Below are 57,671 nucleotides of genomic sequence, written 5' to 3' on the forward strand. Positions count from 1 at the left end.
CGAAATCCGCACACCACTTAATGGTGTGCTGGGCATGCTGGGGCTCGCCCTGGAAGGAAAGCTCGATTCCAGCCAGCGCTACCGCCTTGAGGTCGCCTTCAGTGCTGGCGAAAGTCTGCTTGGTCTGCTCAATGACATTCTCGATATATCCAAGGTGGAAGCCGGCAAACTGAGCCTGGAGAACATCCCTTTCAATCTGCGCAACCTGATCGAGGAAGCCTCTACCCTGCACGCCCAACAGGCCCGGCGAAAACGCATTGAACTGGTTAACGAAATCGACCCCCAATTGCCGGAGAGCTTTCTGGGCGATCCGACCCGCATGCGCCAGATCCTTAACAACCTGCTCAGTAATGCTATCAAATTCACTGATGAGGGCTCGGTGCTTGTCAAAGCCGCCTACTCTGCTGGCATGCTCCGGCTCGATGTTATTGACACCGGCATCGGCATGTCTTCCGGCGGTCTGCACAAGATATTCTCGCCATTTTCCCAGGCTGATGCTGACACCACACGGCTCTATGGCGGAACCGGGCTCGGGCTGACCCTGTGCCGGCAATTGGTTGAACGAATGCACGGTCGAATCATGGTGGATTCCACCGAGGGTCGCGGCACCCACTTCACCGTCACCGTGCCGCTACCCATGCACGAAGACAGTACTCCGGATCAACTGCCACAGGCTGCCAAAGGACTCGTGGACATTGGCGTTACCCTGGCGATCCCGGCCGACAACCCGCACCGGCCAGCCATCGAACGCCAACTTCAGGCCTGGCAGATTCCGGTCTGGAACCTCGGGACGGAGCACCGGGGAATTCTGATTACACTGATTGGAAAGGACGGCATCGAGGGAGCGGTACAGGCCGAAAACTGGCAAGGACCGGGGCTAATTCTGGCCGATTCACTCGGAACCTCCGCACAAGGGAAATCAGACCATCCGATCCTTTCCCTACCCCTGCGCCGGGATGAACTCTATCGCTGCCTCTGCCGGGCCATTGGCATTCTTCGCACCGATCCTGTCCTGCAAAGCACAGACGCACTGGAACCAGCGCAGACAACTAAATCGCTCCGAATTCTTCTGGTGGAGGACAACCAGGTCAACCAACTGGTGGCCAGTAGTATTCTGAAAAAACTTGGGCACACGGTCGAGAGCGCTGAAAATGGTCAGCGCGCACTCGATGCCATGGTAGCCGGGGAGTTCGATCTGATCCTGATGGATTGCCAGATGCCAATTATGGACGGCTACGAAGCAACCCGGAGAATTCGGCAGAACTCGGACTGGCAACAGGTTCCGATCATTGCCGTGACCGCCAACGTGATGCAGGGTGATCGTGACGACTGCATCACGGCCGGCATGAACGACTACGTCACCAAGCCTTACAAACGTGAAGAGCTGCGTGCTGCCATCAATCGCTGGACCCAGCCTCGCCCTCAAGAGCCGTAAGCACCGCCCTCAACTCCTGACGAAGAGCCTGCAGCCTTTCCGGCTGGAGGGCCACGCCGCAGAGCAATTGCTGTGGCACCGACCTGGCCCGCTTCTGCAATGCCCACCCGACATCGGTCAGGGCCAGCGTTACCACACGTTCATCCTGGCTGATGCGTTGTCGATTCAGCAACCCACGTTCCTCAAGTCGCTTCAGCAACGGTGTCAGCGTGCCCGAATCCAGCCTCAATCGGCGACCGAGATCGGACACCCGAGTATGCGCGCCGGACCTCCCTTCCTCCCAGAGCACCAGCATCACCAGATACTGGGGATAGGTCAGATCCAGGTCTGCCAGCAGCGGCCGGTATCGGGCGGTCACCGCTCGATTGGCGGCGTAAAGCGCAAAACAGACCTGGTTATCGAGCGACAGTGTGTCGTCCGGTTTGGTCATGGCTACAGCAGATTCTCAATGTCTTTGCGGATGTCCTGCGGCTTGGCAGTGGGCGGATAGCGCCGGATCACCTGACCATCCCGGCCAACCAGGAACTTGGTGAAATTCCATTTCACCTTTTCAGACCCCATCAGGCCCTTGGCTTCGCTTTTCAGGAATTGATACAGCGGATGGGTACCGTCGCCATTCACGTCAATCTTCGAGAACATCGGGAAATCGACGCCGTAATTCAGGCTGCAGAATTCGCTGATGGCATCGTCATTGCCCGGATCCTGATTCAGAAACTGATTGCAGGGGAAGCCGAGCACCGCCAGGCCCTGCTCACCAAGCTCCGAGTAAAGGCCCTGCAGCCCTTCGAGCTGAGGCGTAAACCCACATTTGCTGGCCGTGTTCACGATCAGAAGTACTTTTCCGCGGTATTCCGCCAGGCTTTTTTCGTTGCCCTTGATGTCACGAGCGGTAAAGTCATAAACGCTGGTTACTGACACAACAGTCTCCTTGGCCATTACTGGTTTAGATTTCTCGAAATTAAATTGTGCACAATGTTTAATGAAATACCAAGTTATGAATGAGGTCGCGATCTCAAAACCTGAAACAGAACTTCAGGTTTAGCCGCTAAATCTGCCTTAACCCGCCACAATTCATCATAATTCCCCTGTTGCCGCCGCCCCTCGCTCCGCTAGAATGAAGGTCCATTAACTGACTGTTTATTTTTCAGAATTCAGACCAAGGAAACCTCGGCCCTATGCAGAACTACTACAAATCCGCCAAGCTGGATAACGTGTGCTATGAAATTCGTGGCGTAGTTCTGCGGGAAGCACGTCGATTGGAAGAGGAAGGCCACCGGGTACTCAAGCTGAACATTGGCAACCCGGCCGCGTTTGAACTGGACGTTCCCGAGGAAATCCAGCAGGACGTGATCTACAACATGCACCAGGCCCAGGGCTATGTGGAGTCCAAGGGGCTGTTCTCGGCGCGCAAGGCGGTCATGCACTACTGCCAGCAGCGCGGCATCGACAAGGTCGACATCGACGATATCTTCCTGGGCAACGGCGTCAGTGAACTGATTGTGATGTCGATGCAGGCAATGCTGAATACTGGCGATGAGGTGCTCATTCCGGCTCCAGACTATCCACTCTGGACGGCTGCCGTAACCCTGTCGAGTGGCAAGCCCGTGCACTATCGGTGTGATGAACAACAGAACTGGTTCCCAGACATCGACGACATCCGGAAGAAGATTACCCGCCGTACCCGCGCCATTGTCCTGATCAACCCGAACAACCCCACTGGCGCCGTATACAGTCGGGAGTTACTGGAACAGGTCATTGAGCTGGCACGCCAGCACAACCTGATTGTGTTGTCGGACGAGATCTACGACAAGATCCTCTACGATGGCACCGTGCACGTGTCTACCGCGGCACTGGCCGATGACGTGCTGTTTTTCACCTACAACGGTCTGTCCAAAAACTACCGGGCCGCGGGCTATCGTTCGGGTTGGATGATCATCAGTGGCGCCAAACACCGAGCCACAGACCTGATCGAAGGCATCGAGATGCTTTCCAACATGCGCCTGTGCGCCAACGTGCCGGCGCAACTGGCCATTCAGACAGCTTTAGGTGGCTATCAATCGATCAATGACCTGGTGGCACCGGGTGGACGGCTGTACGAGCAACGCGAAACAGCCTGGCGTATGCTCAATGACATACCCGGGGTTAGCTGCGTGAAACCGCAAGGTGCCCTGTACCTGTTCCCGAAGCTGGATCCCAAGCATTTCCCGATTGTAAATGACGAGAAGTTGGTGCTGGACCTGCTGCTGCAAGAAAGAATCCTGCTGGTACAAGGATCAGCGTTTAACATCGACGACAAGCAGCACCTACGGGTTGTATTCCTGCCACGGGAAGACGCTCTGGATGACGCCATGTCCCGCCTTGGTCGCTTCCTCGGTAACTATCAGCAATAAGGTTTTTCATGGCTGACATTCACGTTGAGGAATTCTACAAGGACGTCGCTATTGCGCTGGTCCAACTGTATGGCGCCTTCCCCCGCCGGGTTAATCTGTTCGTCGAGGACATTGCCGGCCCGGATGAGCCGGATGAGTTCGGACTGCACAGCAAGCGTCACATGGCCTGCTTTGGCGCCTTGCTGTGGCTCCAGGAAGAAGGTTTGTTGCGCTACGTGGACACAATTCGGCAAGAGGCCCTGGACCAAGCCGTTCTCAGTCATGCCGCGTTCGTGCGGCTTAGTGCTCCCGTCCCGGCGCCGCTGAACCAGTTAGTGACACCTCCGTCGCAGCCGACCGAAGGGCAGCTGCCCGCGTCGGTCCAGCAGGACCTGTCGACTTACATACATCTGATTCGTACGGCGCTCAAATCAGGCCATTCCGGTCGCATCAGCCAGATCGTTCAGGCCACGTTCTTCGCTGACCGTAACGATTAAATCCTGCGGAAGGCATTGAAGCCGTGAACTGCGACCCTATATTTCGGTCTTAAGCACGGCTTCAAAGTGTTCGGTAGACAATTCAGGGAATTAATATGCGGATTCTGTTGTTTCTGGCCACCAACCTCGCGGTCATCCTGGTCGCGAGTTTCACGCTACGACTGCTTGGCGTCGACAGCTACCTTTCCCAGTACGGCATTCAATACGGACCGCTGCTGGCGTTTGCCGCAGTGTTCGGATTTGCCGGCGCCATCATTTCGCTACTGATATCAAAGCCCATGGCGAAATGGAGCACCAAGGCCAAGGTCATTGAGACTCCGCGGACGCCGGCAGAGCGCTGGCTGATGGACACGGTGGCTGACCTGGCCAGGAATGCCGGCATCGGTATGCCGGAAGTGGCGATTTTCCCGGCCTCCCAGTCGAACGCCTTTGCCACCGGCTGGAACAAGAACGATGCGCTGGTCGCGGTCAGCGAGGGGCTTCTGCACCGGTTTAACAAAGACGAAATCCGCGCGGTCCTGGGTCATGAAATTGGCCACGTGGCCAACGGTGACATGGTCACTCTGGCTCTGATCCAGGGCGTGGTGAACACCTTCGTGATCTTCGCCTCCCGGGTCATTGGCTCGTTCGTGGACCGCGTCATCTTCAAGAACGAGAATGGCCATGGCATTGGCTTCTTCGTGGTCAGCATTGCCGCCGAAATCGTCCTGGGTATTCTGGCCAGCACCATTGTGTTCTGGTTCTCCAGGCGGCGGGAGTTCCGGGCGGACATTGCTGGCGCACAGCTGGCCGGGCGATCGGCCATGATCAGCGCGCTGGCCAGACTGAAACAGGAAAGCGAGATGCCGGATCAAATGCCGGATACGCTACAGGCCTTCGGTATTAACCGAGGCGCCAGGGGAGGTCTGAGCGCCCTATTCATGACCCACCCACCGCTGGAAGACCGGATTCAGGCCCTCAAGCAGGCGGGGCTCTAAACAAAAAAACCGGGGCAATTGCCCCGGTTTTTTTGTGTCTGCTGATCGATCAGATTTTCAGCTTGAATCCGATGACTCGAAAGCTGTCTTGCAGCGATTTGCTGGTGCCCTTCAACTGCACTTTCAGACTGGAGCACTCCCGACGCACCGGGTAATCCCGGCGCAATCGGTCAAATGCGGCAGCCCGTTCCTGATCAGTTCCCTGCATCGCAATGCGCAATCGGGCATCGTCCTGGCGTGGGTCATAACAGACCCGCAACGCGATTTTGATCGCGTCATCTTCATCTGCCGCACTGGTAAAAGACACCTTGCTCAAGGCCGGCTCAGGCAGAAACTGCCCGGCCTGTTTGCGAACCGGAAAACCCAGGTAACGACTCAGGGCCCGGTAGATCATTTCTGTGCCCTGCACTTTACCTTCAAGGCTGTAGCCGGCAATGTGCGGAGTCGCCAGCCAGACCTGCTGCACCAACTCCAGATCGATCGCGGGTTCACCTTCCCAGACATCAAGTGCCACGATCGGTGCGTTGGCCTGCGACAACCGGGCCTTCAGAGCCTCAGCATCAATCACCTCGCCCCGGCCGGCATTAATCAGCAGCTGACCAGCCGACAGGCCTTCCAGCTCAGCGGCACCCACCATGTGATAGGTGGCATGAGGCTGGTTTCGGGTAAGCGGGGTATGGAGGGTCACCACATCGCAGGCCAAGGCCTCTTCCAGGGATACAAATGGGTTATCAGAATCATCCTCACGTTCGGCCCTGGGTGGATCGCACAGGAAAACGTCGAAGCCGAGCCGCTCGAGTTTTCGGGCAAGCTCACTACCAACGCGGCCCACACCCACAACACCGACACTCAGTCGTGTCCAGTCCGCCAGGCCGCGCCGCTCGGCATGCACTGACAGCACTGACAGAACGTACTCCGCCACACTGTTAGCATTGCAGCCAGGGGCGGCCGAAAAGCGAATGCCCTTTTGCTCCAGCCACTCCTCGTCGACATGGTCGGTGCCAATGGTCGCGGTGCCTACGAACCGGACCTTGCTTCCCTCCAACAGCTCAGGCCCAACGAGGGTCACAGAACGGACCAGCAGCACCTCGGCGTCGCGGACATCGCTGGCCGTCATGGTGCGGCCAGACACACGGCGGATTTCACCGATTTCTCCGAAGAAGGAATCCAGTAATGGGATGTTTTCGTCAGCTACGATCAACATGATGTCGTCCGGTCCTGTCAGTTCCTTCGCTGGCGCTGATTTCTTCCTCCGGGGCCACCCCGACCACCCTGGGGACGCCGCCCCCGCTTACGGGTAATGGGCGGGTTCTCCATGGGAGTCATCAATACCTCATCAGGCACCGTGGTATTCAGTTTCTGACTGATGTAGGTTTCGATCGCCGGCAGGGCAAAGGAATCGTCCTCCCCGGCAAAGCTGACCGACACCCCGTGCTTGCCCGCCCGACCAGTACGGCCAATACGATGGACATAGTCTTCAGCATTATCAGGAAGATTGTAGTTGAAAACGTGGGTCACACCGTTCACATGAATACCGCGACCGGCCACATCGGTGGCCACCAGTACCTGAATGCTGCCATTCTTGAACTGGTCCAGGGTCTTCAGTCGCTTGTTCTGGGCGATCTCACCCGACATCAGCGATACTTTCACGCCCTGGTTGCGCAGGTCTTCTTCGAGATCCCGACACTGATCGCGTCGGTTGGCGAAGACAATGGCCTTTTCCACTTCCGGGCGCTTGAGGTAATTCACCAGCACCGGCAGCTTCTCATCCTCGCCCACCAGGTAAACCGATTGCTCAACACGCTCAGCGGTTTTCTGCTCAGGCTCAATTTCCACGAACTCGGCGTTCTGGGTCCACATGGAAGCAAGGTTCAGCACATCCTGGTTAAAGGTCGCACTGAATAGCAGAGTCTGACGGTTTTCCTTTTCCGTGCACTTGCGGATGATCCGCTTGACGTCCGGGATAAAGCCCATATCCAGCATGCGATCGGCTTCGTCCAGGATCAGGATATCGAGCTGGTCAAGGAACACGTCCTGGGAGCCGAGAAAATCGATCAGTCGGCCCGGTGTCGCGACCAGAATATCCACCACTTCGTTCTGCAACTGATCCCGCTGCTTATCGTAGTTCATGCCGCCTACAACCGTGACCACATTGTGGCCAGTGTGCTGGCACAACTGCTCGGCGTCCTTGGCGATCTGCATTGCCAGCTCCCGGGTGGGCGCCAGCGCCAAAACCCGTGGCTCCGAGGCGAAGCGATCAGTTGTCGGCACCGGCGTCTCCAGCAGCGCCTGGATAGCCGTAATCAGGAAGGCCGCGGTCTTACCGGTGCCGGTCTGGGCCTGGCCGATCAGATCTTCACAGGCCAGGGTCCATGGCAGGGTTTCCGCCTGGATCGGTGTGCAGTATTCAAAGCCAATCGCGGAGATGGCGTCCTGAAGCTTCTGGTCCAGATTAAGGTCCTGGAACCGGAGGTCGCCAGTGTGCTTGGGTTCAGATGTCATACAATCTCAGTTTTCCTTGAGGAGTTCTTAGCGGACGTTGACGGTGCAATGCGCTCGGCATCCCGATGCCAGTTACTGGCATGCGTGTCGGTAGTTCCGTAAAAGGTTTTCAGTGCGTCCAACAATAAGCCAGCGCGGTGTGGCAGACCGTGTGTCAGGTAATGGCTTGCCCGGGCTCTTACACCCTGCCTGAACGCCTGCTCGTTGGCTGCGCCATCGCCAGACAAGTTATCCACACTGATGTGAAACCGGGTACCCGCCGCTATCGAAAATAACCATTCCAGCGCCTGGGGCTTAATCTCAACCTGTTCGAACGCGCGTTGTTGTTCGGGTGTGCGGCCATCCGGACAGTACCAATAACCATAGTCGTGAAGTGTGCGCCGATACTCACCTGCGATACACCAATGGCTGATTTCGTGCAGAGCACTGGCATAATAGCCATGTGCGAAAACAATCTGCGCCAGGCCATTGTCGCCGTCGGCTGGTCTGTACTCGGGTTCATCGCCGCCCTTGACCAAAATTGTCCGGTGACTTTCCCGGAACAGGTCATTGAACAGCATGATAAGCTCATTTGGACTGTGATTCATTGGCTCGCTATTGTGCGACTTTACAGCGTTCAATACCAGAGGGAACTTTTAGAGGAAGCTGGAGAAGAGGCTAGAAAGTAACGCAGAGAGAAACTGAGGGAAAAACGGAGAGAGGAACTTTGAGTACCCGCTTCTGTCCATTGGCATCGAGCGCGGTACGGAATTTCGGACCGATAGCCAAGTTTCACCAGGCATCTTAAACATTGCTTAAACGTAGTCAGCTTGAACTTAGCGAAATAAGACTCAGTGAAGTAAGACTTTGAGAGAAACCAGGAACCAATTTCTACTATGACAGCACCCGCTGCAGTACCCCCCACCGGCCGACAGGGCCTCGCCATGACCCTGATACTTGCCCTTTGCACCCTTATCACGATGGCCGGCCCGGCCTTCGCTCTAGGCTCAGGCGGCAATTCCCTGTTCGGCGGTAGCAACAACGGTTTCCTGCCAGTCGATGAAGCGCTGCCATTCCGTCACAGCACAGATAACGGCGCAGTGATTCTTTCCTGGGACGTCACACCTGGCCACTATCTGTATAAAGGACGGCTGAGTGTCACACCGATCACCGAGGGAGTCGAAATCGGTGAACCACAGTTTTCACTGACCGGGAAAACCACCCACGACGAATTTTTTGGCGAAGTTACGGTCTTCTACGACCCAGTCGAGGTGCGCGTTCCGGTCACCCTACCCGAAGGCATTCGGGAAGCCGAGCTAATGGTAACCTATCAAGGCTGCGCCGAGGCCGGGCTGTGCTATCCCCCTCAAACCCGCGACGTCTTTTACTTCCCAGGCACTGACGCCGGCACCAGCGCTGCCGGCGCGACCACCTCTGACAATGAGTCCAACGGCGCTGGGGCTGGCGCCAACACTCCTGCGACGGCCGACATCAACACCACCACGGCCACAGGCCTGGCGGGTTTTCTGTCGCGACAGTCGACTTTGGTCATCGCCGGTGTTTTCTTCCTGCTCGGGCTTGGGCTGACGTTCACTCCCTGCGTGTTGCCCATGGTACCCATTATTTCCACCCTGGTGTCGGGCCGGAACACCCGCAGCTCGGGCCAGGCATTACTCCTGTCCAGTAGCTACGTCCTGGGCATGGCCCTGACCTATGCCGCCGCCGGCGTCCTGACTGGACTGCTTGGAGCGAGTTTCAATCTGCAGGCGCAACTGCAATCACCCTGGGTGCTGGGCGTGTTCGCTGCCCTGTTTGTCCTGTTCGCGCTGTCCATGTTCGACCTGTTTGAAATTCAGTTACCGCGGGCTATCCGTGAGCCGCTGGACAATGCCAGCCATCGCCTGACCGGCGGCCGGATGATCAGCATCTTCGGCATTGGCGCGCTCTCGGCGCTTATCGTATCGCCCTGCGTTTCCGCCCCCCTGGCCGGAAGCCTGCTGTATATCTCAACGACCCAGGACGCCTTGATCGGCGGCTCCGCCCTGTTCGCCCTCGGCCTGGGCATGGGTGTTCCGCTCATCCTGGTTGCCGTTGGCGGCCGCAAGCTGCTCCCGAGCACTGGGCACTGGATGACAACGGTGAAGCACTTTTATGGAGTCATGCTGCTGGCTGTCGCGATCTGGCTGGTCGAGCGCCTGGTACCGGCCTGGCTAGCTCTGACATTGTGGGGACTGCTGGTAGCCGTCACCGGTGTTCAGCTTGGCGCCTTCGATGCTGCCAAGGCCGGATGGGAACGCACCCGAAAAGGCTTTGGCCTGGTCCTCTTTGCTTATGGCCTGGCGTTGTTGGCGGGCGCTGTGGGCGGCGCTCAGGATCCGCTGAATCCGCTGACGCCGTTTACCGCCGCCTCAGGCACTTCCGCGCCTGCCAGTAGCACGGGCGATGAACTGGGCCACGCGCTGTTCCAGCGCGTGGATTCACCGGCTGACATCCGTGCCATGCTGAGCGAGGCACACAGCCAAAGCCGCCCGGTAGTGCTTGATTTTTACGCCGACTGGTGCATCTCCTGCAAAGTTATGGAGCGCAACGTTTTCAGCGATCCTCAGGTAGTGCAGGCATTAACACCCTACACCCTGCTGCAGATTGACCTCACCGACAACACACCGGCTCAACAGGCCCTGCTTAACGAGCTTGGGCTGTTTGGGCCGCCGGCTATCCTATTCTACAGTCGGAATGGGCAGGAGTTGCCGAATCAGCGCATCCTGGGAGAAATGGATCGCGAGGAATTCATGCGCCACCTGGGCGGTCTGGCGACCGGCGTGTGACGCGCTCAGGTCTCACCGCGCCGGATCAGAAATACAAACTCGCCGCCCTGCTCCTCCTCGTGCATCAGCTCGTGGCCTAGAAACTGACAGAATCTGGGAATATCGCGGGTGGTTGACGGGTCCGTCGCAAGCACCCGGAGCAAGCGCCCGGGCTCCACATCGTTGATGCGGTTGTGCAGCATCATCACCGGCTCCGGGCAGAACAGCCCCCGCGCATCCAGCTCTGCATCATACTCTGGTACCGTCAAAAAATGTCTCCTGTGCCTTACCTGATTTTTCAGGGAAACCTGCTAAATTATTGTTTATAGATACTAAAACAATAGAGGTGAGTCATGATCCGAGTATTGATTGAACGCCATATCGCCGAATCCCTGGAAGATGCTTACGAACAGCGGGCTCGCAAGGTTCTCCAGCAGGCCGTCAGTGCGCCGGGATTCATTTCTGGCGAAACCCTGTCAGACCGTCACGACCCCAACCACCGCATCACCATGGCGAACTGGCGCTCGGAAGCCGATTGGGATCGCTGGTTTCACTCTGAGGAACGCCGGGGGCTGATGTCCGAACTGGTCCCCATGATGGATCGCGAGGAAATCATCACGGTGCTGGAACAGAGCGCGGTCTAGCACCGCAACTCGGTCTAACCAGTCCGCTCGATAAAGCAGGTGATTTCTTCGCGGTCGTGATAGAGGTGGCGCGCACGCAATCGAAAGCCCAGGCCCGCCTCTTTCAATCCCTGGTGAATGATATCACGGCAAATCAGCCATTCGTCATAGCGCTTTTTCATCGGCAATTTCAGATTGAACACCGTGTAACGGCAATGCCCTCCGGCGAGCCAATCGACTGCCAGCCTGGCAGTTTTTCTCGGTTGGTCGACGATATCGCACACCATCCAGTCGATGCCCCGTTTGGGGCGCCAGCTGAAGCCATCCGCTTCAACATGCTCGACCTGACCGGACGCCATCAGCTCTTCGTTCATCGGCCCGTTATCCACGGCCGTCACAAACATGCCCTGGCGCACCAACTGCCAGGTCCAACCACCCGGGGCCGCGCCCAGATCTGCCGCCTTCTTGCCGCCGCCCAGGTAATCCAACTCCTGATCAGCCGGCAGAAATACCTTCCAGGCTTCCTCGAGCTTCAAGGCCGACCGGCTCGGTGCCGACGCAGGCAGGCGCAGCCGGGGAATCCCGCTGACGAAACGAGCCCGATTCTCTTCCAGACTGAACCCGACTACCGCCTCCGCAAACTCAGACAACAGAACTTCAAAACGGGCTGGCGCCGGCGCATTCTGGTCCGCCCTCAGAAGCCCAGCACCGCGCATGCCCCGGGACAGTGGTGACACCCACTTGCGGGCAAAATTACCGAGATCACCGTCGGCATTGGTTTCGGGCAGCCTGACCTCCAGTCGCGCGCATCCCGGATAACCCCGCTCCAGGCTTCCCAGGCCATCGATCACGGCACCCACCCGATCATGCTCTGGCAGCGGAATCCGCGCCAGCACCACGAACCAGTCGCGTACAAAGACCAGTGTGGACAGCTCAAGCCTCGACAGCAGGTCCTCCGCGGACTCCGGTCCGCCAAGAGAGAACCAGACCAGCCCAGAGCCCTTAGCCGGCTCAAAGAAGCCATAGATGCCAGACTCTGCAGCCCTGTCTGTCAGTTCCCTGCAGGCCTCGGTTTCAAAGCCCGGCCGGCAAAATACAACAACCTGTTCCATGCAATACCTGTTCTTTCGGGCCGGTGAAATGGCCCTGTAAATTTCAAACTGTTTAACATCCGCGGCTTAACCCTTCGGCTACACTTCCAGATCTAATACCCATGGAAAACCCGATGTTCCGCGCTTTACGCCAAATATTCCTCTTGAGCCTTTGCCTGCTGCCCGCCGCAGCTTCTTCCTATGCATCGAATTCAGGCTCGGAATGCCCGGTACTCGACACAACCAGCGTTCAGGCCAGGCAATCGCTGATGCACTACATCTGCTATTACAGCGCCGCACCCGACGATCCCGCCCATAACGCCGCAACTCCGGACGAACTGCCAGCACAACTGAACTGGCGTCTTGCCGAAGGCCAGGACCTGGTGTTTAGCCACACACCATCTGTGTACTGGATACGACTGAACGTCACCAATCCGAACGAACACCGGAGTCTTTGGTACCTGACGCTAAACTACGCGCTGCTTGATGAGGTGACCTTTTGGCAATCGGGCAGCGGCTCGAACCGCCTGATTGAAACCGGCGACCGGCGACCGTTTGATTCCCGGGGCATAGACTACCGGTATTTCTTGCTTCCCGTCACGCTCGACAGTGCCGAAACCAAGGCTATCACTATGCGGGTAAAGAGCAGCGGCGCGCTCAATGTGCCCCTGACTTTTGAATCTCCGAGTGAAGTCATTGTTCAGAGCAATCACCTGACTTTGACCCACGGGCTGTTTTACGGCGCGTTGCTGGTTTTCTCCGTGTTCAACCTGCTGCTGTTCTTCAGCTCGGGAACCATTTATTACTTCTATAACGCGTTCTACATGGCCGCCATGGGGCTCTTCATGTTTGCCATGGGCGGGTTTGCCAACCAATATTTCTGGCCCAACAGTGCCAACTTTGCCAACACCTCCATCCCTCTGAGCCTGGTGCTGTGCGCACTGTCGATGACGCTGTTCGGACGTTCGTTCCTGGAAATTGGTCAGAAAACCTGGGATGACCTGGCCACGAAAGCGCTGGCCTGGGCCTGCACCGGTTTCCTCGGTTTGACCCTGCTACTACCCTACAGCACCACTATTTTGCTCAATACTGTTCTTGCCCTGACGGTATTAGCCAGCCTGTTCGTCATCGCAATTGGCCGATGGCGCCAGGGCTATCAAGCGGCCATGTGGTACGTGATCGCCTGGCTGGTCATGCTCACTGGAGGACTCATCTACGCCCTGGCAGCATTCGGTTATCTCGCCGATTTCCTTGCCCGCGAAGCACTGATGCAGGTCGTGGTGGGTGGCCAGGTGGTTCTTCTGAACTACGCCATGGTGCAACGCTGGCGCCTGTTGAATGAGAAGCTGCTCGCGGTGGAGCATTCCGCTCGCACCAACCTCGAGTTAAAGGTCCACGAGCGCACGTCACAGCTTCGTAACACCATGCGAGAACTGGAAAAAGCCAACCGCCAGTTGGCCGCACTCAGCCTGAACGATGCTTTGACTGGTCTGCAGAATCGGCGTCACATGGACAACATCCTCCCGGAGCTCTGTGCCGAGGCACGTCGGACCGGGCATCCCCTCACTATTGTTCTGCTCGACGCCGACCACTTCAAAACCATCAACGACACCTGGGGCCACAGTTTTGGCGATACCTTCCTGCAACTGATTGCAGACATTCTCACCCGCCACACCAAGCGCCCGAGAGATGTGGCTATCCGTTTTGGCGGAGAGGAATTTGCACTGCTGCTGCCTGGAACCGGCACGGAAGGCGCAAGCCAGCTCTCCGAATCGATTCTTCAAGCCATTGAGTCGACTTCTCTGGTCAGCCCGGACGGAGCCTCGGCCCGGATTACCGTCAGCGCCGGTGTGGCTGCACTGAGCCCGGGCGAAGACAAAGACAGCCTGTTCAAGCGCGCGGACGATGCTCTTTATCGGGCCAAAGCAGAAGGACGGAATCGGATCATCGTCTCTGATCACACCCCAATAGACGAGGCCTGAGCCTGGCTCAGATTGTCCACAAAGGCCCTGGCGTGCCGTGCGGCATCGGCAATCAGGGCCGGCTGACTACTTTGTTGGCGGGCCAGCGGCTGGAAATCGTGATTACCACCCGTCAACCACTCAACCCGCACCCTATCCCAGGTTTCGGGATACCCGGCCAGCTCCTCGAATTTCCCAAACGGGTCCCGGGTGCCCTGCACAACCAGCATAGGACAGTGCAGCGAAGCAAAGTGTTCCGTGCGCCACTTATCCAGGCGACCGGGCGGATGGAAGGGATAACCAAACCCCACCACCCCGGCAAGGTCCGACCGTTCACTGGCCAACACACTGGCTATCCGACCTCCCATGGACTTACCACCGACCAGCACCGGGCAGTCATCATTCACTTCCCGCCGAACCTGATCGACCACCTCGGAAAAACATTCCAGCAGCCGGGGCTGACGGTCCGGCGGTCTCTTACGGCCATCCTCGCGCCGTTTCTGCATGTACGGAAACTCAAAGCGCACCGTCGAAATACCATTAACTTCAAGCGCCTGTGCGAGATCTTCCATAAAGGGTGAGTCTGCCGGCGCGCCGGCACCGTGAGCCAGCACCAAGACAGGACCGAATCCGGCCCCAAAACTTTTCGTTTTAATCAAATCCACTGAATTCACCTTCCGGTTTGAAGCAACTATCATTGCAACTCAGGTAGCGGTATCTACGCCAATCAAACTGCCCCCCACGGTGCCTTATGAGGGGTGCCATGTTGCTGATTCCGGCGCCTTTGAGAGGGTTTTGGAGTTGACCTGAGTCATTGCAAAGCGCTCATGCTTTCTCCATACTTGCGCCCGCATATTTTTCACTTGAAACCCATTGGTAAGGCTATGAGCACAGTAAATGCAAACCTGACTTACAACTACAAGGTGGTGAGACAATTCGCCATCATGACGTTGGTCTGGGGCATTGCAGGCATGGGCATGGGCGTTCTGATCGCGTCCCAACTTGTCTGGCCAACAATGAACCTGGACATGCCCTGGACGCACTTCGGTCGTCTCCGCCCGCTTCACACTAATCTGGTTATCTTCGGATTCGGTGGTTCGGCGTTGTTTGCTACTTCCTACTATGTCGTCCAGAGGACTTGTCAGGCAAGGCTAATCTCAGACAGCCTGGCTGCATTTACCTTCTGGGGCTGGCAGGCGATTATGGTCGCCGCAATCATCACCCTGCCTCAAGGCCTTACCTCCTCGAAAGAGTACGCGGAGCTTGAATGGCCCATCGACATCGCCATTGCGGTGGTGTGGGTTTCCTACGCGCTGGTCTTCTTCGGCACTGTGATGAAGCGCAGCAGCCCGCATATCTACGTGGCGAACTGGTTCTACGGTGGCTTTATCATCACCGTTGCCATCCTTCACATCGGCAACAATCTGGCACTACCAGCCAGCGCTTTCAAGTCCTACTCCGCTTACGCCGGCGTGACCGATGCGATGATGCAGTGGTGGTGGGGTCACAACGCGGTAGGCTTCTTCCTGACCGCCGGTTTCCTCGGCATGATGTACTACTTTGTGCCCAAGCAGGCCAACCGCCCGATATACTCCTATCGTCTGTCGATCGTGCACTTCTGGGCACTGATCGCAACCTACGTATGGGCTGGTGGTCACCACCTGCACTACTCGGCACTGCCTGACTGGGCCCAAACAGCTGGCATGGTTATGTCCCTGATTCTGCTGGCACCGTCCTGGGGTGGCATGATCAACGGCATGATGACGCTCTCGGGCGCCTGGCACAAACTGCGCACCGATCCAATCCTGCGCTTCCTGGTGGTCTCTCTGTCGTTCTACGGCATGTCCACTTTCGAAGGCCCGATGATGGCGATCAAAACGGTGAACGCACTGTCTCACAACACTGACTGGACCATCGGCCACGTGCACTCTGGTGCCTTGGGCTGGGTAGCCATGATCAGTATCGGCGCCATCTATCACCTGGTTCCGAAGCTCTGGGGTCTGCAATCCATGTACAGCGTTGGCCTGATCAACGTGCACTTCTGGCTCGCAACCGTCGGTACCGTGCTGTACATCGTTGCCATGTGGGTGAACGGCATCATGCAGGGCCTGATGTGGCGCGCAGTCAACGAAGACGGCACCCTGACCTACAGCTTTGTTGAATCACTGGAAGCCTCCTACCCGGGTTACTTCGTTCGGTTCATCGGTGGCGCCATCTTCCTCACCGGTATGCTGGTAATGGCTTACAACACCTACATGACCGTTCGCCAGAAAGATGCGATTGCCCAGGATAATGCTGTGGCTCAGGCGGCGTAAGGGAAGAGAGAGACCAGATGAAACACGAAATAGTTGAAAAGAACCTCGGTCTGATGATCGTCCTGATCATCCTGACCATCAGCGGCGGCTTTCTGGTTGAGGTGGTTCCCCTGTTCTTCATTCAGGAGACTAATGAGCCGGTAGAGGGCCTGGAGCCCTACTCCGCTCTGGAACTTGAAGGGCGGGACATCTACATCCGCGAAGGCTGCCACGTCTGCCACACCCAGCAGATTCGTCCGTTCCGGGCGGAAACCGAGCGCTATGGCCACTATTCCGTGGCCGGTGAGTTCGTATATGACCGTCCATTCCTGTGGGGCTCCAAGCGCACTGGCCCTGACCTGGCCCGTGTTGGCGGCCGTTATTCAGATGCCTGGCAGCGCCAGCATCTGTATGACCCGCGCAGCGTTGTGCCTGAGTCAAACATGCCGGCCTTCCCCTGGCTGTTCGAAGATCGGGTAGACCACACCAGGACCGCAGACAAGATGGAAACTCTGCAGACACTTGGCGTGCCCTACACCGACGAACAGATTGCGAACGCAGCGTCGCAAGTGGAAGGTAAATTTGAAATCGAGGCTCTGGTCGCGTACCTGCAACAGCTGGGTACTGTGATTTCAGACAAGCGGTGATCCCGATGGATATGAACGAGTTACGCGGTATCCAAACGATTCTGGTCATGATCGCATTCTTGGGCATTGTCTGGTGGGCCTACAGCGCCCACCGCAAAAAAGCCAATGATGAGGCAGCACATCTGCCGTTCGATGACGACGATGTGGAAAAGCGTACTCTCGAACAGGAAAAAACGGAGAAGAAACAATGAGTACCTTTTGGAGCCTCTGGATCAGCGTGATCGTGCTCGGTACGATTTTCGGCTGTGTATGGCTGCTGTGGGCTACCCGCAAAAGCCAGACCACCGATACCGAGACTGACCGTACCACCGGCCATTCCTTCGATGGAATCGAGGAATACGACAACCCGCTGCCGAAATGGTGGTTCTATCTGTTCCTCGCGACCTGTGTGTTCTCGCTGGGATACCTGGTCCTCTACCCGGGCCTTGGTAACTTCCAGGGTATCCTGGGCTGGTCCTCAACGAACCAGTGGGAAGCAGAAGTCGCCGAAGCAGAAGAGAAGTATGGTGAAATTTACGCCCAGTTCGGCGACACCCCGGTAGTAGAGTTGGCCAACAACGACGACGCCCTGAAAATCGGTCAGCGCCTGTATGCCAACAACTGCCAGGTTTGCCATGGCTCAGCGGCCCGCGGCCAAATCGGCTTCCCCAACCTGACCGACGACGACTGGCTTTATGGCGGCACGCCGGACGCCATCCTGAACACCCTGCACAATGGGCGTATGGGTGCCATGCCGGCAAAAGGTGTCATGCCCAACATGACCGGCGAGCAGGTGGATCAGGTGGTTAACTACGTGCTCAGCTTCAGCGGCCGAGAAAAGGACGCCGAAGCCGCCAAAGCTGGCGAAGCCGTTTTCGCCCAAGGCTGTGCTGCCTGCCACGGCGCAGATGCCAAAGGCAATCAGGCGGTCGGTGCGCCCAACCTGACGGATAACGTCTGGCTGTACGGCTCCACTTACGAGTGGATCAAGGAAACAGTACTCTATGGTCGCCAGAATCAGATGCCGGCTCAAAGCGGCCGTCTGACTGAAGACCAGATTCAGATACTCGCGGCCTACGTATACAGCTTGTCCAACTGAGTTAACCGGCCGGAGCGCTAGCTCCGGCCTGGTCTTTTCCAGCCTGAGTCCTGCTTGTCCGGGCCCAGCCTAGAACAGATCGGCAGGCCCTCAAAGCCTGCTTCGGGCTTTACCCTTTCATCGGGAGGTTTCGATGAGCAGTGAGATTCCGGTCAAACAAATTGACCCATCTTCTGACCCCTCCGATAACAACAATAAACCCGGAAGCGTTGAACTCTACGCCAGTCGCAAGAAGATTTATGTCAAAGAGGTAAAAGGCTTCTTTCAGCGCATCAGGAATGTCAGCCTGTTGCTCTTGATGGGAATGTATTTTCTGTTTGTTTGGCTCACGCTAGACGGCCAGCCCCTCATCCTGTTCGATCTGCCGGCACGGGAATTCCACCTTTACGGAATGACCTTCTACCCCAAGGACTTCATCCTGCTCTCAGGGATGCTGATCATCTCGGCCTTTGGCCTGTTTTTTATCACAACCCTGTTCGGCCGGGTCTGGTGCGGTTACACCTGTCCACAAACCGTGTGGACCTTCATTTTCATGTGGGTGGAAGAACGCATCGAAGGCAGCCGAAATAAACGCATGAAACTGGACCAGGCGCCCGGGTCCGGTAGCAAATTGTTCAAGAAATCCGCCAAGCACACGGTGTGGATGCTGATAGCCCTGGCCACCGGCCTGACCTTTGTTGGCTACTTCTACCCCATCCGCGAGCTGATTGCCGACATCTTCACGTTGCAGGCTAATGGTTGGGCCTATTTCTGGGTCGCTTTCTTTACCGCCGCCACATACCTCAATGCCGGCTGGATGCGTGAGCAGGTTTGCCTGTACATGTGCCCTTACGCCCGCTTCCAATCGGTCATGTTCGATCCCGACACCCGGGTGGTGTCCTACGACCCCAACCGGGGTGAACCCCGTGGCGGGCGCAAGAAAGGTGTCGATCCGGCTGAGGCTGGCCTGGGTGATTGCATTGACTGCGGTCAGTGTGTCCAGGTCTGCCCCACCGGCATCGACATTCGCGATGGCCTGCAATACGAGTGTATTGGCTGCGCGCTGTGCATCGATGCCTGTGATGAAATCATGGACAAAATGGACTACCCCAGAGGCCTGATCCGTTACACTACGGAGAATGAACTTGAGGGCAAACCATCCAAGCTTCTGCGCCCGAGGACATTCGGCTACGGTGCGGCCTTGCTGCTCATGATGAGCGCGATCGTATTCACCATCGCCACCCGCGTTCCGGCCCAACTGGACGTGCTCCGGGACCGTGGGGCGCTATACAGCTTCAATGGCCAGGGCCGCATTGAAAACTCCTACACCCTGAAAATTGCCAACATGACCGAGGTACCCCAGACCTTCGTACTGTCCGTCCGGGGCCTGGAAGACATCCAGATTCTGACTCAGACCTCGGTGACGGTTCAGAGCGGCGAGAACAGATCGCTCCCAACTGTTGTCGATATGCCACCGGAATCGATCAGTCAATCCAACAATGAAATCTTCTTCCGCGCGCAATCGGAAACGGACGAGACGCTGATACTGGAAACTGAGAGCCGATTTGTCGGTCCAACGCGCTGACCAATGGAATGCGCAGCGACCACCCCCTGTTTTTATGAGAACGAATGATATGACTGAACAAGCCCCGATAGCCCCCTGGTATCGCCAACCCTGGTTCTGGTTTCTGACCATTTTCCCACTGGCGGCGATAGTCTGGTGCATCACTATGATCATCGTGGCATTGAACCTCGACGATACCATGGTCACGGACGACTACTCCAAGGAAGGCCGTGGTATCAACCTGCAGATTGCACGGGATCAAAAGGCGGCGGATCTGGGCATGGTGGCCGAACTGGCATTCGACCAGCGCACCATTGCCCTGGATCTCACTACCGCTGAGGGCCCGGCGGAGTTTCCCTACCTGATCCTGAACTTGTTCCACCCGACGTTAGCCGACCGCGACAGAACCGTGCAGTTCCAGAAGGTCGGCACCGGGCAATACCGGGGCAACATACTTGAGGACCTGGATGGACGCTGGTACTACGATCTGCGCGGTCCAGAGAACGATTGGCGCCTGAAAGGCGAGGCCTGGCTTCCGGCTGAGAACGGTCTGACCGTGAGCTCAGAAGGTACCGTTCAAGAGTGACCCGAGAGTGCTTTCACTGCGGTGAGCTGGCGCCGGGCAGCCCGGCCATTACCCTTGATCTCCGGGGCCAGGTCCGGCACTTCTGCTGCCAGGGTTGCAAGGCGGTTTGTGAAACCATCCATCAGGAGGGACTGACCGGGTTTTATGACATCCGCACCGAACCCGCTGCTACCCCACGTGAGCTGGCACGTTCGGAACTGGAGCGCATTCGGGAGCTGGACCACCCCCTGATCCAGAACACCTTTGTGACGCCGGTAAAAGCCGGTCAGGAAGCCCAGCTATTGATCGGTGGGATCACCTGCGCCGCCTGCATCTGGTTACTTGAAAATCACATGAAGCAGCAGCCCGGCGTGCTCACCTTCACCGTCAATCACACCACGCAACGCGCCCGACTGGTGTGGGCACCGGATCAGACCCGGCTGAGTGATCTTCTGATTGCCATTCATCGGTTGGGCTATACCGCCCGCCCCTATCAGCCCGATGAAGCCGAGCAGATGTTGAGAGCCGAGCATCGCTCCATGCTGATCCGGCTGGTACTGGCGGGCATCGGGTCGTTCCAGAGCATGATGCTGGCGTTCCCGCTGTACTTTGAGATGGTGAACGATCTCTCCCCGGATTTTGTCAGTTTCTTTCGTTGGTTCAGCCTTTTGATCGCCACGCCGGTGGTGTTTTACAGTGCGCGGCCATTCTTCAGTAACGCCCTACGGGACCTGAAGACACGACATCTCACCATGGATGTGCCGGTCGCAATTGCCATCGGCCTGGCCTACCTGGCCAGCGCCTGGGTAACCGCCTTTGGCGGCGAGGAAGTCTATTTCGAATCGGTGTGCATGTTCACCTTCTTCCTGTTGCTGGGCCGCTACATTGAAGTTCAGGCCCGATTCCGGGCTGGACTGACCGGCAACGCCCTGGCCGGTTTCCAGCCCGGCGTCGCGGCCCGAGTGCGCGGCGAAAACGTGGACGTGGTGCCAACTCGCACCATAGAGCCCGGAGACATCATCCGGGTCCGTCCGGGAGAAACCCTGCCGGTGGACGGCGAAATCGTCAGTGGCCAATCCACGCTCAACGAAGCCGCATTAACAGGAGAATATCTGCCGGAACCCCGTAACCCCGGCGACCAGGTGCACGCCGGCAGTATCAACGGCGAACACCCTTTGGACATCCGGGTAACCAAGGCCGGCTCCCAGACCCGACTGTCGAGCATCATGCGGGTACTCGACCGGGTACAGTCCGAAAAACCGCCGGTCTCGCTGATGGCCGACCGGATGGCCGGCAAATTTGTTGCCCGGGTGCTGGTTCTGGCACCGATCGTTTGGCTTGGCTGGTGGCTGGCCGGTGCCGATAATGCCTTCGACATCACCCTGTCGGTGCTGGTAGTCACCTGCCCCTGCGCACTGTCACTGGCCACACCGACCGCCATTACCGCCGCCACCGTAAAGCTGCGCCGCCTCGGGTTTCTGCCAACTCGCGGTCACACCCTGGAATCCATGAATACCGTGGATACCGTTGTTTTCGATAAGACCGGCACCCTGACCCGCGGCGAATTGAACCTGGTCAACACCACCGTCCTGGGCAGTCTGGATGAGACCACCTGCCTGAAACTGGCCGCCGGGCTGGAAAAACACTCGGAACATCCGGTCGCACGGGTCTTCCACGATGGCTCATCGTCCGCGGTTGAACAGGTGCGCAACCATCTGGGCGGAGGCCTGTCCGGAAAACTCGGCGATCAGAACCTGTTCATCGGCCACCGGGACTTTGTCCAGGGCTTTGTCAGTGCGCCCGCGCCGGCATCACCGGGCGCCCCAGGCATGGAAATCTGGCTGGCCTCGGACAATGAATGGCTGGCCTGCTTCGCGCTGGATGACCAGCCCCGACCGGATGCGGCCCAGGCCATTCGTGAGCTGCAGGGCCTCGGTATTCGAACGCTGCTGCTCAGTGGTGACCGCTCCGGACATGTCAAGCAGGTGGCGCAAACCCTGGGCATTACGGAGGCCATCGGCCAAGCCTCGCCAGAACAGAAGTTGGAAATTTTGGAACGGCTTAAGGGCGAAGGCCGGCAGATCATGATGGTAGGAGACGGACTCAACGACCTGCCATCCATGGCGGGCGCCGGTATTTCCGTTGCCATGGGATCGGCTGCGGATCTGACCCAGTTGCACGCCGATGCGGTTCTGCTGAACGGCCAGCTGGTACAGCTGATCGAAGCCCTTAAAACCAGCCGCAGAACCCGCACGGTGATCCGTCAGAACCTGGTTTGGGCGCTGGTTTACAACGTTTGCGCCCTGCCGCTGGCTGCCGCTGGCATGGTGCCACCCTGGCTCGCCGCGATTGGCATGTCGATCAGCTCACTGATCGTGGTTCTGAACGCCCTTCGGCTTGGCAAAGCCTCCACCCAGCCCCAGCATCCGCATAATCCGGCGGTTGGCGCTCAGGTTGCGTCCTGATACCGTGCTGTAAACAGTTTTCGCGAGGTCTTACCGTGCAAATCGTTATGATTCTGGTCCCACTGGTCCTCATTGTCGTTGCCCTGGGTATCGTCCTGTTCTCCTGGGCAGTCAAGAACGGCCAGTATGATGACTTGGAAGGCCCGGCCCACCGGATCCTGTACGACGACGACAAGGACATGATCCCGGACGAAGCCCGCACCGACTTGCCGGTCAGGAACGGTGACGAGAAAACGGAGAATCCTGAACAAGAGTCCAAACCCGACACCGACGGGGATTCACCGAAACACCCATGAGCCCGGAACTCTACCTCAGTTATCCCAGCGCCCTTCTTATTGGCCTGCTCGGCAGTACCCACTGCCTGGGCATGTGCGGCGGCATCAGCGCATCGCTGTCCATGGCCCTGCCGGTCGGCAGCGGCTTCCGGTTCCGGCAATCATTGATGTTGTTGGCCTTCAATGTCGGGCGCATTGCCAGTTATGCCGTTATTGCGGCCGGTGTCGCTCTGCTGAGCACCTCCGCCGCCAACCAGTGGGCCGAGCTTGGCGGGCTGCTGCGAACCATCGCCGGGCTACTGTTGATCCTGATGGGCCTGTCGATGGCTCAATGGTGGCAGGGTATCCGTTACGTAGAGCGCATTGGCGCGCCAGTGTGGGCCAAACTGTCGCCGCTTACCCGCCGGTTACTGCCGGTCCGGCATCCGGGCCAGGCACTGGCGCTCGGCGTACTGTGGGGCTGGCTGCCCTGCGGCCTGATTTACAGCACCCTTGGGTGGGCCGCGCTGCAACCAACCGTTGGCTCGGCGGCGCTCACCATGGTGTTCTTTGGACTTGGCACTCTGCCATCCATGCTGGCAACCGGCTACGCGGCGGGCTGGATCAGGGGGTTGCAAGGTAACCAGTTATTCAGGAAGGGAACGGCGGTCATGCTGATCGTATTCGGGCTGTGGACCCTGCCGCTGACTGCGTTTATGAGCCATTGACCGGATTACGCCAACCTGTCACGCACCCGGCCTGAACCACCGCCAGTCAAAGCCACGACGGCTAGATATTCAGCACGTCCAAACGACCGAAACTGGCCATATCTTCCGGCTCTGCTGACTGAACGCCCTGGTCGTTTGCGCCCCTAATGTTGGAGCCTCTATTTTTGGAACCCCGACGCTCCCCTTCACGGAAATCGTACAGCTTGTTATCGGCAAGGTGCGACGGTTCAACGTTACACAGGGCGCGGAACATGGTTTCCAGACGGCCCGGGTGCTGTTTGTCCCAACTCTGGAACATGTCCTTGATGACCTGGCGCTGCAGGTTCTCCTGCGAGCCACACAGGTTGCAGGGGATGATCGGGAATTCCCTCAGTTCTGCGTAGCGGGCAATGTCTTTCTCCCGGCTGTACGCCAACGGACGGATGACCGTGTTGCGTCCGTCATCACTGTGCAGAACCGGGGGCATGGATTTCATTTTACCGCCGTAAAACATGTTCAGGAACAGGGTTTCCAGCAGGTCATCACGGTGGTGACCCAGCGCGATCTTGGTCACGCCGTGTTCCTCAGCAAAATTATAGAGAATGCCGCGGCGCAGCCGGGAACAGAGACCACAGGTAGTTTTCCCCTCGGGGACCTTTTCCTTAACAATGCTGTAGGTATCTTTTTCTATGATGTGATACTCGATACCCAGCGCGCTCAGGTATTCCGGCAATACTTCTTCCGGAAATCCTGGCTGTTTCTGGTCGAGATTGACGGCGATCAGGTCAAACGAAACCGGAGCACTCTTCTGCAGGGCCAGCAGAATATCCAGCATGGCGTAGGAATCTTTGCCACCGGACAGGCAGCACATCACCTTGTCGCCAGCCTCAATCATGGAAAAATCGGCTATCGCCTGTCCGACGTCATGGCGCAGGCGCTTTTGCAGCTTGTTGAGTTCCAGTTTTTGGTGGCGCTCAGACTCAGCGCTCTGACCTTGTTCGGAACGGGCGATCATAGCTTCGGACATACCAACAACATTCATCAAATTAGTGAACGCAGAATTATACGCATCAGAGGGATCGAGTGACAGCAGCGCTTCCCTGAGAGCCTCGACTCCCCTACCATTGAACCATGAAAGATTCGACTTCAATGACTGCCCAGGCGGACAGTGACGGCCATTATGATGACGGCTTTCTGGGCCAACACATTCAACATCTGTTGGTGGCAGTAGAGCACGAGTTGCGCCGTGCCCCCGAAGGCATCAGTGAAATGGCGTTGATCAAGGCCTTGCAGCGCCCGCCCTGGCAACTGATCGGTGAAGTCTGTTACCACGATCCGGAGAAGCTGTATCCGGTTCATTTCCTGTTGTTTCATACCCTGTATCGGCTACGGGACCAGTTGGTTGAAGCCGGTGAAAGTCTGCAGATATCGCCACTGGGAATCCACCTGACCCTGGAAGACATTGTCGGCGGCCATGGCTTGCCTGACGAACCGGACCAACTACGGGCCTTTTATCTGGACTTGTCCCAGTACCGAATGCCAGAAGATGCGATTCAGCAGATGATGGATGACTTCTGGTCGGGTCGGCCCATCTCAGGGCCGGACTCGGAAGAGGTTCTGGCGGCTGCGCAGGAGCTGGGATTCAATGAAGTGCCCGGGAATTTTCTGGAGGTGAAACAGCGCTTCCGGCGCGCCGTCATGCACGCGCACCCCGACCGCGGCGGAGATACCCAGGGCATTCAGGTCCTGAACGAAGCATTTTCCGTGCTCAAGGCCTATTTCAGAAGCCCCGGCTAGCAGCACTCACGTAATCCTGTATTCACGATCCAAACGTCACAATCGAAAGGATGAATAGTTCATGGTAAGACGAACACTGCTGAGCTTTGCATTGAGCTTCGTTGCGCTTCCCGCGCTCGCCGATCTGGTGGTGCTCCAGTATCACCACGTCAGCGATTCCACGCCGTCCTCCACCAGTACCTCGGTGTCGCTGTTTGACGCTCAGATGGACATGATTGCGGATCTGAAGCTGGAAGTGGTGCCACTGCAAGCGGGCACCGAGCAGGCACTGGCCAGGGCTGAGGCTGACGGAGGGAACGACGAGCCCAATCAGTTGGCCATTACCTTTGATGACGCCTATGACTCGGTCTACGCCACCGCCGCACCGATACTTTCGTCCATGGACTACCCGTACACCGTTTTCGTCAACACCGAAGCCGTCGGACGCCACGGTTATATGACCTGGGAACAGCTGGCCGAGTTGGAACAACGGGACGGCGTTACCATTGCCAACCACAGTGCCGACCATGGCCACCTGGCCCGAAAGCCCGGCGAAACCGCCGAGCAGTGGAACAGCAGAATCGACCGCAGCCTGGACGCCGCTCAAGCCACGCTTGCGGAAAAACTCGGAACGGAAGCACCCTTATTTGCCTATCCCTATGGGGAGTTTGATGCCGCGCTGGAAGCAAAACTGGCTGAGCGGGATTGGTACGGCTACGGGCAGCAATCCGGCCCTATCGGCGAGAGTTCCAGTGCGACCCGGTTGCCACGATTCCCGATGGCCAACGCGTACGGTCAGTTGAACGGCCTACCGGACAAATTGCAAAGCAAGGCATTTCCGGTGTCCGCGGAAGAATTACCTGATGGCGTCATGACCAACAATCCGCCCGTGCTTACCTTTGCGCTGCCCTCTTCCATGAAGGCGTCCAGGCTGACCTGCTTCGCTTCTGGCCAGGGCCGCATCGACATCAACGTGGAGGATGGTGAGGTTCGGGTGCAGGCACCGGATGCCTTCAACAGCCGGCGTCTGCGCTACAACTGCACCCATCCGGCCGGCGGCGGTCAGTTTTACTGGCTGTCTCACCAATGGCTTGACCCCCAGCAGCCCGAAGACTGACCCCAGGGGGTCAGTCCTGCTCCACCATCTTCAGCCCCACTTCGCCTTGGGCGACGTGGGCAATGACCTTCGGTTTTTTTCCGGCGCCGGTCTCAATCACGGTTTGACCAGCAAGGTCCGAACTTCGGGTGTATAGAACAACCCAACGCTCGCCCTGGCCGGGAAAAACCGGCACCCAGGCTTCCAGAAAGCCCCGTCGACTCCAGGTTTCCGGCTCATAGGGGGTGACAAGATCGGTGACCAGGCGCACGGGTTCAAAGTCCCGGTCCAGAAACGCCAACGAAGGAACGAAGACGCCATTTCGGGCGTAGGATCGAAGCCGCATGATGAAATCCGGCCGCTTCGCCACGCTAGCCAGGTCAATCATCTGATAGCGACTGGTTCCCGTCAGAAAATTGTGGGTAGGCGACTGATCGGTAACATTGACCCCAAACTCCCTGCCTTGCTGCCATTCCACCGCGTCCCGAGTCTCCAGGCCCAGACAGCAGAACTCGCGGAATCGTTCAAAATAATCTCCACCCACTTCAATACCCAGGACCGCGTAGGCGTCGAGATTGCCCTGGTTCGTTGACTGGGCTGGCTTAAGGTCGGAGCCACTGTGGTAAACACTCGCGGGGGTAAGTTCGATGGGCGGAGGCACCAGGCCCTTCTCTTCATCACTGCGGGTATCCGGCCTGAAATAGCTGACCCGGACATTGCCTTGGGCATCCCGCCAGGTGAAATAGGGTTGGCGTTCGCCCGGGCGGACATAGCCGTCTTTCGCCAGCTCGTTGGCGTCCGGATAATTTTCCAGAGTGAACTCGGTCTCTTCGACTTCTGACAGGCCAGCCATTCCAGCCTCCATTGCGGGCGCCTCGGCAGTACTGGATTCAGGTGTTTCTGGCTGCCCACCGTGAGGGGCATTCGGTGCTGGCTCCTCTGCCTGTTTCTGGACGGAGGTGGCAACAATCGGTGAATAACGCACCCGCCCCTGCTCGTCCACCCAGGTGTAATAGCCCTCCCGTTCGGACACGGTAGAACCACCCACCTGGCAGCCGCCGAGCAAGGTCGCCAAACCCCAAATCATTGCGATTGTTGCCAACGTGCGCATGGTCATGGTGAACGGGTACCCCGATGTTGCGCGAGCCAATCAGAACTTGGTGCGGAAACTGAGGCCGGCCATAACAACCCGAAGCGAGGTCTTCACGTCGAGCCCGGCATAGGGGTTGTAGATAATGTTAGTGATGTTGTCACAGTTTAGGTTACAGCTGGTGTCGGCTGGAATGGTTTCAATGGAATGCAGATAGCTCAGGTTCATGTCGATCTCGGTGTCCTTATCCCAGCGATACCCCATCCCGATACTGTAAAGATTAGCGCCACCGAAGGGCGCCATGATGGAGCGCTGATCGTCCGGGATGACAGAGTCACGGATTTCCACTCCCGCCCTCAGGTCCAGCCGCGAAGACGCATGGAACTCGGCACCAAAGGCCCAGTTCCACTGGCTTTTGAAGCCCAGGGGCAGCCGAAGAGTGTTTGAAGTGGCGTTATCCGGAGAGAGAATCTTGGCGGCGTTCAGGAATTCCAGGTTGCGGTCGAAGCGGAACACAAACGCATCCCACTGGGCGTAGTCGGTCCAGCCAATGTCAGCATTAAGAGTCAGTTTTGGGTGCACATCCACACTGATGCCAGTCTGGAAATGCTGGGGGTACACCAGGTCCATGCTGACATTGCCAGCCTCCCTGGGGGCGCCGGATGGCAGACTGAGAATGGCGGAGGTGATGGCACCCAGCACCGAGCCATTGAGCCCCTGCCAAAACCCCGACCAGTCATCGGTGTACTCGATTTCAAAGCTGCCTTTGAGATTCATGTCGGCTTCGGAGGTGTAGCTGGCACCCCAGCTGAACCAGTCCGTGGGCTCCCACATCACGCCCAGGGCATAGGTGGGCGACAGAGTTTCCTGGACATTGATACTCAAGGCACCGATATCATCCCAGGGGCCGATGTTACCGCCACACAGCGCCAGCCATGGCTGCAGCGGCTCATCGCCGCTCTCGCAGTTGAAGGCGTCCTGCAGTATCTCGGCCACCCCCAGCAGCATGTTCGGTGCCCGCATGTACTGGTCGGCGGCGATGCCCATGTGGGACAGATGGATACCCGCTCCGACGGACCAGTGGTCGTTGATTTCATAGCCAATCGTGGGTGACAGGTAGGTAGTCCGCTGCAGCGCGGTCGCCTGCGGCTGGTACCGGCCCGGGTCGTCCTTGTCACGGTAAAAACCCGCCGCCAGAGGCAGATAGAAGGCATTACCAAAGGTGAGCTTGGAACCGGGCGGGTTGATGCTGATACCGGCCGAGGGTGCTACCGCAGGTCCCGGTGGTGCTCGAAGTATGCCGTAACCGGGCACATACAGGGCAACGTTGTTGGTGTGGCTGTGGGTGTTGGCGACCGGATCTCTCTGTCTACCCGTTAGCGGATCCGTTTCCAGGCCATCGATACCGAAAATCTCATAGCCATCCGGCGCGAAGAAATCGGCGTCGATGTCCAGATACACGTTCATCAGGGTGACTTCCAGCTGACGACCATCCAGCTTGGTGAGTCCCGCCGGGTTGTAATGGATCGCCATGATGCCTGGCGGATCAGCCGTCACCGCGTTACCCAACGCCAGTGCCTTCGGGTGAATGGTAAGGTTCTGTGCGAGCTGGGCCTCGGCACCACACGCGATGGTCGAGGCAATCAGGGCCGCAAGAATCTGCCTTTTGTGGCTGTTGTGTCCCATGAAGTCCTTCCCTTCCCGTAAAACGTCGACGGCACCAATCACTCTTTGAGGCCGGAGAAATTAATGGGCAGGGATACACCCAGGGAGAAGTCCGGGGCGTCCTCGGTCAAGCCAATACCAAGGCTGGTATTCACAATGGTGGTGTCACTGATCCGGGTGCCCAGCGACATACTCAGAAAGCCGGTCATCTGATCCTGGGCCACCGCCTCGTCACCATTGCTGAAGGTCAGTATCGTTTCGTCGTTGTAGCTGAGCTGTGCCGAGATACTGAGGGAAATGTCATAAGACAGGGAGTAGGCAAAACCGGCGGAACCGGACAGGCCAAAACCGGGATCCACCTTGATCAGCCGCCGGGCGCCACGGACCTGATCCAGACCGTCGACCTCAAAGTTGTAGGTCAGGCTCGTAGAGCCAAACACCACCACCGGATCCAGTACCTTGGAGAGGCTCAGGCCACCTGACAGGGAGTAATAACCACTGCCGGTGGATAGTTGCTCCTTGATATCGATTTCATATGGGCTCACGCCGGTCTTGGTGGTGAAGGTGCTGAACAGCGTGGTGGACATTTTTCCGGGCACATAGGCAAACGGCTGCCAACGCCCGGTAAAGGAAATATCTCCGAAGTCGTACACGGTGAGTTCGTCCTGGGAGTCGTATTTCACCACCAGCGGGACACGGGTACCGACAGTCAGGTTGTCCAGGAGGCCGTAGTCGTAGGCAAAAGCATTGGTGAAGTTGTGAGTGGCCGAGGGGACCACATCCAGATTCTCCACCGAATTGTCCGAAATGCTCAAATCAATACGCTGGTCAGCGGTATAGGAGTAATCAAACGAATAGGTCAGGGAGTGAATCCCTTTCTTCTGCAGCGAGTAGTTCTTTTCGGCAGCCTGGAACACCTCCTCGAGCTGGCGGGATGAATCCTCATCGCCCTCCTGCTTGGCCAGGGCCTCCCGCGCCTGGTCCACATTTCCTTCCTGCGCCAGGGCCATGCCCGGAAGCAATCCTGCCGTGGAAACAAGGATAACGCCTCGCGCAAACCAACGATTCATCCTGACTCCCTTATTTTATTTTTGGTTTCCTGGCCCAGGTAGGACCCCGGAAATTAGTTGCGACGGTAGTGCAGCTGTTTTCTTGTGTTTTCAACACTGCCATCGGGATTGTTTTTTTGGCGTTCCAGCAAGTTCTGGATTCGTCTTTCGGTGGCCTCGTGAAAGGCCGGAATTCGGTCCAGTGCCAGCAAGGTCATGGTCTGGTCGTCAACGAAGCGCAGGTCTTCCTCTTTCAGTTCGAGGTTGTCCAGTGGCTTGTCACTGCCCGGGAAGACAATGAACAACACGTTGTCGTCCCACTTGTCCTCAAACTCCGCCAGTAGGAAGGAAATATTCCCCACCGACGGATCGGCCAGGTACACCCGGCCATCCCGAATGGTTCGCAGCACCACAAAATGCTTGAATCCGGCATGATTGATCGGAACGATGGCGGGGTGGTCCAGATCCTTCAGGTCATCAATCGACGCCCGGAAGCCGCCGGAGGGATAACCCAGCGCAGTAACGAGGCGCTTCATATCCAGCATCGAGAAGGCACGGCGCTCAACAATGCGCTCGCTTTCTCCGTAATGGAGCAGGCCTTCCATTACCTGTCGCTCTGACAGGCTTCGCCCGAGGTAGAAATTCAGCACCGTGGTGAGTGCGGCACTGCCGCAGCTGTAGTCGTAGGCCTGGCGCACGATATTCCGATACTTCTGTTCCACCAATGGCTCTACCCGGGTATCGAAACGCAACAACACCGGCCCAGAGTCCACATCCTGCTCGATAACCACGCTGCCCTTTTCAAACGGCTCCACCACAGTGGCTTCCTGCACCATGGTGAATGTAAGAATGGATCCGGCGAGCACCAGCAGCATGTCAGACGAAGTCCCTGTTTTTATTGGTCATAACAATTTCGGGTTACACGTTGTTACGGTAAGATACCGAAAAGACCCCGCCCTGAAAGATAACTGTGCCTCAAATCTGTAGCCGCAGGCGCCGCCTCGTAAATCCGTTGTGAGAACTGGTTCAAGGCTTGGTTGGTGACCGCGCCATTAGTTGACGTCAACGGCCAAAGCGGGTATCAACGCGGATGGGTTTTCCACTTCCAGATGTAGATCCTGATGACAACAACATTGAATCCGGGACTGACTACTTTCATCGCCGCCAAAAACGCGATCCCACAGGCACCCACCGCACTGTTACCGCGGGAAGCGTTTAACGATTTCCTGCAGGGGCTGGGGCCGGTCAAGTTATTGCTGGTGCACGCACCGGCCGGGTATGGCAAGACCACGACGGTAGCCGAACGACTCCAAGCTCTGGAGCTGAAATCCGCCTGGTACAGGCTTGAGGCTAGCGATAACGATCCGGCTCGTTTTGGCAGCTATCTGGCCAATGCCCTGAATCTCACCACCGAGGGCGGCTGCCAGAATACTCTTCAGAGCCTCACGGATACTGGCTTTGAAAGCCTCGAGGCCCTGGTGACCAACCTTCTGGCGGAGTTGGCTCCAGCGGATGAGCCGTTATTCCTCGTGCTGGACGACTACCACCTGATTACCAATCCGGAAATCCACGACGCCATCCGTTTTTTGCTTCGGCACCTTCCTGCCAACCTGTACCTGGTGCTGCTAAGCCGAACCTTACCGCCGATTGGTGTGGCCCAGCTCCGGATGCAAGGATTGTTGGCCGAAATTACCAGCCGGGACCTGGCCTTCGGTGCCGATGAAGCCCAGGCGTACCTGGAAAAACGCTTACCGTTCGAACTGTCTCGTGAGAGCATCGAGCGCGCCGTGCGCCGAGTCGAAGGCTGGATTTCAGCACTGCAACTGTTATCGACCTCAGCCCCCACCAGTCAGGATTTCAGCGACTTCGTGGATCAACTGGAGTATGGCAACCAGCACATTTTCGACTATTTTGACGAACTCGTCGGCCAGGATCTGAGCGACCAGCAACGTACCTTCCTGTTGCGAACCAGCATCCTTGATCGGTTCAACGCCGGCATGGTGATGCGGGTGATGGATGATACCGATGGCCAGTCGCTGCTCAGCAGCCTGCTGTCCATGGGACTGTTCATTGCACCGGTCGATCCCTCGGCGCTCTGGTTTCGGTACCACCCGCTGTTCTCGGTATATCTGCGTCATCTGCTGACCTGCACCACCAGGGAAAACCAGCGCGAGCTGCACCAACGTGCCACGGACGCCTGGTTGGAACTGGATGATGCCGAAGAGGCTGCCAGGCACGCGGTGGCCGCCGAGGATCCCGAGCGGATTAACCGGGTGCTCGGCCTGCACGGCCGCAAGTTTTTCACCGAGGGCCAATTTACCCTGTTGCAACGCTGTCTTGATGCGCTGTCCCAGGACCAGATTGCCCAGGATCCGACCCTGACCCTGCTACGGGCCTGGGTCGCGCAGGGGCAGTACAAATTTGATGAAGTGGAAAACTGGCTGTCTGCCGCCGAAAACCGGTTGCAGGCCTCCATGAGCGAAGACACACAAAAAGCCGTGCACGGTGAGTTCAGCGCCATACGCGCCCAGGTTGCGATGAACTACGGCGACGGCGACCGGGCACTTACTCTGGCCCGGGAGGCGATTGAACAGGAAGCCCGCTTCCTTCCGACATCCCGGGTCGCGGCGGCATCGGTGATTGGTGAGGCCCTGTTTGTAAAGGGCGAACTTGAAGAAGCGCTGGCCCGCATGCAGGACACCGAGCACCTGGCCCGGGCTCACCAGGCCCACCAAAATGTCCTGTGGGCACTGTGCCAGCAAAGTGAGATCAGTGTGGCCATGGGCCTTCTGCAAAAGGCCTATAACATTCAGGAGCGGGCTTTCCAGTACGCCGAGGACAACCAACTCAACCATCTTCCGATACTTGAGTTCCTGTTCCGGATCCGAAGCCAGATCATGTGGGAGTGGCACCACCTGGAGAGCGCCGAACGTTGCGCCCTACAGGGCATCGAGATCCTAGAAGCCCAGGGCGAGCGTTGGTACGTACAGAGCTACACGTCCCTGGCCAAGGTGGCTCACGCCCGTGGGCGCCAAAGTCTGTGCGCCGATTACATCGGCAAAATTCAGAAGATGCTGGCCGCCGGCGACTACCACCTGGACTGGGTCGCCAACGCTCATGCGACCATGCTGTCCTACTGGGATGCCGTCAGGGATCAGGAATCGATTCAGCGCTGGTTAACGGCGGCACCACCCTGCGACCCGGCCAGAGCCACCAACCACTTTCACCAGTGTAACGGTCGTAACCGTGCCCGCGCTCTGATGAGTCTGGGGCGACTGCAAGAAGCGAAGCCGCTGCTGGAATCCCTGACCAGGGTTGCCGAACACTATGGCCTGAAAACCGACCAGAACCGCAATCACATTGGTCTGGCCTACCTTCACTGGCAGTTGGAGGACCGTGAGCAAGCCCTTGAACAAATGACCCTTGCCCTTCAGCAGGCCAGTACCACCGGTGCCGTGGGCAGCTTTCTACGGCTAGGTAAGGTTCTGATTGTTATCCTGAAGGCGCTGATCAACGAAGAAGCCATCGACGGCATGGAACTGCAGCGGGCGGAACGGCTCATTCAGCTGGCCCAACAGCAACGGGACTTCAGCCGGGCTATCCGGATTTCACTGGACGAGGCGATCATCCAGGACATCATCGATCGGCCGGACGTTCCCGAGCTGATCCGAACCTCGCCGCTCACCCGACGGGAGTGGCAGATCCTGAGCCTGATTCACGCCGGGCTATCCAACGATCAGATAGCGGAACACCTGAAAGTGGCCTCCACCACGGTGAAAACTCACATCCGAAGCCTGTACCAGAAGCAGAATATCAGCCACCGGTCCGCGGCTATCGAACTGGCCAAGGATCTGCTGAGCAAGATTCAGGGCGAATAGACCTCTCAGGCTCACGCTTGAGAGGCTTCTTTGGTCGATAATGGTGCTCAGGTGCGGGCGAGTGCTGCAAGCTGACGATCCTGTACCCGCCCCAGCAGAACCAGGGCAAGGATGGCACCGGACAGCGCCCACGCCATATCTGACTGGGTATCCCAGACATAGCCCTGGGTGCCCAGGAACGCCTCGGCGGCCTCGTCGCTGAGGAGCGCGACCCACCATTCGATCAGCTCGTAAAAGGCACTCACCGCCAGACAGAAACAGACAATAAAAAACGACGGCCAGCCCCGCCGGGCAAACACCTCGAACCGAATCACCAGTTCCCGTGCGATCAGCGCGGGCACAAACCCCTGGGCAAAATGCCCAAGCTTGTCGTAGTTATTGCGTTCCCATCCCAGCCACTCACTCAACCGATCGAACAATGGTACCTCGGCATAGGTGTAGTGGCCTCCGACCATAAGAATGATGGCGTGCGCCAGGATCAGCCAATACACCATGGGCGTCAGTGGAAAGCGCAGGTAACACCAGGCCACCAGTACAAACCCGATAACCGCTGGCAACACTTCGAGGGCCCAGGTGGCCCGATCTTTGGGAGCAATTGCTGACCAGATCAGTACCGCAAGAAAAGCCAAAGCCCAGATCAGGGCTGGCAAGGATCTAGATGTCATGTTTCTTCCACATGGGTAACGATAGTGGCGCTGATGCAATTCAGCGCATCGGCGGCGCAGATATCAATCACTGGTTGCCGGCAGGAATTGTCCGAACCCCATCTCCCTACCCAGCTCAGGTTGCAGTTTTTCATCGGTCACTGCCGGGCGGCCATTGATTAGCACGTGTTTCACGCATCCCGGCACCCGGTTTACCATGCGATCAAGCCCGAAGTTTTCCATCTCGGCCCAACTCACCTGCTCCAGATCCTGATTCAAACCTTCTGGATGGATAATGGTGATGTCAGCCCGATCACCTTCCCGGATATGGCCAGCTTCAATACCCAGCCAGTCGGCCTGCTCACCGGTAAGACGATGCACCGCCCGTTCCAGCGACATCACCGGACTACTCTGCTGGTGACTATCCCATACCAGTTTCAGGAACCGCAGCGGAAGGTTGTAGAACGCCATATTGCGAATGTGGGCACCAGCATCTGAGAAGGTGATCAGTGCATGGGGGTTCTTGACCATTTTCCTGAGCCTATCCTCGCGATGATTGCCGATAACCGTAAACCAGCGCAAGGCCCGGCCATGGGCAACCACCGTATCGAGGAAAAAGTCCACTACGTGAACACCCCTTTCCGCGGCCAGCTCAGAGAAGTTACGCCCGACCAAGGTCTGGTCCGGGCAGCCAAGGATGGTGGCGTCGCCGAAGTCCCGCTGCCAAACCCGGGGCGACAGCTTGTCCCGGTAGAATTTCCGGAAGGTGCGGCGATAGGCCTCGTCTTGCAACAACTCATTGCGCTCGAGCTGATCGCGCACGTCCAGCGCCATTTCGCCGGCCCCGAATTCCTCAAACAGCACGACGTCCATGCCATCGGCATAGATGGCAAAGGGCGTCGGCAAGAGTTGCCAGCGAAAGTTGCCACGAAGAGCGTTGGCAATCCAAGCCACCAGGTTGGCCATGGGCCGAACGGTAGGATTCCCCTTCAGGTCGATCATCGCAATCAGCGTGGTTTTCAGCGGCTTACGAAACCACCCCAGAGTCTCCCGCAGATACTGGGTAACCTGAAGCGGATTGGCAGCATTGGGCGCGCCCTGATGCACCCGGCCGTAGCGACGCAACAGCCGGTTAAGGCGACTTACCTCACGCCAACGGGCATAGGTGCTGGGCAGACTCTTGGACCACTCCCGGTCGCCGTCCACCTTGTCCCATTTCAGGCACATGGTCGACAACCCCAGGAAACCCAGTTGCAGGGCCTCCGCCAGTAGCTGCTCCATCCGCCCCATTTCTTCCGACGTGGGGGTCACTTTACGATCCGTGGCGCGGTTGAGCCCCATCACTCCGACCCGCAGATCGCTGTGGCCCAGGAAACTGATGACATTGGGACCGAGCGGGTGCTGGCGGATGAAACTCAACCAGCCCGACGGCGTACGCCAGTTCTTGTACTCCTGAAGAATGGGCAGCACTTTTTCCCGGGGCACCGTCTCCACCCGGGTAAAGATATCCGAGGCGTCTTCCGCGTCCGAACAGACCATGCTCAGAGAGCAGCTGCCGATCAGCACTGTAGTAACGCCGTGCCGCACCGACTCGGACAACGACGGCGAAACAATCAGTTCGGCGTCGTAATGGGTGTGAGTATCCAGGAACCCTGGCATCACCCAACAACCCTCCGCATTGATCACGCGATCTGCCAGGCTGACATCGGGTTCTGAATTGAATACCCGCTCGACCCGACCGTCACGAATGGCAACATGGGCAATACTGGAGGGCGCACCGGTACCGTCAAAATAACGTCCGCCGAGGATCAGCGTGTCGTAACGCGTCATGGAGTAGAACTCCCGTTTTGTTGTTTTGCTCTTGTTATTTTCTTGGACACCAGTCTAGCCAGCGGCGCGGAATTTTTCCCTGTTTTTTCGGGTCATCCTCAACGCTCCTGAATTCGCACTCCCGCGTCCAGCTGGCTGTCCGGGTGGCGCACCACCCGATCACCTTCGGCCAGTCCATCCAGGATAACCGTATCCAGGCCATTGCTCCGGCCCGTCGTTACCGGCGTGCGCTCGGCCCGGCCCTCAACCGCCCGAAAAACCTGGTCCTGACCGGCTTCCTGGAACACCGCCGAGGCCGGCACCCTCAGTACGTCCTCGGCTTCCCACAACACAAAGGTGGCATCCACCCGGTAGCCATCCCCCAGTGTCTGCCAGTCATCAGGGGGACTCACTAAATCCGCCACCACCTGCACCCGTTGTTCTTCCACGCCCAGGGCAGAGATATCCTCAAAGCCCACCGGTTCCACACGTCTCACCGTTGCCTCGAGGGCGGGGCCACCCCAGCCGGTCAGGTGAACCCGAATTCCCGACGCCAGTTTTACGGCATCAAAACTCAGCACTTCCACCACTATCTCGAGCGCGCCAGGATCCCCCACCTCAAGAATGGCCTCGCCAGCCTGTATCACGCCCTCGCTCTCGCGAACCAGGCTCAACACGGCACCCCCCACCGGGGATTTAACGGGCACCCGCTCCACCTCACCATTACCGGACGATCGGGCGGCCGACACCTCCAGCCGGGTGCGTGCGGCCCTGAGTTCATGGGCCATCACTTCCTCATCGAAGCGGGCCGACCGCAGAATTGCCTGGGCCCGGGCATCGGCCGCTTCCGCCTGCTGCAGCCGATCTTCCGACACGAACCGGCTATCGCTCAGGGCCCGCAAACGCACCAGTTCTTTCTGGGCCAAGGACGCCTCGGCCTCCGCCGCCGCCACTTTCTGGCGAACCGAATTCAACGCTGAGCTGGCGGCACCAACTCGGGCTTCGGCTTCGGCCCTGCTGCGGGCATCCAGGACACTGGCAGGCATCGGATCGACCTCGGTCAGAAGTTGTTCGGGGCTGACCGGATCGCCCACTTCAAGGGAAATCCTGTGCAAGTACCCCGATACCGGAGAGGAAACCAGGTAACGGTCTTTGACCCGGGTTTTGCCCTCCTCCGTGATCGACACAACCAGTGCGCCCCGGGTCGCCGGCGCCAAATCCACCCAGACCGGATCCGGACGCAAAGTCACAAACAAGGCACCCAGCGCCAGGGCAATGAACACCGCCCAGAACACCCACTTCGCTGAGACACGTTTAGCTGCCATAACCGATTCCTTATCCGTAAGCGCCCGCCCCTGACGTGACCATGCTCACTCCCTGGTTTTCAAAACGGCGACAAGATCCAGATGCCGAAGACGCCACCAGGCAACACCACCGGACACTATGGCCGAAACAAACACCACCGTCGCCGAAATACCCAGCGTGTGCGCGGTAATCGTCAGGGGAACCCGGTACAGTTCCGTTTGCATGGCAGTGATGATCATCCAGGCCAGCCCCTGACCGAACAGCCAGCCGCCGACGATGCCAACCACCAGCATCACCGCCATATCTCCAAACAGAATGTGGGCGATCTCGTTATGGGTGTAACCCATTACCCGAAGACTGGCCAGTTCACGGCCTTTTTCAGCAAGGGCAATCCGTATGGTGTTGTAGATCACGCCAAAGGCAATGATGGCGCCGAGCAGGCTATTGAAAAAGGTGAAGGTCAGAAAGGTGCGTGCCAGGGTGTCGTAAAAACTGTCCAGCATGGCCTGCCGAATGCCGATACCAAGCACTCGCGGCGCCTCCCGCAGGCTTTGATAAACGTCATCGTTACTGGCTGGATCCACCGACAACAAAATCTGGTTGATCACGGGCCCCTCCCCTAAAGCCCGATTCAGGGCCGGCAGCCGCATGTACGCACCCACTCCGAGAAACTCACTGGTCACGCCGGCGACCGGCACAGAGAAGGTTCGCCGATCCCCTTCCAACATCTCGACTCGCAGGTATTCTCCGGGACTGACGCCAAGCTCTGTCGCCAGAAAATCGGTCAGCAGCAGGCCGTCTTGCGGGAGCGTCACCGACTGCAGATTCTGATCCACCACGAACTGCAGCCGAGCCTCGGCCGGCATGCCATGCAGCGCGCTTCGTCGATCACGATGGCCGTGCACCAACCGTACCGCCACTGAACGCCGGCCTTCGGCGTAGCGAATTCCCGGCTGACGCTGCAGGCCAAACAGCACTGCCGCATTCGCTGGCTCGACCAGGGTCGCGGTCAGGTCCTGTTGCTGAACCCGGGCGAACTCGGTCTGAACCATGAGCGAAACGGAATCGAACTGGAAGTTACCAACCATGACGATCGCCGTCGCCATGGCTATACCAACCATCGACAACAATGCACGCAAGGGCCGGCGGGCCATCTGCCGGATAATCATGCGCGAAGGCGGGCTCAGGCGAAGACCCGAGAACCACCGTTCGGCACCCACCATTCGAAATCGCGCTGGGCCCTCCGGGCGCATGGCTTCAGCAGGGGGCAAGGCCGCCGCCTGGCGTATGGCCCGCCAACCACCGAGCCAGGCCACAAAGGCGGTGACCAGGATCAGCAGCGCGAGCCAGGCTGGATTGAGGCGGAACAACAGGCCCGGAAGACGATAGAACTCCATATACAGCTCACCCAGCCCGCGACCTAACCAGATACCGGCGACCAGCCCCAGAGCAAGCCCAAGGGCGGCAATGGACAGCACCAATTGACTGTAGTGCCAGGCAATCTGTCGATTGCTGTAGCCAAAGGCTTTCAGCACCGCAATGATGTCACGCTGGGTATTCACCAACCGGCTGATCACCACGTGCAGCAGGAACATGGCAACGCTCATGAAAATCAGGGGGAAAACCGTCGCCATAATCTTGAGCTGATCCAGATCATCACTGAGGAAGCGGTGGGAAAACTGATCCCTGCGGGAAAAGGCACCGGTGGCACCGTAACGGTCCAGTTCCCGATCCAGGTCATGAATGACCGAGGCCAGCGGATAACCCGGCTGTACTCGGACAACGACACTATTAAAGGCACCCCGCATGTCCATGGCCGCCGACAGCGATTCCTGGCTGAGCCAGAGTACACCGAAGCGTTTGAAATCCGGCAGCATGCCACCGGGCGGCAGCACATAGATGAACTCCGGAGATTCCACGATGCCGGTAATTATCAAGGTCTGCTTGCGGCCATTGATGATCACCGAAAACCGGTCACCCGGCCGCAACCCATGAGCCTCGGCAAAGGCGCCGACAATTGCGGTTTCAGCGTTGCGTCCGGGCGCGGGTAAACGTCCCTGCCTGACGAACAGCCGATTGACCTCTGGTTGACCGCTCTCCGGCACCGACAGCACTCTGGCCGACACAGGTTCTGTGAAGCCCGGAAGCTCCAGTTTTGCCGCTGCCTCCACCCGCGCGCTCAAGCGGACGACACCGGGAATCTCCGAAACCCGGTGCAATGCCTGCCTTGGCGCACGTTTGAGCGGTGCGAAGACCTCGGCGAACTGATTTTGTTGGTAATACAGTTCGCGGGTCGCGTTCAGGGATGAATACGCCACCAACGACATGACACAAACCGCAACACCGCCGGCAATCACCAGGGCAATAGCCAGCACCTGCCCCCTCATCCGCCAGAGTTCCCGCCGCAACTTGGTGCCAAGCACACTCCGGGCGAGAAACATCAGGCTACCAGCTCAGCTCTTTCGGTGGCTGGCGTTCGCTGTTGCGTCGCTCACCACTGATGCTGCCGTCAGACATCGTGATTACCCGGTCCGCCATGCCGGCAATGGCCGCGTTGTGGGTGATGATCACGGTTGTGGTTCCGGTTTCCCGGTTGGCACTTTCGAGCGCCTCAAGTACCAGTATGCCGGTGGTGGAATCCAGTGCTCCGGTCGGTTCGTCGCACAGCAACACCGCAGGACGCTTGGCGATAGCCCTGGCAATGGCGACCCGTTGCTGTTCACCGCCGGACAGTTGGGCCGGAAAATGAAGCCCACGATCCTGCAGCCCGACCAGGCTCAGTGCCTCTTCCGGAGTCATGGGGTTGGCCGCGATTTCAGTGACAACGGCAACATTTTCAAGAGCGGTCAGGCTTGGGATCAGGTTGTAGAACTGAAACACAAAACCGACATGTTCGCGGCGGTAGCGGGTAAGCAGTCGGTCATTCGCGACACTCAAATCGAGATCGCCATAGCTAACTTCGCCGGAGCTGGGCAAATCCAGGCCACCGAGGATATTGAGCAAAGTCGACTTGCCAGAACCGGACGCCCCCAGCAAGACCACCAGTTCGCCGGTGTACAGTTCCAGATCCACACCGCGCAGGGCGCGAACGGTCACCTCCCCCTGATCATAGGATTTGGTTAGGCCCCGGGTCCGGAAGACTGGCTGTGACTCCATCGTCGTCCAAACTCACCGGCGGCCGTCACTCACCGGCACAGTCCACACAGACGGTGGTGTATGGGAGCACCTGCAAGCGTCGGGGATCGATAGGCTGGCCACACGACTCGCACTCGTCGCCCAGGCCGTGGTCGATGCGCTCCAGGGCGCGCTCAATTTGCACCAGCTCCTCACGGGTTTCGGTCTCCAGAGAATCCACCACTTCGTCATTCTGGGTCTGGGTGGCCTGCTCCTCGAAATCCTTGTCCAGGGCGCCATCCTCGCGATGCTGGTGAGCTTCAAAGCGGGACAGCCTGGCTTTCAGATCCGCTCTCAGGGTTTCAAGTTCTGCTTTGCGATTCGTCATCGGCGCCTCCTGACGGTCCAAAGACCGGTCGTTGTTTGACTAATCCACACCTTAAAGGATAAGCCTGTCCTGTGCTTGATGCTTGTCAAAATTCCGGACGGGGCAGAATCCAGGCGAACAAAGTCCACCATGGCGCGGCTCTGACTCGCCGCTCACGACCGGTTATGGCACTATGGCCTCCCCTGTGACTGGCGGAGACCCTACATGTTCTACACCACCGTGGCAGCACTGACTGCCGCCCTACTCGTTTTTACGTGGTTAGGGCTGCGAGCCCGTCTGGCCGATGGTGGTCTCGACGACTACGTCACCGCTCGCAACTCCCAGGGCGCCCGGGCGCTGGGGCTATCGTTCCTGGCTTCAGGCATGGGTGGCTGGATTCTGTTCGCGCCGCCTGAAGTGGGCGCGCTTGTTGGTCCGGTGGCACTGGCCGGTTACGCTATTGGTGCGGCGCTACCCTTCATTGTATTTGCTTTCTGCGGGCCCGCGATCCGGCGTTTCCTGCCTGAAGGTCGTAGCATTGGCGAGTTTGCGCAGGCCTGCTATGGCCGCAATGTCCGGCACTACGTGTCGCTAATTTCCGTGCTCTACATGCTGTGTTTCCTGACCGCGGAACTAACCGCCATTGGCGCGATCACCTCCATGCTGTCTGGCATCAACGGCAACCTGGTGGTGCTGGGCGTTGCCATCACGACGCTGATCTACACCGCCTGGGGCGGCCTGCGCGCCAGCATAGTCACCGACCAATGGCAGGCATTCCTGCTGATTGGCCTGCTGGCCATCGTTGGCTTTGTTGGGCTTGGGCAACTGCCGGAACTATCAACCGCACGCCTGCCAGATGTACCCACCGCCAGCGCACTCAGCGTAGCACTCACTCTGGTCATTGCCGTTACCGCGGCTAACCTGTTCCATCAGGGTTACTGGCAGCGTCTCTGGTCGGCCCGGGATACCAGCAGCCTGAGCCGTGGCGCTGCCCTGGGTGGCATCATTACCGTTATCGTAGTCGCGCTGGTCGGCGGCCTTGGCATCATGGCCTCACTCAGCGGAACCGACCTGGGCAACCCACCAATCCCGTTCTTCGCCTTGCTGTCAGAGGCACCGGTGTGGCTCACACTGCCGGCACTCATCCTGGCCATTACCCTGGTCGCGTCGTCGGTTGATACCTTGCAGAACGCCCTGGCCTCACTGGCGGTTACCGAGAAACGGGGGCTGTCGTTGAACGCAGCACGCTGGATCACCGTAGCGCTGATGGTACCGGTGGTGCTGGTGGCATTGCAGGGCATCTCGGTTCTGAGGCTGTTCCTGATCGCGGACCTGCTGTGCGCCACCGCCGTGCTGCCGGTATTGATGGGCTTGTGGTCACGGATGACGACGGCAGCCGCCATTCTGGGTGGGTTGGCCGGTCTTCTGGGGGCAATCCTGCCCGGCTGGATTGCCGGCGGATCGGTGATGGCAGGCCTGGAAGCTGCCAGCTTCCCCGGCAGCATCCCGACCCTGATGCCGTTCGTAGGCGCCCTGGTCGGTTCAGGCCTGGTCAGCCTCGCTTTCGCACTCTCCTCGCCAGCGAGCAGCAAAGGTTGAACCAATGTGACGCGGTAATAAGCAGACCATACAGTTCAACCTACATCTGGCGTAGGCCGGCAAACCTCAGTAGTGACGTTGGCCGGCCTTTCGTCAATGTAGGGCCGCTCAAGGGCTTGTTCAAACAAGGTATGAGGGACATTTTGTTCGTTCAACCGATTGTTCAGACGGTTGAACTGCGACCAAACCCGCTCAAGCCGTACCAGGCCTTGCTGAGCTAGCCAGTCCTGCTCTGCCCCATATTCCATTTCAATACGAACCTCACCATCCTGCAACTGTGCCTGAACGACCGTCGCATTTATCCGGTCTACGACAATGTCCCCTACATCCATAGTCAGCCTCAGAGCCAAGCGGATCCTGATGGTGTCCGCAAAGACAGTGTAGCCGGCACGCTTTGTACGCCGTCTCCGCCCTTCTACGCCCCCCTCCTCCCCCGAACTACGCCAATAAAAAGTCTGGCAGGAGGATGAACACGGATAACAATCGACTCAGTATGACTTGCTTCTAACTGGGTTAGAGACCTTTATCCGTGCTCTACCCTGACAACCTTTCACCACCGGAGTATAAGAGAGGCACAATGAACAAGAATCCGGACTGGTGGCGTGGCGCCGTCATCTACCAAGTTTATCCACGCAGTTTCTTCGACTCCAACGGCGACGGAATTGGCGACCTACCCGGAATCACCGCAAAGCTGGACTATATTGCCGGCCTGAATGTGGATGCGATCTGGCTATCACCATTTTTTACCTCGCCCATGAAGGATTTCGGTTACGACGTTGCCGACTACCGGGACGTTGACCCTATCTTCGGTACCCTGGCCGACTTCGATGAGCTGGTATCAGAGGCCCACGACCGCGGCCTGAAGATCATGATTGACCAGGTGCTCAGCCACTCCTCCGACCAGCATGCCTGGTTCAAGGAAAGTCGCGCCAACTGTACCAACGACAAAGCGGATTGGTACGTGTGGGCAGACCCCAAGCCCGATGGAACACCTCCCAACAACTGGCTATCGGTTTTCGGTGGCTCAGCGTGGGCCTGGGACAGCCGGCGCAAGCAGTACTACCTGCACAACTTCCTCAGCAGCCAACCGGATCTGAACTTCCACAATGAGGAAGTCCAGAACCAGGCGCTGTCTGACGTTAAATTCTGGCTGGACCGGGGCGTTGACGGTTTCCGTCTGGACGCCGTCAATTTCTGTTTCCACGATCTCAAACTCCGGGACAACCCGGCCAGCAATGCCATCGCCGAGGGTTCGATTGGTGTGCGCAAGGAAAATCCCTACGCGTATCAATTCCACAAGTACGACAAGACCCAGCCCGAGAACCTGGCCTTCCTGCAGCGCCTTCGCGCCCTGCTCGATGAATACCCGGGAACCACGACGGTTGGTGAGATTGGCGATGACAATTCGCTGCAGACCATGGCCGACTACACCCGTGACGGCAACAAGCTGCATATGGCCTATTCATTCGATTTGCTGACCGAAGAGCATGGCTCCGAGTTCTTCCACAGAACCGTCAGCACCATCGAAGACAAGCTGACCGATGGCTGGCCCTGCTGGGCTATTGGCAACCACGACGTCACCCGGGTTGCCAGCCGCTGGCAGGCTACATCCGATCAACAGCTGAAAGCCTACATGGCCATGCTGCTGACCCTGCGGGGCAGCGTCTGCCTTTACCAGGGCGAGGAACTGGGACTGACCGAGGCCGAACTGCAGTATGAGGACCTGGTTGATCCCTACGGCATCAATTTCTGGCCGGAGTACAAAGGCCGGGACGGATGTCGCACGCCAATGGTTTGGGATCATCAGAAGGCTAACGGCGGCTTCTCAGATGCACGCCCTTGGCTGCCTGTTTATGATGAGCACTACAGCGCCGCAGTGGACGTGCAGGACGGACAGGACAACTCCATGCTGGCCGCATACCGGGCCTTCCTCGGGTGGCGGAAAGACCAGAGCGTGTTGCTCAAGGGCGATATTGAGTTCCTCGATTGCCCCAAGGACACCCTTGTCTACACTCGCAGCCTGAACGGTGAGCAACTGCTGATCGCGTTGAACCTGAGCGACAGCGCCACCCGCATTGCCCTGCCGGCACAAGGCACGCCGGTATCAGACACGCCGGACTTTATTGGCGGTCAGTGGCACGGAACCAACCTGAACCTGGAGCCCTGGGGCGTTGAAATCGCCAGGCTCTGAGACACATAAGACCAAACAAGAAGATTCCAGCTATGGCCAGCGTCACTTTACGTAATATCTGCAAGAGCTATGACGAAGCCCAGGTCACCCGAAATGTGAATCTGGACATCCAGGACGGCGAGTTCGTGGTATTTGTCGGCCCCTCCGGCTGCGGCAAATCCACGCTACTACGGATGATTGCCGGACTTGAAGACATCACCTCCGGCGACATGTACATCGGCAATGATCGAGTCAACGACTTGCCCCCCAAGGCCCGGGAAGTGGGCATGGTGTTTCAGTCCTATGCGCTATACCCGCACATGGACGTGGCCGAGAACATGGCTTTCGGCCTGAAGCTTGCCAAGACCCAGAAGCCCGAGATCGAGCGCCGCGTTCAGGATGCAGCAACCCTGCTGCAGCTGGACGAGCTGCTGGCGCGCAGACCCAAGGACCTTTCTGGCGGCCAGCGCCAGCGTGTGGCCATTGGCCGCACCATCGTCCGCGAGCCCCAAGTGTTCCTGTTCGACGAACCCCTGTCGAACCTGGATGCCTCGCTCCGGGTCCAGATGCGCATTGAGATCTCCAAGCTGCACAAGCGGCTGGGCGCCACCATGGTCTACGTGACCCACGATCAGGTTGAAGCCATGACCATGGCCGACAAGATCGTCGCACTGGACAACGGCGCCATTGCCCAGGTCGGCAAGCCGATGGAGCTATACCACTACCCTGCTACCCGCTTTGTCGCCGGGTTTATCGGCTCACCGAAGATGAACTTCATCGACTGTGTAGTTGAGGCTGCCAGCAGCCAGAGCGTTACCGTTGTGCTGGCCGGTGACCACCGCCTGGAGCTGCCGGTAAATGGCGGCGACCTGTCCATTGGCGAGCAGGTTACCCTGGGCATACGCCCGGAGCACCTGCAGGAAAATCAGGAGGCCGACATGTACGTCAAGGGCGAGGTACAGGTGGTTGAGCGCCTGGGCTACCAGACTCTGGTGCACCTGGAACTGGAGGACGTAGACGGTGTGCAGACCATGCGGACTGACGGCGGCAATCCGATTCAGGAAGGTGCCACCATGACCCTGGGACTCAATGGCAACAAGTGTCACCTGTTCCGGGCCGATGGTGCTGCTTGCCCTCGCCTGTATCAGGAACCTTGCATCGACTTCTGAGTCGATACCAAGCTGTGATCAAGGGGGCCAAGGCCCCCTTTTTCGTGCCTGATAAAAAGTAAAAAGAAAGGTAAAGAAATTCGCTACCTTAATGGTGATGGGACCATCACACGGCCGAAGATTGACGCCATCAATTGACCGCTTTGGTCGCAAAGCGAACATTCAGGATAGATGACACATCCGAGCATGCGCGACATTCTAGTCTTCCAGGTTAAGTCCAGCCTCCTTTCAGAAGTGACAGCAGAAGCGGGGTAGAACCCAATAAAAAACTGAGCACGCTCGAACCACGCTTCAGTGCGAATGCTCACCCATCAGATAGTGAAGCAGCGCGTTCAAGCTTTCCTCCGACATTTTCCATCGTGGCATCGTAGCGTGCAGTGGCTCACCATCGGGGCCAATACCGTTCACGATGGCCTGTTTTAGCGATGACTCGTCGTAAGATGCATGGTTGTGGCCGTCATCGTGTTCGCTCTGCAGTGCTCCGTCGGTTAAAGCCGGAGCCATCACCCAGAAACGCGGCCACATGATGGCGCCGCCTTCCTTTTCAGAACCATGGCAGGTGGCACAGCCGCCCCCGTGCATCTGCATATGATGGTTTCCGCCAACCGGGCGGATCCTCTCACCGGAGCTGGATACGCCAGTGAAATAGAGGCGTTCCCCTTCGCTGCTGAAACTGGCGGGCAAGTTGTCGACGCTGTAGCGACTGTTGTGACCATCCATGCATCCGGATAACATCAACGCGCTCAAGGCCAGTGCTGAATATTTTCTGGTTCCATTGTCTTTAGCCATCTCACTTGCTTCCTGCGCGTTATGTGATGCTTGATTGCTTCCAATCTGCCCTGATTGTTCAAATCAGTAAACAGTCATAGGCAGAGTGATCATGACCGATATCCGAAAACCGGGATAGATTTTTTCTCTGTAGTTTCCCGCTTAATTCAGTGTAATGTTATCAGGCGTTTACGGTATCGGGGGCTTGCCAGCGTAAGGGTCCGGAGCCGAATTTTTCCGACTCTGGGTGGACCTAATACGGGGTCAGGTCAACTTTGTTCTCAAAGCGGGCTTTTTTGCCGGGCCGCGTAAGCCCGTCACTTCCCCTCATCCGCGCTTTGTGTAATCGTTAGTCAAACTGGCAAGCTAGGGACGGAGCGTTACTTCAACGGCTATGAGAGTCGGTGTGTGAGCGACTGTCGGTTCCTGCCCCTACCCGCCGGCATTGAAACTAGAAAGGGAAAACCATGAAGCGTTTACTGATCACACTATTGCTGCTGACACCCCTCGTTGCGCCAACCGCCCTAACCGAATTCTAGAATTTACGTTAAGTTTATTTAGCATTTTTTGTGGAATGGGCATACTAAGTTATTGATTTCTCGTTCGACAAATTTAGCACTTACTGTGGTCGTTTCATTTTGGAAAGTAACCAAGACGCCCCCATCAAAGCATGTACGTTGAATGATGCAAAAAAAGGCGGTGCCAAGCACCGCCTCCGTCATAAAAATGCATCCTTTCCGTTAATCTTTACCGTTTTTGGCGGAGCCTGAACCGTACTCTTTAAGTACATAAAGACCACCGTTACGGTCGGACGCGTAAATCCATGGTTCATTCGGAACCTTGTAAATTCCCCAGATATCCTGGATTCCGCCGTTTTCAGCTTCGAACTCGGCGCCGGCGCGATGATAGCGGGCAATTTCAATAGGATCGTACGGATTGGTCACATCCACGACCACGACACCATCGGAATACCAGGAAATATACGCTTTAACCCGATTTCCACTGGTCTCTACTAAGACATTATGGCTCGAGTAAGTACCCCGGGCATCGCAATTCCCGCCAGGCGCGGTCGAAGCCGAACATTCTGTGTCGAAAATCGAGGCCAGTATGGGATTCGCCGGATCAGCATAGTTCCAGATACGAATTCCGCTCCAGGGCGTAGAGTTCGGATTGTTGTTGGTCACGACGATACCACCCGCACCGTCATTGAACGCATTCACAGACTTCTCCGCAAACGAGCAGGCACCACGGCGAACGACAGCGATATCACCTGATCCAAGCGGATTGAGAATCGGATCGTCGTTACAGGCTCTCCCGATCCATACGAAGTTGCCTGTGTACGAGCCGGCGCCCAGCGGGAAATTGTTTCCGCTGAATTCGTTGGCCCCGAAGACCGAGCCGGTCAACGGCCCGCTGGTAACTTCCACACTGGACGCTGTTATGAACCCGGCGCTGCCTGTCTGATTAGCTTCGAATGCATCGCCGGTCGAGGTTGCCGCCATAACACCTGGAATGGGGTTTCCGGCGCCGAACGTTACATTGCTAGGGGCGACCGTGGCCTCCCAGGCGCTGAAGTCCTCTTCCCCTTCGACGACGATTGTGCCGTCTTCACTCGGCCAGACCGAGTGGCTGTTGACTTCGCCATCGAGTGAGCCATTGGCTGGATCCAACGCAACCGAAACGAGCTGCGGATTTGTAGGATCGCTGATGTCCAGCAGTACGAGGCCCGCATCCCAATTGGCAAGATACGCTCTGGTGCCGTCGGCCGTAATGGTGACGTCGTGTAGGAATCGGTTCGCAGAAGCTCCGAACCCGTCCAAAAGCCAGAGGGCTGCATCCAGGTTTCGATTGAAATCTCCACTGGCAACGACGCCGGGGTCGAACAACTCTTCTGCGCCCCAGAAGGACACCAAGACAGGGTTGGCAGGATCAGTGATCTCGTATATCTGGAAGTTGCCGTACACAGTCTCGGTCGTTACACCCACGAAGTCTTGTGCGCCCTGGCTGAAGAGCCAGAGATTGTGTACGCCAACGTCGGTGATGGGCCCAAAGATCAATGGAGTGAGGGCATTCGGGTCATCAATGCGTACTGACGCCAGCTGAACAGGATTTGATGGGTCGTCAACGTTATAGACCTCATACCCGCCAGGACCTCCGGCGCAAGATTCGTTCGAATGCACCAGGATATCGCCCGAACCCATTGTCGCCACCCGGACGTCGTTGGTGCGACTACCGACCGGTGACTGAATAATTCCAACAAATTCCGGCTTGTTTTTATTGTGCACGTCCCATATCCAGATGCCTGCTTCCGGGTCACCGCCGCAAGGGTCGTTGAAAGTACCGGTGTAGGCATAGTCACTCAGCGCCCAGACATCGGTTGTGGAGTTGGCAGAAACCCGTTCACCGCGGCCGGCACGGGCCAGGTTTTTGGTGACCTTGGCGAATGGCGCATCGCTGACAATTCCGGCTACTGCCGCATCGTGTTCGATGAGCGGGGCGCTCGGATCGGGTCGGACGAACTCGTCCGAAAGACTTAGTACGTGTAAAGGTTCGTCGTCGGGATCATCGGTAACCACCGGTGGTGGTGCCGCTATAGCCGAGAACGCCATAAGGCTTGAAATGAGTGCGAACGTTAGCTTGAACGCGTTGCATTGTTTCATTATGCCAGTCCCTTTGCTCTTTTTATGGTTGTCTCGACGACTACATAATTTCCTCGGACCTGAGTTTCTTGGTTTTTTTTAACCAGCGAAAAATAAGCCATCTGTATGCCATGTAAAGATAAAGGCATTAATACATAGACTTGAGCCAACCGGCAATTTGAGAGAATGAGCAAGATGTAAAACATTCTGACGCTTTTATCGTAAGTATTGGCTCAGCCGGAAATTGGCCTTCTTTATGTATAAGCTCCCCTACTTTGTTTTTTCTTCAACTGGAACTCACGCCTCCAGTCAGAAAATCATTGAGCAGAGCATGTGTGAAAAGGGCCAAAGGCGCGCGGCAAAAAGGTCCGCTTTTATCAGGAATCGGTCATTATTGGCAGTGTGGAATACGCACCAAAAATGTCCGCTTATGGGTGAGAGGCATCAATGTTCGCTTTTGTTTATGGAAAAACATAGGGTCAGCCAAAACTGAAGGTTTATATCACCAAAACTTGGCCGGTTCGGCCAAAAAATGGTGACCAGTACACTGAAGAACGTAAAAAATCCCGGTCAGTGGGGGGATTAATCTGACCGGGTCGCGAAAGAGTACGCTGGAAGACGCTGTTGTCGCGTAAGGACCGGGTGGGATCTTCCGCCCGGTCTGAGAGAGACTTACTCAGGATTTTCAGGGTTGGGCTTGGGTTTGCTTAGCCCTTAACCCCGCCGGCGGTCAGGCCGCCCACAATCCATTTCTGGCAGTACAGGAAGATAAGGGTGATGGGCAGGCCAGACAGCACGGCAGCGGCTGCGAAATCGCCCCAGAGGTAATTCTGTTCGTAGAGGTACTGTTGCGCGCCCACCGCCAGTGTCAGCTTATCGGTATCCACCAGCAGCACCGAGGCCATCGGGTATTCCATGATGGTCATGATGAAGGCCAGGATGAACACTACCACCAGAATGGGCACGGACAGCGGCAGCAGGATATAGCGGAATGCCTGCCAGGTGGTGGCACCATCAACAATGGCCGCTTCTTCCAGGGATCGATCTATGGAGTCGAAATAGCCCTTGATGGTCCAGATGTGCAGCGCCATTCCGCCCAGGGAGGCGACAATCACGGCTCCGTGGGTGTTCAGGCCAAGCCAACTGACGTGATTGCCAATCTGATCAAACAGGGCGTACAGCGCAACCAGCGAAAGCACCGGCGGGAACATCTGGAAAATCAGCATCGACTTCAGCACAGCTCCCTTGCCGGCAAAGCGCATGCGCGCAAAAGCATAGGCACTGGTGGTCGAGAGCGCCAGGATCAGCACCGATGACACCACGGCCACCTTGATGGAGTTCCAGAGCCACAGCAGCACCGGGAACGGCGGCTGAGTGGTGACTCCGTCTTCCCCGGTATAAGGCAGGCCAAACGCCAGGTACCAGTGCTCCAGGGACGGGTTCTGCGGCAGCAAGCTGCCTGAGGCAAAGTTACCACTGCGGAAGGAAATCGAAATCACCATCAGCAGCGGGAACAGCACGATTGCGATGAAAGCCAGCATGCCGAGATGAGAAGCCAGCACGCGGTATTTGGTTGATTGGGGTTGAACCATCGCCATGGGAAGCTCCTATACCTTGATCTTGGACAGTTTGAGATTGACCAGCGACAGCGCGCCCACAACCAGGAAGATGGCAGTGGCAATGGCGGCAGCCAGACCAAAGTTCTGTCCGGAATCCTGGAACGCAATCCGGTAGGTGTAGCTCACAAGCAGGTCCGTGGTTCCGGCCGGCGTGCTTGCACCAATGATGTCGGGTGCACCACCGGTCAGCAGTGCGATCAGGACAAAGTTATTGAAGTTGAATGCGAAACTGGCAATCAGCAGAGGCATCAGCGGCTTGATGATCAGTGGCAGCGTGATGTTGAACAGATTGCTGACCGGCCCTGCGCCGTCCATCGCGGACGCCTCGTACAAGTCCTTGGGAATGGCCTGCAACAGCCCCATGCACAGCAGCATCATGTAAGGGTAGCCAAGCCAGGTGTTCACGATCAGGATCATGGTTCGCGCCAGCGCCGGATCACTGAACCAGTCCGGACGCAGCCCGAACAGGCCTTCCAGTACCAGGTTGATTTCACCGAAGTTCTGGTTGAACAGACCCTTGAACACCAGGATCGAAATGAATGCCGGTACCGCGTAGGGCAGGATCAGCATGGTGCGGTAGAAACCTTTGCCCCGAATCTGGTCCCATTGCAGCAGGTTGGCCAGCAGCAGGCCCAGGGCCAGTGTGAAGATCACGGTGGCTACGGCAAAGGACAGCGTCCAGACAAAGATCTGGAAAAATGGACCACGGATGGTCGGATCGCTGACCACCTTCAGATAATTGTCCCAACCGATATTGACGGTCCAGCCGGGCGACAGGGTCTCGCCATCGGCACTTCGGTAGAAACCAGTCTCGTGATCGGGGAAATAGGTTGTTCCGCTTTGATTGTCGGTCAGGCTGCCATTGTCGTGCTGACTGAATTGCGGATGAATCGCCGCGAAGGAGCGCAGGCTGGCCTGACTGAGTTCACGTCCGTCTTCGGTGATCAGCGTCACCTTCGCCAGCAGCTCACGCAACTGAATGATGTCGCGAATGCCCAGAGCCTCGCCTCGGGGCTGGCCCGACAGCGGCAGTACCGGCGCTGTAGTTTCGCCGGCCTCCAGCTCCATGGGTGCCGAGGTCAGATTCTGGTGCTTGCCCTTCAGGTGAACGATGTAACCGGCATTGGTCTTGTAGAGCTCGTAGTCATAGCGCACCGCTTCGGACTGGTAGGTCCGGCTCAGCAGGTTTTCCTGTACTTGCCCAAAACTTAGCAGGTTACTGGCACTGTAGTTGGTAAAACCAATGCCAATGGTGTACATCAGGGGAAAGATTACGAACAGGCCCATGCCGGCGATCGCCGGAAAGATATACCGGTGCGCGTACAGTTTGCGGTTGAAGAATACCATCACCGCGGAGGCTGTAAGCACCAGGAACAGCATGGCGAATACGAACTCGCGCTGGGCGTACAAGGCCAGGATCAGGTAGAGCGACATGCCAACCAATGCGGCAAGGGCGCCCCACTTAAGAAATGCTCGAATCATGAAGTGTCTGCTTTCGATTCCGGGAGAGGACAGGGTTTCCGTTATCATTGTAGTCGGCCCGTAGGTTGCCACCGTTTCAGGGGGCGGTGGCAGGTTGTCGTCCATGGGTGTACTCGTGCGATTACGGGCAGCGGTCCCTGCTGCCCGAACGGCCCACCGGTATTACCGGGTGATACGCTGGGCCGCCGCGTTCAAGGCATCTTCGACAGGCTGTCGGCCAGAGGTGATGTTCTGCAGAGCCGGTCCCATGGATGACCAGAAGGCCCCCATCGCGGGAACGTTGGGCATGGGTTCACCCAGCTGAGCGTTTTCGAACGTCGCCTTGATGTTCGGGTTGGACGACAGTTCGTCCATGAATTCCTTGTTGGCTACGGCACCGAGCGGTACGTCGTCATTCACCATTTTCAGGCCTTTGACGGACAGCGCGTAGTTCTCCAGGAATTCAACCGCCAGGTCTTTGTTGGGGCTGGCAGAGTTCAGTGTCGCCGCCATTACGCCGACCATTGGCTTGCTGGGCTCGCCGTCTACGGTGGGCAGCGTGGTTACACCAAAGTTGATGCCACTTTTCTCCAGGTTGCCCCAGGCCCATGGACCGTTGATCATCATCGCGGTCTCGCCTTTGTTAAAGCTCGACTCCATGGCGCTGTAATCGGCGCCACGGGGCATAACGCCCTCCTCGATCAACGTGGTCAGCGCTTGTGCGCCCTTGACCGCGCCTTCGGTGTTTACACCGGTGTCCTTCACGTTCACTGAACCGTCATCCGACTCAGCGAAAATGTAGCCGCCAGCCGCTGCCAGCATCGGCCAGGTGAAGTAGGTGTTGTTGTAATCCCACAGAATCGCACTCTTGCCGTTTTCCGCCAGTTTCTTGTGCACCGCGGGAATGTCCTCGAAGGCTCTGGGCGGCTCAGGCAGCAGGTCTTTGTTGTAGATCAGACCAATGGATTCAACAGCCATGGGGTAGCCGTATGTCTTACCGTCGACGGTGACGGCATCCCAGGTGAACCCGTAGTTGGCATCAACCACCTTACTGGAAGGCTTGATCTCGGAAATGATGCCGCTCTGAGCCCACTCGCCAAAACGGTCATGGGCCCAGATAAAGATGTCGGGACCATTGCCGGTAGCGGCGGACTGCTGGAATTTGTCGGTGGCATTGTCTGGGTGAGCAACCTCGACCGGAATGCCGGTTTCCTTGGTGAACCAGTCACCCACTTCCTGCAGGCCATCGTAGCCCTTGTCACCATTGATCCACACCAACAGCTTGCCGGATTCGATTTCGGCATGGGCAGGTGCGGACAGCCCAACCGTGGCGGCGACGATAGATGCGGCGAGGGTACTGCGAATAAAGAGTCGACGATTCATCAGGTGTTTCCTCTGTCTGTGCTTGCCTTATTCTTGTTGTCCGGCCATTCGCGAGGTGTTGGTGGGCCGGGATGAACGCAAAATGCGCTTTTGCGAGTCTTTGCACTTTGTGGCAACTGGGCTGAATAAGCATCCCCCCTTATTTCATTCCCCGAGGCGTAGCGCGGGGGAGTAGAAAGGCGTAGAGATCTCCGTCTACCACCCCGGTTCCGACTCTGCTTTCATGTCACGCACAAGAACCATAATCCCAACCGGAGCTGACACCATGAAACCCTGCGTCACCCCACTGTCTTTCTCGACCGGCATGGCTGCTGCGCTGCTGATCACCGGCTGTGTGACCGATAATTCGCAGCGCCCTCACGCCGCTGCCGTGGCAGGCCCGCCAGGCACCGTCCCAACAGACATGTTCTGCGAGGCCGGCACCAACGAGATCAGTATCCCGGTCGGCAACATCTTTGCCGAGGGCGAGCAGGTTCGTGATTTTTACAGCGGCCGTATGGCCAGGGTTCAGGATGGCCAGGTCACCCTGAAGCCGGCAGACGGCGCCGAAGGCCTGGTTTTGCTGGAACCGGCTGACGATAGCATTGGCCAGTTCAAATGGGCAGGTGCCACTGTCTATTTTGCGGTGACGGACCGTTTCGCCAACGGCCGCACGGATAACGACGTGAATTACGGCCGTGAGCGCGATGGCAAGGACGAGATTGGCACCTTTCACGGCGGCGACTTCGCCGGACTGACCCAGAAACTGGACTACCTCAGTCAACTAGGCGTGAATGCCGTTTGGATCACGCCGCCCTTCGAGCAAATTCACGGCTGGGTCGGCGGCGGCGACCGGGGCGATTTCCGCCACTATGGCTACCACGGCTACTACGCCCTCGATTTCACCGTCCCCGATGCCAACTTCGGCACCCGGGAGGAATTTCGCACGCTGGTCGAAGAAGCCCACAAGCGGGACATCCGCGTGGTCATGGACGTGGTGATGAACCACCCCGGCTACAGCACCCTGCAAGACATGCAAACGTTCGGTTTCGGCTCACTGTATGACGGCTTCGAGAAGCATTTGCCCGACCAATGGGGCCAATGGCAGCCTGAGTCCTGGGAGAACAACCACGCCTACCATGCCTTCATCGATTACGACCACAGCGACTGGCGCCACTGGTGGGGCAAGGACTGGGTCAGAGCCGGCATCGCCGACTATGACACCCCACCCAACGCGTCGATTGATGCCCAGCGCGGCTCCCTCGCATTCCTGCCGGATTTCAAAACCGAGTCCGAACAGACTGTGGACCTGCCGCTATTCCTGCAAAACAAGACCTCATCCCGGGCCGAAGCCATGGCTGACGCTACCGTGCGCGACTACCTCGTTACCTGGCTGACCACTTGGGTTCGTGACTTCGGCGTAGACGGTTTCCGGGTCGACACTGCCAAGCATGTCGAACCTGAGGCCTGGAACAAACTTAAGCAACAGGCCCAGCAGGCACTGAACGATTACCGTGCCGCAAACCCGGACGCCGCCCTACCCGCCGAGGAGTTCTGGATGGTAGCCGAAGTGTTCCCGCATTCGGTTCGGCGCAGCGGCTACTTTGACGCCGGCTTCGACGCCGTGATTAACTTCGACCTGCAAGAAGAAGCCAACGCCGGCGCCAAGTGCCTGCCCGCCATGGAATCGGTCTATCAGGACTACGCCAGCAGAATGCATGGCGAGACTCCGTTCAACGTGATGAGCTACATCTCATCCCACGACACCAATCTGTTCAGCCGCATAGCGGGCGGTGACCCGGTGCTGCAGAAACGGGCTGCCGCAGCCCTGCTGCTGACTCCCGGCGCGGTGCAGATTTTTTACGGCGACGAGACCGGACGCCCCTTCGGGGCAACGGGCTCGGACCCCCACCAGGGTACCCGGTCGGACATGAACTGGGCCGACCTTGAGCAGCCAGAGACAGCAAACATCCTGGGTCACTGGCAGGCCCTGGGGCAATTCAGGGACCGCCACCCAGCCGTTGGCGCCGGTGCTCACAAGCTGATCAGCCAGCAACCTTACACCTTCTCAAGAACTCACGGGGACGACCGAATCATCGTCGCCTTCGCAAGGAAATAGCACTGATGACAGACTCAACCGATTACCTGGCCCATACGCCTCTGATCCTCGGCATGATGCGGCTGCATGATCACGCCGAACTGACCAACCCTGCCAACCTGGCCAATTGGATCAACGCGCGGCTGGACGAAGGCCTGAACGTGTTTGACCACGCCGACATTTATGGCGATACCGAGTGTGAGCGGATTTTCGGTGAAGCGCTGGCCGCCGACCCGAGCCTGCGCCAAAAAGTAAGGATTATCACCAAGACCGGTATCGTCCCTGGACATCAGGACGAAAGTCGCTGGAAGACCAAGCATTACCGCGCCGAGGCTGGCTATATTGCCAACGCCATTGATCGCGCCCTGACGCGCCTGCAAGTGGAGCAAATTGATACTTTCCTGATTCACCGGCCGGACCCGCTGATGCAGGCGGATTCCGCCATGGCGGCGCTGGAAAAAGCGGTCGAGACGGGCAAAATCCGGCAAATCGGTGTGTCCAATTTCCTGCCGGAGCAGTGGCGCTGGCTCCAGCACAACTGCAGGTTGCCGCTGGTGTGCAATCAGAGCGAGCTGTCGCTGAGCCATACCGAGGCGCTGTTCGACGGCACTATGGAGGCGCACCTGAAGGATGAACTGCGCTGGCTGGCGTGGTCGCCCCTGGGCGGTGGCGCACTGGCAGACGCCCTGCCGCAGGAACTACTGGCGGCGGCGAAAGAGGAAACCGGCCTGTGTGAAACCGGGTTGGCCATAGCCTGGCTACGGCAACTGCCAGGCTCGCCGATCCCGGTTCTGGGGTCCATGCGCGAGTCACGTATTCGGGCAGCCCAGGCGGGTGCCCAAAGTGTGTTGCCACGGTCCCTCTGGTATGCGTTGCTGGAGGCCGTCCGCGGCCACCGGGTAGCCTGACCGGCGGCACCAAGGCTTCGATTGCCGACACAAAAAAGCCCGGCCTACTTTCGTGGACCGGGCTTTTTATGGGTTTGGGCTACCGCGTTTAGCGGTCCTCTTCCCAGGTCTTCAACAGCTCATCGTAGGCAACGGTCTTGCCCTGGGGCTTCTCGTTGGCCAGCTTGGCCTTCGGCGAGCCCGGCTGATCCAGCCAGTACTGCGGATCACGCTCTTCGTTCAGCTTCGGACCACAGTTCGGCATGACGCTGGCGCGCTCCAGGCGCTCCATAACGCGATCCTGGGCCTGGGCCA

At 57.9% G+C, this 57,671-nt stretch carries 50 protein-coding genes (2 of these 50 only partly in view); 24 read left to right on the forward strand and 26 right to left on the reverse strand.

Annotation, left to right across the window (positions count from 1 at the left end; genetic code table 11):
- On the forward strand, positions 1–1,435 hold the 3' portion of the coding sequence (locus tag FCS96_RS17525) for a hybrid sensor histidine kinase/response regulator (protein ID WP_138441659.1). 902 nt of this gene lie to the left of the window's left edge; 1,435 of the gene's 2,337 nt are visible here — the last part of the coding sequence; its start codon lies off the left edge, out of view; its stop codon occupies positions 1,433–1,435.
- Here the strand turns inward: FCS96_RS17525 and FCS96_RS17530 are convergent.
- Entirely contained in the window at positions 1,398–1,865 is a 468-nt protein-coding gene (locus tag FCS96_RS17530) for a MarR family winged helix-turn-helix transcriptional regulator (RefSeq protein WP_138441660.1), read from the reverse strand. The genes FCS96_RS17525 and FCS96_RS17530 overlap by 38 nt on opposite strands.
- 2 nt (positions 1,866–1,867) lie before the next feature.
- Complete coding sequence (locus FCS96_RS17535; protein ID WP_228264151.1) at positions 1,868–2,353, reverse strand: glutathione peroxidase; 486 nt, start codon at positions 2,351–2,353, stop codon at positions 1,868–1,870.
- A gap of 257 nt (positions 2,354–2,610) precedes the next feature.
- Between FCS96_RS17535 and FCS96_RS17540 the strand changes: the two genes are divergently transcribed.
- From FCS96_RS17540 to htpX, 3 genes are all read left to right on the forward strand, one after another.
- The gene (locus FCS96_RS17540; protein WP_138441662.1) at positions 2,611–3,825 is read left to right on the forward strand and encodes a pyridoxal phosphate-dependent aminotransferase; all 1,215 of its coding nucleotides are present in this window, start codon (positions 2,611–2,613) and stop codon (positions 3,823–3,825) included.
- Positions 3,826–3,833: 8 nt separating this feature from the next.
- Positions 3,834–4,301, forward strand: coding sequence for a hypothetical protein (locus FCS96_RS17545; RefSeq protein WP_138441663.1), 468 nt, complete (start codon positions 3,834–3,836; stop codon positions 4,299–4,301).
- Positions 4,302–4,396: 95 nt separating this feature from the next.
- The gene (gene htpX / locus FCS96_RS17550; RefSeq protein ID WP_138441664.1) at positions 4,397–5,278 is read left to right on the forward strand and encodes a protease HtpX; all 882 of its coding nucleotides are present in this window, start codon (positions 4,397–4,399) and stop codon (positions 5,276–5,278) included.
- Between the two features lie 49 nt (positions 5,279–5,327).
- Here the strand turns inward: htpX and pdxB are convergent, their stop codons facing one another.
- Genes pdxB through FCS96_RS17565 form a run of 3 tightly spaced genes read right to left on the reverse strand, consistent with a single transcriptional unit; the run spans position 5,328 to position 8,340 of the window.
- Positions 5,328–6,482, reverse strand: coding sequence for a 4-phosphoerythronate dehydrogenase PdxB (gene pdxB / locus FCS96_RS17555; RefSeq protein WP_138441665.1), 1,155 nt, complete (start codon positions 6,480–6,482; stop codon positions 5,328–5,330).
- 17 nt (positions 6,483–6,499) lie between these two features.
- Complete coding sequence (locus FCS96_RS17560) at positions 6,500–7,780, reverse strand: DEAD/DEAH box helicase (RefSeq protein ID WP_138441666.1); 1,281 nt, start codon at positions 7,778–7,780, stop codon at positions 6,500–6,502.
- Complete coding sequence (locus FCS96_RS17565) at positions 7,777–8,340, reverse strand: elongation factor P hydroxylase (protein ID WP_282103800.1); 564 nt, start codon at positions 8,338–8,340, stop codon at positions 7,777–7,779. Before FCS96_RS17565 ends, FCS96_RS17560 begins: the two co-directional genes overlap by 4 nt.
- A gap of 315 nt (positions 8,341–8,655) precedes the next feature.
- Between FCS96_RS17565 and dsbD the strand changes: the two genes are divergently transcribed.
- Entirely contained in the window at positions 8,656–10,584 is a 1,929-nt protein-coding gene (gene dsbD / locus FCS96_RS17570) for a protein-disulfide reductase DsbD (RefSeq protein ID WP_138441668.1), read from the forward strand.
- A 5-nt stretch (positions 10,585–10,589) separates the two neighbouring features.
- On the opposite strand, the gene tusA is transcribed toward dsbD, so the two are convergent.
- Entirely contained in the window at positions 10,590–10,832 is a 243-nt protein-coding gene (gene tusA / locus FCS96_RS17575) for a sulfurtransferase TusA (RefSeq protein WP_138441669.1), read from the reverse strand.
- Positions 10,833–10,916: 84 nt separating this feature from the next.
- On the opposite strand from tusA, the gene FCS96_RS17580 reads away from it, so the two are divergent.
- On the forward strand, positions 10,917–11,207 hold the full coding sequence (locus FCS96_RS17580; RefSeq protein ID WP_138441670.1) for an antibiotic biosynthesis monooxygenase family protein: 291 nt from the start codon (positions 10,917–10,919) through the stop codon (positions 11,205–11,207).
- Positions 11,208–11,221: 14 nt separating this feature from the next.
- Here FCS96_RS17580 and rlmM read toward each other — a convergent pair whose 3' ends face one another.
- Positions 11,222–12,298, reverse strand: coding sequence for a 23S rRNA (cytidine(2498)-2'-O)-methyltransferase RlmM (gene rlmM / locus FCS96_RS17585; RefSeq protein WP_138441671.1), 1,077 nt, complete (start codon positions 12,296–12,298; stop codon positions 11,222–11,224).
- Between the two features lie 248 nt (positions 12,299–12,546).
- Here rlmM and FCS96_RS17590 point away from each other — a divergent pair, with 248 nt between their 5' ends.
- The gene (locus tag FCS96_RS17590; protein WP_228264152.1) at positions 12,547–14,259 is read left to right on the forward strand and encodes a sensor domain-containing diguanylate cyclase; all 1,713 of its coding nucleotides are present in this window, start codon (positions 12,547–12,549) and stop codon (positions 14,257–14,259) included.
- Here FCS96_RS17590 and FCS96_RS17595 read toward each other — a convergent pair.
- Positions 14,235–14,903 (reverse strand): alpha/beta family hydrolase, encoded by a 669-nt coding sequence (locus FCS96_RS17595; protein ID WP_228264153.1) that lies wholly within the window; start codon positions 14,901–14,903, stop codon positions 14,235–14,237. The two genes, FCS96_RS17590 and FCS96_RS17595, sit on opposite strands and share 25 nt — an antisense overlap.
- Positions 14,904–15,122: 219 nt before the next feature.
- On the opposite strand from FCS96_RS17595, the gene ccoN reads away from it, so the two are divergent.
- The 9 genes from ccoN (at position 15,123) to FCS96_RS17640 (ending at position 23,812) form a co-directional block, all read left to right on the forward strand.
- The gene (gene ccoN, locus FCS96_RS17600; RefSeq protein WP_138441674.1) at positions 15,123–16,553 is read left to right on the forward strand and encodes a cytochrome-c oxidase, cbb3-type subunit I; all 1,431 of its coding nucleotides are present in this window, start codon (positions 15,123–15,125) and stop codon (positions 16,551–16,553) included.
- Between the two features lie 17 nt (positions 16,554–16,570).
- On the forward strand, positions 16,571–17,179 hold the full coding sequence (ccoO, locus tag FCS96_RS17605) for a cytochrome-c oxidase, cbb3-type subunit II (protein WP_138441675.1): 609 nt from the start codon (positions 16,571–16,573) through the stop codon (positions 17,177–17,179).
- A 5-nt stretch (positions 17,180–17,184) separates the two neighbouring features.
- On the forward strand, positions 17,185–17,370 hold the full coding sequence (locus tag FCS96_RS17610; RefSeq protein ID WP_041338120.1) for a CcoQ/FixQ family Cbb3-type cytochrome c oxidase assembly chaperone: 186 nt from the start codon (positions 17,185–17,187) through the stop codon (positions 17,368–17,370).
- Positions 17,367–18,257 (forward strand): cytochrome-c oxidase, cbb3-type subunit III, encoded by an 891-nt coding sequence (gene ccoP, locus FCS96_RS17615; RefSeq protein ID WP_138441676.1) that lies wholly within the window; start codon positions 17,367–17,369, stop codon positions 18,255–18,257. Before FCS96_RS17610 ends, ccoP begins: the two co-directional genes overlap by 4 nt.
- Positions 18,258–18,390: 133 nt before the next feature.
- On the forward strand, positions 18,391–19,821 hold the full coding sequence (gene ccoG / locus FCS96_RS17620) for a cytochrome c oxidase accessory protein CcoG (protein WP_138441677.1): 1,431 nt from the start codon (positions 18,391–18,393) through the stop codon (positions 19,819–19,821).
- 49 nt (positions 19,822–19,870) lie between these two features.
- Complete coding sequence (locus FCS96_RS17625) at positions 19,871–20,386, forward strand: FixH family protein (protein ID WP_138441678.1); 516 nt, start codon at positions 19,871–19,873, stop codon at positions 20,384–20,386.
- Positions 20,383–22,830 carry a heavy metal translocating P-type ATPase gene (locus FCS96_RS17630; protein ID WP_138441679.1) on the forward strand — a complete coding sequence of 816 codons (2,448 nt, stop codon included), beginning with the start codon at positions 20,383–20,385 and terminating at the stop codon, positions 22,828–22,830. The genes FCS96_RS17625 and FCS96_RS17630 overlap by 4 nt, the downstream gene beginning before the upstream one ends.
- Positions 22,831–22,877: 47 nt before the next feature.
- Positions 22,878–23,126: a cbb3-type cytochrome oxidase assembly protein CcoS gene (gene ccoS / locus FCS96_RS17635; protein WP_407658116.1), complete on the forward strand. Its 249-nt coding sequence runs from the start codon at positions 22,878–22,880 to the stop codon at positions 23,124–23,126.
- Complete coding sequence (locus FCS96_RS17640) at positions 23,123–23,812, forward strand: sulfite exporter TauE/SafE family protein (protein WP_138441681.1); 690 nt, start codon at positions 23,123–23,125, stop codon at positions 23,810–23,812. The genes ccoS and FCS96_RS17640 overlap by 4 nt, the downstream gene beginning before the upstream one ends.
- Positions 23,813–23,873: 61 nt before the next feature.
- Here the strand turns inward: FCS96_RS17640 and ttcA are convergent, their stop codons facing one another.
- A complete protein-coding gene (gene ttcA / locus FCS96_RS17645) occupies positions 23,874–24,818 on the reverse strand; it encodes a tRNA 2-thiocytidine(32) synthetase TtcA (protein WP_138441682.1) in 945 nt (314 codons plus the stop codon).
- 122 nt (positions 24,819–24,940) lie between these two features.
- Here ttcA and FCS96_RS17650 point away from each other — a divergent pair, with 122 nt between their 5' ends.
- Positions 24,941–25,588, forward strand: coding sequence for a DNA-J related domain-containing protein (locus tag FCS96_RS17650; RefSeq protein WP_228264154.1), 648 nt, complete (start codon positions 24,941–24,943; stop codon positions 25,586–25,588).
- Between the two features lie 61 nt (positions 25,589–25,649).
- Entirely contained in the window at positions 25,650–26,684 is a 1,035-nt protein-coding gene (locus tag FCS96_RS17655) for a polysaccharide deacetylase family protein (RefSeq protein WP_138441684.1), read from the forward strand.
- A gap of 10 nt (positions 26,685–26,694) precedes the next feature.
- Here FCS96_RS17655 and FCS96_RS17660 read toward each other — a convergent pair whose 3' ends face one another.
- The 4 genes from FCS96_RS17660 to FCS96_RS17675 form a co-directional block, all read right to left on the reverse strand.
- Complete coding sequence (locus FCS96_RS17660) at positions 26,695–27,750, reverse strand: MalM family protein (protein WP_138441685.1); 1,056 nt, start codon at positions 27,748–27,750, stop codon at positions 26,695–26,697.
- Between the two features lie 63 nt (positions 27,751–27,813).
- Entirely contained in the window at positions 27,814–29,439 is a 1,626-nt protein-coding gene (locus FCS96_RS17665) for an OmpP1/FadL family transporter (RefSeq protein ID WP_138441686.1), read from the reverse strand.
- A gap of 38 nt (positions 29,440–29,477) precedes the next feature.
- Positions 29,478–30,488: a transporter gene (locus FCS96_RS17670; protein ID WP_138441687.1), complete on the reverse strand. Its 1,011-nt coding sequence runs from the start codon at positions 30,486–30,488 to the stop codon at positions 29,478–29,480.
- A gap of 53 nt (positions 30,489–30,541) precedes the next feature.
- Positions 30,542–31,342 carry a C39 family peptidase gene (locus FCS96_RS17675; protein ID WP_138441688.1) on the reverse strand — a complete coding sequence of 267 codons (801 nt, stop codon included), beginning with the start codon at positions 31,340–31,342 and terminating at the stop codon, positions 30,542–30,544.
- 246 nt (positions 31,343–31,588) lie between these two features.
- On the opposite strand from FCS96_RS17675, the gene malT reads away from it, so the two are divergent.
- Positions 31,589–34,345: an HTH-type transcriptional regulator MalT gene (gene malT / locus FCS96_RS17680; RefSeq protein ID WP_138441689.1), complete on the forward strand. Its 2,757-nt coding sequence runs from the start codon at positions 31,589–31,591 to the stop codon at positions 34,343–34,345.
- A gap of 47 nt (positions 34,346–34,392) precedes the next feature.
- On the opposite strand, the gene FCS96_RS17685 is transcribed toward malT, so the two are convergent.
- The 6 genes from FCS96_RS17685 to FCS96_RS17710 form a co-directional block, all read right to left on the reverse strand.
- A complete protein-coding gene (locus FCS96_RS17685; RefSeq protein WP_138441690.1) occupies positions 34,393–35,010 on the reverse strand; it encodes a DUF2238 domain-containing protein in 618 nt (205 codons plus the stop codon).
- Between the two features lie 63 nt (positions 35,011–35,073).
- Entirely contained in the window at positions 35,074–36,819 is a 1,746-nt protein-coding gene (locus FCS96_RS17690; RefSeq protein ID WP_138441691.1) for an N-acyl-D-amino-acid deacylase family protein, read from the reverse strand.
- Positions 36,820–36,917: 98 nt separating this feature from the next.
- The gene (locus FCS96_RS17695) at positions 36,918–38,123 is read right to left on the reverse strand and encodes an efflux RND transporter periplasmic adaptor subunit (protein WP_138441692.1); all 1,206 of its coding nucleotides are present in this window, start codon (positions 38,121–38,123) and stop codon (positions 36,918–36,920) included.
- Positions 38,124–38,168: 45 nt separating this feature from the next.
- A complete protein-coding gene (locus FCS96_RS17700) occupies positions 38,169–40,544 on the reverse strand; it encodes an ABC transporter permease (RefSeq protein WP_138441693.1) in 2,376 nt (791 codons plus the stop codon).
- A gap of 4 nt (positions 40,545–40,548) precedes the next feature.
- Complete coding sequence (locus tag FCS96_RS17705; protein ID WP_138441694.1) at positions 40,549–41,259, reverse strand: ABC transporter ATP-binding protein; 711 nt, start codon at positions 41,257–41,259, stop codon at positions 40,549–40,551.
- Between the two features lie 25 nt (positions 41,260–41,284).
- Positions 41,285–41,605, reverse strand: coding sequence for a TraR/DksA family transcriptional regulator (locus tag FCS96_RS17710; RefSeq protein WP_138441695.1), 321 nt, complete (start codon positions 41,603–41,605; stop codon positions 41,285–41,287).
- 204 nt (positions 41,606–41,809) lie between these two features.
- Here FCS96_RS17710 and FCS96_RS17715 point away from each other — a divergent pair, with 204 nt between their 5' ends.
- The gene (locus tag FCS96_RS17715; RefSeq protein WP_138441696.1) at positions 41,810–43,183 is read left to right on the forward strand and encodes a sodium:solute symporter family transporter; all 1,374 of its coding nucleotides are present in this window, start codon (positions 41,810–41,812) and stop codon (positions 43,181–43,183) included.
- A 35-nt stretch (positions 43,184–43,218) separates the two neighbouring features.
- Here the strand turns inward: FCS96_RS17715 and FCS96_RS17720 are convergent, their stop codons facing one another.
- Positions 43,219–43,515 (reverse strand): hypothetical protein, encoded by a 297-nt coding sequence (locus FCS96_RS17720; RefSeq protein WP_138441697.1) that lies wholly within the window; start codon positions 43,513–43,515, stop codon positions 43,219–43,221.
- A gap of 245 nt (positions 43,516–43,760) precedes the next feature.
- Here FCS96_RS17720 and FCS96_RS17725 point away from each other — a divergent pair, with 245 nt between their 5' ends.
- Positions 43,761–45,374, forward strand: a complete 1,614-nt coding sequence (locus FCS96_RS17725; RefSeq protein WP_138441698.1) for an alpha-glucosidase family protein — start codon at positions 43,761–43,763, stop codon at positions 45,372–45,374.
- A gap of 32 nt (positions 45,375–45,406) precedes the next feature.
- The gene (malK, locus tag FCS96_RS17730; protein ID WP_138441699.1) at positions 45,407–46,522 is read left to right on the forward strand and encodes a maltose/maltodextrin ABC transporter ATP-binding protein MalK; all 1,116 of its coding nucleotides are present in this window, start codon (positions 45,407–45,409) and stop codon (positions 46,520–46,522) included.
- Between the two features lie 291 nt (positions 46,523–46,813).
- Here malK and FCS96_RS17735 read toward each other — a convergent pair whose 3' ends face one another.
- From FCS96_RS17735 to malE, 5 genes are all read right to left on the reverse strand, one after another.
- Positions 46,814–47,311: a c-type cytochrome gene (locus FCS96_RS17735; RefSeq protein ID WP_228264155.1), complete on the reverse strand. Its 498-nt coding sequence runs from the start codon at positions 47,309–47,311 to the stop codon at positions 46,814–46,816.
- Between the two features lie 719 nt (positions 47,312–48,030).
- Positions 48,031–49,950, reverse strand: coding sequence for an LVIVD repeat-containing protein (locus FCS96_RS17740; protein ID WP_138441700.1), 1,920 nt, complete (start codon positions 49,948–49,950; stop codon positions 48,031–48,033).
- A 686-nt stretch (positions 49,951–50,636) separates the two neighbouring features.
- Positions 50,637–51,527, reverse strand: coding sequence for a maltose ABC transporter permease MalG (gene malG, locus FCS96_RS17745; protein ID WP_138441701.1), 891 nt, complete (start codon positions 51,525–51,527; stop codon positions 50,637–50,639).
- 9 nt (positions 51,528–51,536) lie between these two features.
- The gene (gene malF, locus FCS96_RS17750) at positions 51,537–53,078 is read right to left on the reverse strand and encodes a maltose ABC transporter permease MalF (RefSeq protein ID WP_266094465.1); all 1,542 of its coding nucleotides are present in this window, start codon (positions 53,076–53,078) and stop codon (positions 51,537–51,539) included.
- Positions 53,079–53,192: 114 nt separating this feature from the next.
- On the reverse strand, positions 53,193–54,392 hold the full coding sequence (malE, locus tag FCS96_RS17755; RefSeq protein WP_138441703.1) for a maltose/maltodextrin ABC transporter substrate-binding protein MalE: 1,200 nt from the start codon (positions 54,390–54,392) through the stop codon (positions 53,193–53,195).
- Positions 54,393–54,657: 265 nt separating this feature from the next.
- Here malE and FCS96_RS17760 point away from each other — a divergent pair, with 265 nt between their 5' ends.
- Positions 54,658–56,490, forward strand: a complete 1,833-nt coding sequence (locus tag FCS96_RS17760) for an alpha-amylase (protein WP_228264156.1) — start codon at positions 54,658–54,660, stop codon at positions 56,488–56,490.
- A 5-nt stretch (positions 56,491–56,495) separates the two neighbouring features.
- Positions 56,496–57,377, forward strand: coding sequence for an aldo/keto reductase (locus tag FCS96_RS17765; RefSeq protein ID WP_228264157.1), 882 nt, complete (start codon positions 56,496–56,498; stop codon positions 57,375–57,377).
- A gap of 88 nt (positions 57,378–57,465) precedes the next feature.
- Here the strand turns inward: FCS96_RS17765 and FCS96_RS17770 are convergent, their stop codons facing one another.
- A protein-coding gene (locus FCS96_RS17770) for an ABC transporter substrate-binding protein (RefSeq protein ID WP_138441705.1) crosses the window boundary here: on the reverse strand, positions 57,466–57,671 show its end. It continues 1,537 nt past the right edge of the window; 206 of the gene's 1,743 nt are visible here — the last part of the coding sequence; its start codon lies beyond the right edge, outside the window — the gene reads right to left on this strand; the stop codon is at positions 57,466–57,468.

The sequence above is a fragment of the Marinobacter alexandrii genome (assembly GCF_005871205.1).
In the GTDB taxonomy this organism is placed as follows: Bacteria; Pseudomonadota; Gammaproteobacteria; order Pseudomonadales; family Oleiphilaceae; genus Marinobacter; species Marinobacter alexandrii.

Bases quoted from the DNA above. Each gene is read 5' to 3' on its own strand.
- FCS96_RS17530 (WP_138441660.1), bottom strand. From the start codon at position 1,865: ATGACCAAACCGGACGACACACTGTCGCTCGATAACCAGGTCTGTTTT.
- FCS96_RS17540 (WP_138441662.1), top strand. From the start codon at position 2,611: ATGCAGAACTACTACAAATCCGCCAAGCTGGATAACGTGTGCTATGAA.
- FCS96_RS17545 (WP_138441663.1), top strand. From the start codon at position 3,834: ATGGCTGACATTCACGTTGAGGAATTCTACAAGGACGTCGCTATTGCG.
- htpX (WP_138441664.1), top strand. From the start codon at position 4,397: ATGCGGATTCTGTTGTTTCTGGCCACCAACCTCGCGGTCATCCTGGTC.
- pdxB (WP_138441665.1), bottom strand. From the start codon at position 6,482: ATGTTGATCGTAGCTGACGAAAACATCCCATTACTGGATTCCTTCTTC.
- FCS96_RS17560 (WP_138441666.1), bottom strand. From the start codon at position 7,780: ATGACATCTGAACCCAAGCACACTGGCGACCTCCGGTTCCAGGACCTT.
- FCS96_RS17565 (WP_282103800.1), bottom strand. From the start codon at position 8,340: ATGCTGTTCAATGACCTGTTCCGGGAAAGTCACCGGACAATTTTGGTC.
- dsbD (WP_138441668.1), top strand. From the start codon at position 8,656: ATGACAGCACCCGCTGCAGTACCCCCCACCGGCCGACAGGGCCTCGCC.
- FCS96_RS17580 (WP_138441670.1), top strand. From the start codon at position 10,917: ATGATCCGAGTATTGATTGAACGCCATATCGCCGAATCCCTGGAAGAT.
- rlmM (WP_138441671.1), bottom strand. From the start codon at position 12,298: ATGGAACAGGTTGTTGTATTTTGCCGGCCGGGCTTTGAAACCGAGGCC.
- FCS96_RS17590 (WP_228264152.1), top strand. From the start codon at position 12,547: ATGCACTACATCTGCTATTACAGCGCCGCACCCGACGATCCCGCCCAT.
- ccoN (WP_138441674.1), top strand. From the start codon at position 15,123: ATGAGCACAGTAAATGCAAACCTGACTTACAACTACAAGGTGGTGAGA.
- ccoO (WP_138441675.1), top strand. From the start codon at position 16,571: ATGAAACACGAAATAGTTGAAAAGAACCTCGGTCTGATGATCGTCCTG.
- FCS96_RS17610 (WP_041338120.1), top strand. From the start codon at position 17,185: ATGGATATGAACGAGTTACGCGGTATCCAAACGATTCTGGTCATGATC.
- ccoP (WP_138441676.1), top strand. From the start codon at position 17,367: ATGAGTACCTTTTGGAGCCTCTGGATCAGCGTGATCGTGCTCGGTACG.
- ccoG (WP_138441677.1), top strand. From the start codon at position 18,391: ATGAGCAGTGAGATTCCGGTCAAACAAATTGACCCATCTTCTGACCCC.
- FCS96_RS17625 (WP_138441678.1), top strand. From the start codon at position 19,871: ATGACTGAACAAGCCCCGATAGCCCCCTGGTATCGCCAACCCTGGTTC.
- ccoS (WP_407658116.1), top strand. From the start codon at position 22,878: ATGATTCTGGTCCCACTGGTCCTCATTGTCGTTGCCCTGGGTATCGTC.
- FCS96_RS17640 (WP_138441681.1), top strand. From the start codon at position 23,123: ATGAGCCCGGAACTCTACCTCAGTTATCCCAGCGCCCTTCTTATTGGC.
- ttcA (WP_138441682.1), bottom strand. From the start codon at position 24,818: ATGTCCGAAGCTATGATCGCCCGTTCCGAACAAGGTCAGAGCGCTGAG.
- FCS96_RS17650 (WP_228264154.1), top strand. From the start codon at position 24,941: ATGACTGCCCAGGCGGACAGTGACGGCCATTATGATGACGGCTTTCTG.
- FCS96_RS17655 (WP_138441684.1), top strand. From the start codon at position 25,650: ATGGTAAGACGAACACTGCTGAGCTTTGCATTGAGCTTCGTTGCGCTT.
- FCS96_RS17660 (WP_138441685.1), bottom strand. From the start codon at position 27,750: ATGATTTGGGGTTTGGCGACCTTGCTCGGCGGCTGCCAGGTGGGTGGT.
- FCS96_RS17665 (WP_138441686.1), bottom strand. From the start codon at position 29,439: ATGGGACACAACAGCCACAAAAGGCAGATTCTTGCGGCCCTGATTGCC.
- FCS96_RS17670 (WP_138441687.1), bottom strand. From the start codon at position 30,488: ATGAATCGTTGGTTTGCGCGAGGCGTTATCCTTGTTTCCACGGCAGGA.
- FCS96_RS17675 (WP_138441688.1), bottom strand. From the start codon at position 31,342: ATGCTGCTGGTGCTCGCCGGATCCATTCTTACATTCACCATGGTGCAG.
- malT (WP_138441689.1), top strand. From the start codon at position 31,589: ATGACAACAACATTGAATCCGGGACTGACTACTTTCATCGCCGCCAAA.
- FCS96_RS17685 (WP_138441690.1), bottom strand. From the start codon at position 35,010: ATGACATCTAGATCCTTGCCAGCCCTGATCTGGGCTTTGGCTTTTCTT.
- FCS96_RS17690 (WP_138441691.1), bottom strand. From the start codon at position 36,819: ATGACGCGTTACGACACGCTGATCCTCGGCGGACGTTATTTTGACGGT.
- FCS96_RS17695 (WP_138441692.1), bottom strand. From the start codon at position 38,123: ATGGCAGCTAAACGTGTCTCAGCGAAGTGGGTGTTCTGGGCGGTGTTC.
- FCS96_RS17700 (WP_138441693.1), bottom strand. From the start codon at position 40,544: ATGTTTCTCGCCCGGAGTGTGCTTGGCACCAAGTTGCGGCGGGAACTC.
- FCS96_RS17705 (WP_138441694.1), bottom strand. From the start codon at position 41,259: ATGGAGTCACAGCCAGTCTTCCGGACCCGGGGCCTAACCAAATCCTAT.
- FCS96_RS17710 (WP_138441695.1), bottom strand. From the start codon at position 41,605: ATGACGAATCGCAAAGCAGAACTTGAAACCCTGAGAGCGGATCTGAAA.
- FCS96_RS17715 (WP_138441696.1), top strand. From the start codon at position 41,810: ATGTTCTACACCACCGTGGCAGCACTGACTGCCGCCCTACTCGTTTTT.
- FCS96_RS17720 (WP_138441697.1), bottom strand. From the start codon at position 43,515: ATGGATGTAGGGGACATTGTCGTAGACCGGATAAATGCGACGGTCGTT.
- FCS96_RS17725 (WP_138441698.1), top strand. From the start codon at position 43,761: ATGAACAAGAATCCGGACTGGTGGCGTGGCGCCGTCATCTACCAAGTT.
- malK (WP_138441699.1), top strand. From the start codon at position 45,407: ATGGCCAGCGTCACTTTACGTAATATCTGCAAGAGCTATGACGAAGCC.
- FCS96_RS17735 (WP_228264155.1), bottom strand. From the start codon at position 47,311: ATGGCTAAAGACAATGGAACCAGAAAATATTCAGCACTGGCCTTGAGC.
- FCS96_RS17740 (WP_138441700.1), bottom strand. From the start codon at position 49,950: ATGAAACAATGCAACGCGTTCAAGCTAACGTTCGCACTCATTTCAAGC.
- malG (WP_138441701.1), bottom strand. From the start codon at position 51,527: ATGGCGATGGTTCAACCCCAATCAACCAAATACCGCGTGCTGGCTTCT.
- malF (WP_266094465.1), bottom strand. From the start codon at position 53,078: ATGATAACGGAAACCCTGTCCTCTCCCGGAATCGAAAGCAGACACTTC.
- malE (WP_138441703.1), bottom strand. From the start codon at position 54,392: ATGAATCGTCGACTCTTTATTCGCAGTACCCTCGCCGCATCTATCGTC.
- FCS96_RS17760 (WP_228264156.1), top strand. From the start codon at position 54,658: ATGAAACCCTGCGTCACCCCACTGTCTTTCTCGACCGGCATGGCTGCT.
- FCS96_RS17765 (WP_228264157.1), top strand. From the start codon at position 56,496: ATGACAGACTCAACCGATTACCTGGCCCATACGCCTCTGATCCTCGGC.